The sequence below is a fragment of the uncultured Desulfovibrio sp. genome, assembly GCF_902477725.1.
In the GTDB taxonomy this organism is placed as follows: Bacteria; Desulfobacterota; Desulfovibrionia; order Desulfovibrionales; family Desulfovibrionaceae; genus Desulfovibrio.
Genome location: NZ_CABSIF010000011.1, coordinates 1 through 57,671, shown reverse-complemented (window position 1 = coordinate 57,671; position 57,671 = coordinate 1). Strand labels below are relative to the sequence as shown.

Here is a 57,671-nt window from a genome sequence, read left to right as displayed (position 1 = left end):
AGGCTCATGCGCGTACTCCATCGTTGCGCGTGGCCAGCAGATAAAGCACGGCCATGCGCGTGGCGACGCCTGCGGCCACCTGATTCAGCACCAGGCTCGCGGGGGCGTCTGCTATGTCATTGGAAATCTCAAGCCCACGGTTCATGGGGCCGGGATGCAAAACCTTGGCTTCGGGCGCGGCAAGGGCCAGCTGGCTGGAACCAAGGCAGAAACGGCGGGAATATTCCGCAAGGTCGGGCAAGAGGCCCGCCTGCTGGCGCTCAAGTTGCAGGCGCAGACACATGACGGCGTCCACATCGCGCACGGCTTTGTCCAGCTCCGTGTAGATTTCCACGGGCCAGTGATCCACACCGGCAGGCAGCAGGGTGCGCGGGGCGCACAGGCGCACCTTGACGCCCAGCATGGTGAGCAAATGCATGTTTGACCGGGCCACGCGGCTGTGGGCAATGTCGCCCAGAATCAGCAGGGTACGCCCGGCAAAGCGGTTTTGCCATGCCTGCCGCAGGCTGTAGCAGTCAAGCAGGGCCTGCGTGGGGTGGGCATGCCAGCCGTCGCCTCCGTTGACAATGCCGCAGGGCAGCAGCTCCGCAAGAAAGCGCGCCGCGCCGCTGCTGGGGTGGCGGATGACAATGACATCCGGCCCCATGGCCTGAAGGGTGAGCCCCGTATCTTTGAGGCTTTCGCCCTTGTTCAGGCTTGAGCCTGATTTTGCCAGGGAATAGGTGTCGGCGGAAAGGCGTTTGCCCGCCACGTCAAAGGACGTCTTGGTGCGGGTGCTGTTTTCCACGAAAAACAGCACAACGGTCTTGCCCTTGAGGGTTGGCACCTTCTTGACCGGACGGCTGTTGATTTCCTGAAAGCTGGCGGCCAGGTCCAGCAGGTGCATGGTGTCTTCCGCGCTCAGTTGGGTGACGTCCAGCAGGTCTTTGTGGGGCCAGTGGTAGCGATTGTCGGTATTCATGACGTTGCGTGGTAAAAAGGTCAAAAAAAATCCCCGTTGCTATACAACGGGGGAATACGAAAAACGCCTGCAAATGCGAAAAAAATCAGGGAGGCCGGGGGCGCTGTGCTTGCCCTGCCATAGGAAATTGCGCAAACGGGCGTTGGTCTTCATAAGTAGCAAATGTAGGCGCGCTTGGACGCTTTGTAAAGCAAAAAGTCGGTTGACGCTTGCAGGGGCATTGTCTAGTTGTAGGGCGTACCGCGCACCAACGCAGACGTTTTTTGCGGCGCGGCTGTAAGTATCTTCAGCGAGGAGAACCACATGCTTGTGTCTCTTGTGGCCTACGTCTTGTGCGGGGCTGTGGCCGGTGTTCTGGCCGGGCTTCTGGGTGTTGGCGGCGGTATTGTTCTGGTGCCCCTGATGGTTGCCATTTTTCCCACAGTGGGAGTTCCTCCCCAGTATGTGCAGCAGATGGCGCTCGGCACTTCGCTTGCCAGCATCATGATCACCTCCATCTCCAGCGCGCGGGCGCATAATGCCCGCGGCGCCGTGCACTGGGATATTTTCAAGGCCATTACCCCCGGCATTCTTGTGGGTACGTTCTTCGGTGGTCTTGTTGCTACCCATATGCCCACCATGTTCCTGAAGATATTTTTTATCTGCTTTATCCTTTTTGTGTCGGCGCAGATGCTCTCCAACTACCGGCCCCCGGCCAGCCGTGATCTGCCCGGCAAGATGGGAACCGCCGGCGTGGGCGGCGTCATCGGCCTCGTGTCGAGCTTTGTGGGTATCGGCGGCGGTACGCTTTCCGTGCCGTTCATGACCTTTTGCAACGTGCCGCTGCACCATGCCGTGGGCACCTCCGCCGCCATTGGTTTTCCCATTGCCGTGGCGGGTACGCTGGGCTTTATTGTGGGCGGCTGGGGCAGGCCTGATCTGCCCGCCATGTCGCTTGGCTTTGTGAACCTGTGGGCGCTGCTGGGTATTGCCACAGCCAGCTTTATGACCGCCCCGCTTGGCGCAAAGCTTTCGCATGCCTTACCCGCCGACAAACTCAAGAAAGGTTTTGCCTGTTTTTTGATCCTTGTGGCCTTGAAGATGATCTGGGGCCTGGTGTAACGTAGACCCATGAAGCTTCAGTCGTACAACAAGGCTCTGGCCGAATCGGTGGTCTGGAACCTGCTCTGGCTTACGCTGGGGTCGGTTCTTATGGCCATATGCATTCAGAGCGTGGCCGCGCCCCATGGCTTCCTTTCCGGGGGAGTCATGGGCGTGGGCCTGCTGGTCAATTACTGGACAGGCACGCTCACGCCGCTGGTCTGGTATGCCCTGCTGTGCGTTCCTGTGTATGCTTTGGGCTGGTTTGGCGTGGGCAAACGATTTTTGCTCTACACGGCCTACGGAACCCTTTGCACTACATTGTTCAGTTTTTTTATCACCTTTGAAATCCCCATTACCAACGAAGTGTACGCCACCGTGGTGGGCGGGGTGCTGCACGGTGCAGCCTGCGGCATCATGCTGCGCACCCTTGGCAGCAGCGGCGGTACGGATGTGGTTGCCGTGCTGCTCAAGGAACGCTGGAGCGTACCCATCGGGCAATTCAATTTTCTGTTCAATTCCCTGCTGTTTCTTACGGCGGCCTCGCACATGGCGCTGGATCTTATTGTTGCTTCCATGCTGATGATGTTCATTTCGGCCAGTACGCTGGAGTATGTGCTGGGCCTGTTCAACCGGCGCAAGCTCGTTATGATCATTTCTGACCACGGTGAAGAAATCAGTGAGGCCATTTTGGTGACAGAGCGCTTTGGCGCTACGCTTGTACGCGGCAAGGGGGCCTACTCCGGCTCCGACCGCGAAATCCTGCTCACCGTCACCAACAATGTGGCGCTCAAGCGGCTGGAGAATCTGGTGTTCAGCATTGATCCGCGCGCCCTGTTCATTGTGGAAAACACGTTCTATGTGTCGGGCGGGCAGTTTGCCCGCAGAAGCCGTTGACGGCGGAGGCCCCATGAACCCGGAAGCCACGGAATCTCCTGAATCTGACGAGCCGTCGGAGGCCTTGCTGGCCATCAGGGCCAAGAGCATTCTGACCCTTGGCGGCGAAGGCCCCGCACGGGCCGCCCGCCTTTTTGCCCCGCTGAAAAAAATCGACAACGGCGTACTGCTGGTGCGCGGCGGGCTGGTGGAGGATGTTCTGCCGTGGTCGCAGGCCAAACTACCCGCAGGTGCGCTGGTGCGCGATGTGGGCGCTGTTTGTCTTGCGCCTGCCTGCGTCAACGCGCACACGCATCTGGAACTTTCGCATCTGGCGGAGAAAACCCGCTGGGGGCGCGGCTTTACCGCATGGCTGCAAAGCCTTATTCCCCTGCTGGGCGCTGCCCCGCAGGCGGATGCAGTGGAAAGTGCCTGCGCCGCACTGGCCCTGTATGGCACGCTGTATGTGGGCAACATCACTGGCTCCCTGCCCGGCGGCACGGCTCTGGTCGATGCGGCCTGCAATGAGGCGGGGCTGACCGCAAGCCATTTTTGCGAATGGTTTGGCTTTGGCGCGCCCTTTGCCGATGGTGAACGCCCCTGGCCGCCGCGTTGCCGTCAGGCTCTTGTCGATGATCCCTTTCTCATGGCCCGTTGCGCTCCCGGCGGGCATGCCCTGTACTCCACCGGGCCGGAAATCCTCAGCGCCGCGCGGCAGGACTGCTCCCGCATGGGACGCGTGTTTTCCTTCCACCTTGCGGAATCGCCCGAAGAAACCCAGTTGCTCACATCGGGCAGCGGGCCTTTGCGCGATCTGTACGCCGGGGTTGTGCTGCCGCCAGATTGGTCTGCGCCGGGTCTGCGCCCGCTGGCTTATGCGGTGAAGCTGGGCCTGCTCGGCCCCGGTACCCTGGCCGTGCACGGTGTGCAGCTTGACGCGCAGGAAGTCGAGGTCCTGGCAGCCAGCGGCGCGGCCCTGTGCCTTTGCCCTCGCTCAAACCGCAATCTTGGCGTAGGGGTGCCGCCTGTGCGCGAGCTTATGGAAAGCGGCGCGCTGCTGTGCCTTGGCACGGACGGGCTGACCTCCAACCGCGATCTGGATGTGCGAAAAGAGGCGGTGTGGCTGCGCGAAACAATGGACGTGCCGCCGGAAGCTCTGGTGCGCATGCTGACGATTAACGGCGCTGCCGCCCTGAATCTTCTGGGCTGCGGGGCAGGGCGGCTGGAAAAGGGCGGGCCTGCGGATTTTTGTGTACTGCCTGAAAACCTGACCTACTAGCCATCCATGAGCCAACAGCGTTTTCTGAGGATCGCAAATAGCTGTCACTCCTCTGAAGGCAGCTATAAATACCTTGAAATTATTCTCGATTATCTGTGTTTGCGTTTGGCGCATAAAGTCCTTGTCAGGGTAATTTGTTGCTGGCAGTATTCGCCCAGCAGACTGACGCCGTTACGGCATGTATCGCCAGCCTGCCGGTTGCGCCGCCAGGGGGTATTTGCGGCTTATCCGGGTTTGGGGATGCCGACCGCGTTATTTACTGCAAGCGGCTTGCCGCTTTTTCTTAACCTGCGCCAAGAAGGACAACATGACCGAGGAAGTTTTGGATTGGAAGGAAGCCATTGCCAGGGTGCTCAACAAGCGCGACATGTACGTCAAGCTGCTTGCCAAGTTTATTGAAACGGAGCGCGACACCCCGTCAAAGGTGGCTCAGGCCCTGAAGAGCGGCAACATGGAAGAAGCCCGCAACCTTGTGCACAGCACCAAGGGAGCAGCCGCCAACTTGGGGGCCAAGGCGCTGGCCGCCGCTGCGCTTGAGCTTGAAATGGCCGTCAAGGCCGGGGCAGATACCGACCGCGCCATGAACCATTTTTCTTCCGCGCACATGGACACGCTTGTGACCATGCACGCCTTTATGACGCAGTAGGCTGGCTTTGCTGAAGAAGTCGTGCCCCTCCGCCGGAATGTCCGGCAGAGGGGCTTTTTTTATGGGCGGCAGACATGCGCGGGCCAGCGTGGACAGGCGCAGGCTGCAAGGGGTCAGTGCTGGCCCAGTTTCAGGCGGGGACTTCCTGCATAGCTTGATGCGATAAGAAACACTGGGGGGCGGGGTGGAAGTTCTTTTACAAAAGGCCCCACTCGGCAGCATAGCTCAATGATTAATAGTCTGCCCACCGCCCTAGGGGCAGAAGCATTCGTGCGTTTCGTCCATGAACTGCTCAAGCTTTGCCACAGCCTTGCGCAGTTCGTTTTCAACCTGCTGGTGTTTCTCCGGCGTGTCGCGAAAGGCTGGCAGGGAGACGCTCATGGCGCAATCCACGCGCCCGGCAAAGGTAACAGGCACAGCATAGCAATGCAGCTGCGGGTTGATTTCGCCAATATCTCGGGCAATGGCCCCCTGTCGTACCCCTTGCAGTTCTTCCAGAAAAGCGTCCATGTCAAAAGGCTCGGTGCAAAGCTCCCCGGCAAAAAGGGCGACCACTTCCTCCCTTTTGCACTGGCTGAGCAGCGCCTTGCCCAGAGCTGTTTTGCGGGCGGGCATGCGCGAACCAACGCGGGAAATGATCTGGATAGGCTCGCGAGAATCCACCTTGGCTATGTACAGCACCTCGGTATGGGAGAGGATGCCCAGCTGGCAGATTTCGGCGCAGGCGTCCACCACCTGTCGCATGCAGGCCTGCGCCTGTGCCATAAGGGGGTCTTGCGTGCGAAAACCCTCTGAAAACAGATACAGGCCCCGGCCCAGTTCATACCGGCCCGAGAGTTTGTCTCTGCGAACAAAATCATGCCGTTGCAGTGTTTCAAGAATGGGCGAGATCGTCCCCTTGCTGCTGCCGATGCACAGGGAAAGCTGAGTAAGCGTGAGGCCGTGTTCTGCATCAGCCAGGGCTTCAAGAAGTGAAATGACCCGCTGGGTCGGCATGTGGACGGTTGGTTTATGTTGGTCTTGCATGACCTGTGTTTTGCACGGAAAAGCAATTTTTTCAAGAAAGGGTCAGGGGGATGCTTGACGCAGATTGTTTGTCCGTATAGTTTGTATTTACGTATTGAGTTCGTATATACAAACAAATGGCTGCAATCCTGAAAAGAGGGTGACCAAATGGGAACAACGGGTGCTCTGATTATTCTTGGCGTAACGATCGTCGGCATTGTGGTGCTGTGCGTGCGTTACAGGGTTCATGCATTTTTGGCGTTGATGGCCGCCTGCGCCTTTTTGGGGATTGCCAGCGGTATGCCCCTGGGTGCCATTGGCTCGTCCATTGAAAAGGGCATGGGCAATACCCTGGGCTTTCTGGCCCCCATCCTCGCGTTGGGCGCGTTCATGGGCAAAATGCTCGAGGTTTCGGGCGGCGCACAGCGGCTTGCCAAATCGCTTATTGGCGTTTTTGGTCAGACCAAGGCCTATTGGGCCATGCTCATCATCGGCTACATTTGCGGCATCCCCGTGTTTGCCCAGGTGGGCATGGTGCTCTTGATGCCCCTGGCCTTCTCCATTTCCAAGGAATCCAAGCTTTCCATCCTGCTGGTGGCGCTTTCTCTCTACACTGGCCTGCTGGTTGTGCACTGCGTTGTGCCGCCGCACCCCGCCGCCATGGCCATTGCCAAGGAACTGAACGCCGATGTGGGCAAGGTGATTCTTTACGGCCTCATCCTGGTGGTGCCCGGCGCCGTCATCGGCGGCCCCATCTTTGCCAAGTACATCAGCAAGCGCATCATTGTGCCGCTGCCTGAAGGGGCCGTTACCACCGTTATCAGCAAGGATGGCCGTGATTTGCCCAATTTTGGCGGAACCCTGCTGCTGACCCTGCTGCCGCTGATCCTGATGATCGGCAAGACCGTGGTGGAATTTTCTTCCAGCAAGGATGCAGCCTACATGCCCCTGGTAGAATTTTTGGGCCATCCTGTGATCGCCCTGTTCATTTCCGCCGTGGCTTCACTGATCTTCCTCGGCGTGAAGCGGGGCTTCAGCTCCATTGAACTGAGCGGTTTCTGCGACAAATCGCTCCTGCCCATGGTTTCCATCCTGCTGGTCATTGGCGCTGCGGGCAGCTTCAACAAGGTCATCATGGATTCCGGCATGGGTAACGTTCTCAAGGACGTACTGGTCACGCTCAACATGCACCCGGTCATCATGGCCTGGCTCATTGCGTCCATCATGCGCTTTGCATTGGGCAGCGCCACCGTCGCCATGATGACGGCTGCGGGCTTTATCAGCCCCGTGCTGGCCGTGCATCCTGTTGACCCTGCGCTCATGTGCATTTCCATCGGCGCTGGGGCCATCGGCTGGTCGCACGTTACGGACTCCGGCTTCTGGTTCTTCCGCGAATTTTTGAACATGTCGGTCAAAGACATGTATATGTCCTTCACGTTGTCCGGCTGCATTGTGTCGATCATTACGGCGATATTCTGCTACCTGGCCTCGTTTGTTATCTAACTGAGCTATACGGAGATTATGATGAAATATATAACGCCCACACTTACCGCGCTGAAAAGCAAAACAGAAATCGACGTGCAGTCGTGCCTCAAGCACTACGACTTTCTTATCAATGCCGGTATTGACGGCGCGGCCATATTCGGCAGTTCCGGTGAATTTCCGCATCTTTCTGTTGAGGAACGCAAGAGCCTGATTTCTGCGGCCATCAAGCATATCGACCGCCGCATGCAGGTGCTGATCGGCACTGGCGACATGCGGGTTGAAGAATGCGTCGCCATGTCCAACTTTGCTTTTGAGCAGGGCGCGGACGGCGTGATGGTGGTGGGGCCGTGGTATTTTGCCCTCACCGATGCGGATGTGATGAGCTACTTTGGCGCTGTGGCGGAGCAGGTGCGCGGCAAGGTGTACATCTATAACTACCCCGACCGCACCGGATACAGCATCTCGCCCAGCGTGGTGCTTGAACTCGCGCGCCGCTATCCCAACATTGTGGGCATCAAGGACACCATCCCCGACATGGCGCACACGGTGGAGCTTATCCAGACCGTCAAGGGCAACATCCCCTCGTTTGAAGTGCTGAGCGGCTTTGACCATAACTTTGCGTCAAACGTTCTGGCTGGCGGCGATGGCTGCATTGCGGCTGTGTCCAACGTGCGGCCCGACCTGTGCGTGGCCTGGCGCGATGCCATGAAGGCCCGTGATTTTGACGGCACCATGAAGTATCAGCAGTTGTTCAACCGCATTGTGGGCGTGTACGGATTCTCCTCGCCCTTCATGGCGGCCATGAAAGGCCTGCTTGTGGATGCGGGCATTTTTGCCTCTGCCACGGTTGCGTCCCCCTATCAGGAGGCAACCTCTGCCCAGATGTTTGCCGTGCGGGAATTCATGCGCGGCTTTTAGGGCACTTCCTGCGTGAAATGCCCCAGATGGAGCAATCGGCGTTGGTTACGCTGACGCCGTCTCGGTTTCAGGTGCGCTATAAGGATGCAAAGGGCGGCCTTCCCTCTGGCCGCCCGCTGAAACCGGCAACTTCTCAACAAAGAGAGTATGCTATGTCCATTGCAGATATTTACGCCAATCCGCAGAACGATGTATATGATATAAAGACCCACGCTTCCGGCCCCAAGGGTTCGCTGCCGCTCACTGGCGACATGCTGCGCGAGCTGCCCTGCGGCGATATTTTCGGCATGACCCTGGATGCGGGTATGGGCTGGAAGCCCGAAGATATTCTTGGCCCCAACGTGCTGATCATCAGCACCCTTGGCGGCAAGCGCAACGATGACGGCACCCCCGATGCCCTGGGCCTGCACGTCGGCCACTGGGAGCTGGGTTTGCAGATTTCCGCCGCCAGCAAGGAGATCAAACAGCAGAAGGGCGTACCTTTTGCCTCATACGTGACCGACCCCTGCGACGGACGCACTCAGGGCACAACCGGCATGTATGATTCCCTTCCCTTCCGTAACGATGCGGCCATGGTTTTCCGCAGGCAGATCCGTTCCCTGCCCACCGTTGGCGCTGTAATCGGCGTTGCCAGCTGCGACAAGGGCCTGCCCGCAACCATGATGGCCCTGGCCTCCATGCACGACCTGCCCTGCGTACTCGTGCCCGGCGGTTCGACCTTGCCCCCCACCGATGGTGAAGACCTCGGCAAGGTGCAGACCATCGGCGCGCGTTATTCCAACAACGAGCTGAGCCTTGAAGACGCAGCCCGCCTTGGCTGCCGCGCCTGCGGTTCCGCCGGTGGCGGCTGCCAGTTCCTTGGCACGGCCGGAACCTCGCAGGTTGTGGCCGAAGGCCTTGGTCTGGCCCTGCCGCACACGGCCCTTGCCCCCTCTGGCGAACCCGTGTGGGTGGAAGTGGGCCGTCAGTCGGCCAAGGCCGTGATGGGCCTGCTGAAAAAAGGCATCACCATCAAGGATATCATCACCGACAAGGCCATTGAAAACGCCATGATGGTGCATGCGGCCTTTGGCGGGTCCACCAACCTGCTGCTGCATCTGCCCGCCATTGCCCATGCGGGCGGTTGTCACCGTCCCACGGTGGAAGACTGGGCGCGCGTGAACAGCAAGGCCCCCCGTCTGGTCAGCGTGCTGCCCAACGGCCCTGTGTATCATCCCACTGTCCGCGCCTTTATGGCGGGCGGCGTGCCGGAAGTCATGCTGCATCTGCGCGATCTCGGCCTGCTGCACCTGGACGCCCTCACTGTCACCGGTCACACCGTGGGCGAAAATCTTGAATGGTGGGAAAAGAGCGAACGCCGCGCGCATTTCCGCCGCATGCTCAAGGAGCTGGACAACGTGGAGCCGGACGATGTGATCATGTCGCCCGCCCGCGCCAAGGAGCGCGGCCTGACCTCCACCATTACCTTCCCCGTGGGCAACATTGCGCCCGAGGGTTCGGTCATCAAGTCCACGGCCATTGACCCCTCGGTTATCGATGCTGACGGAGTGTATCGGCACACTGCGGCCATCAAGGTTTTCACCGCCGAGCCTGACGCCATCAAGGCCATCAAGGCCGGAAAAATCGAAAAGGGCGATATGCTGGTGGTTATCGGCGGCGGCCCCTGCGGCACCGGTATGGAAGAAACCTATCAGCTTACCTCGGCGCTCAAGCACCTGTCATATGGCAAGTATGTGTGCCTGCTGACGGACGCGCGTTTCTCCGGCGTCTCCACTGGCGCGTGCGTTGGCCATATCGGGCCGGAAGCACTGGTGGGCGGCCCTGTTTCCAAACTGCGCGACGGCGATATTGTGGAAATGGTCGTGGACTGCAACAAGCTGGAAGGCCGTGTCAACTTTATAGGCACTGACCCGCTGCACCCCCTCACGCCCGAGGAAGGTGCCAAGGTGCTTGCCGGGCGCGAAACGCACCCCGGCCTCAAGCCCGCGCCCGCCCTGCCTGACGACACCCGCCTGTGGGCGGCCTTGCAGGCCGTGAGCGGCGGCACCTGGGGCGGCAGCGTGTATGATGTGGACAAGATTGTCACAGTGCTCGAGGCTGGTAAAAAAGCCCTGGGCATGTAACAGCTCCATAGAGCCTTGATAATGAAAAGGGCCGCTCCGTAATCCGGGGCGGCCCTTTGGCATATACAAATAAAAAAAGGCTATGCACCCGAAACCTGTAGCACAAAGCGGCGCACGTTACGTATTTCTTCGCACAGGGCGGGATAGTCGAAGCGGGTAAAGCGTCCGTCCTGATACAGCACCTCGCCGCCCACCATGGTCATGCGGGTTTCCATGCCCGTGGCCGCGTACACAAGGTGCGACACTTCATTATACATGGGTTGCAGGTTTGGTTCGCTGAGGTCAAGGGCCACGCAGTCGGCTGCCTTGCCAGGGGCCAGCGAGCCAAGGCGCTCATCGTGCATGGCGGCAGCGCCGCCGAGGGTCGCCATATCCAGAACCTGCCCGGCTGGCAGCAGGGTAGGGTCAAGGCCCGTGAGCTTGTGCAGCAGGGCGGCACGGCCCATTTCAGAAAACATGTTCAGCCGGTTGTTGCTGGCAGCGCCATCTGTGCCAAGGCCCACGTGCATGCCACGCGCCAGCATGGCCGTCACAGGAGCAGCACCTGAGGCCAGCTTCATATTGGACGAAGGATTGTGGGCCACCACGGCCTTTTGCCGGGCCAGCAGGTCAAGCTCCGCCGAGGTCACATCCACCACATGGGCAAGGGTGCAAGGCACGTCAAGCAGGCCGAGGCTGCGGCAGTATTCCGTTGGCCTTTTTTCCTGGGCAGACAGGCATATCTGCGTTTCTGACGGGGTTTCCGCCAGATGAATGTGCAGGGGCAGGGCAAGCTCCTGCGCGAGGTCGCGGCAGGCGGTCAGGATTTCCGGTGTGGTGGTGTAGACGCTGTGCGGGTTCACGGCCACACGCAGGCGGTCGTGATTGCGATATTTTTCCGCCAGAGCGCGGGTGGCGTCAAGCGCTGCTTCCGGCCCCGGGAAAGCCGCAGAGGGAAAGGCAAAAACCGCTTCGCCGCCCAGACAGCGCAGGCCTGCCGTGTCGGCGGCCTCAAAGACCGACTCTTCAAAAAGGTACATGTCCACACAGGCAGTGGTGCCCGTGCGCAGCATTTCCGCGTAGCCAAGCAGGCTGCCCAGGCGCACCATTTCCGGCGTCAGTTTTTGCTCCACTGGGAAGATACGCTGGTTCAGCCAGTCCATGAGCGGCATGTCATCGGCAAGGCCGCGCAGAAAGGTCATGGCCGCATGGGTGTGGGCGTTGACGAGGCCCGGCAGAACGAGCATGTTTTCAAGGTGCAGAGTGTTGGCGGACTGCCAGTTCTGGACAATCTCGGCGGTGGGTCCGACTGCGGCAATCAGTCCCTTGTCGATGGCCAGAGAGCCCTTTTCTATAACGCGGCGCTGCTCGTCTTGTGTGACGATGCAGGCGGCATGGAGCAATGTGTCACAGTGGTGCATGGTTTCTCCGCAGACAGGTTGGCGTAATATCTCTATTAATGACGCGATATTTCAGGTGTAGCTCCCTGGCTCGCGCTTGGCAAGATCCCTTGCCGCACCGGGTGGAATGACGGTGAACAGCATGCGTTGTCTGGTTTTGCACGGCCTTGCGGGAAGCCCTTTTGAGGTGCGCCCTGTGGCCGATGCCCTTGAAGCTGCGGGGCATGTTGCCGTGTGCCCGGTGCTGCCGGGGCATGCCGCCTTGGAAAAGGAATATCTGGCAAGCTCCTACGCGCTGTGGCTTGACTGTGCCCGCGCAGCCTATCTTGACCAGTGCGCAGACGGCCCCGCGCTGCTGGCGGGGTACTCGCTGGGCGGGTTGCTGGCTCTGGATATTGCCGTAGAGGCCGCCGAGGGGCGGCTTCCGGCCCCGGCGGGCCTGCTTCTGCTGGCAACGCCGCTTTTCTTGTGGCGCTTGCATCCCCTTTTTCTTGCCGACTGGCGCATGCCCCTGCTGCCCCTGTGGAGCCGCTTGCAACCTGTGCGGCGGGTGCCGCCACGGTCTGCGGCGAGCAGGGCCGTTGCCCCCTGGCAAGGGCACGAAACCCTGTGTTCGTACAGCCACTTGCAGCAATTGGCGCTGGCGCAAAAAAGGGTGCGGGCGGCTCTTGGCGGGATATCTGTGCCGCTGTGCGCCGTGCAGCTGTATAGTGATGGCGTATGCCCGCCTTTCAATTCCAGTTTTTTAGTTGAACAGTGCGGCGCGGCTGATGTGAGGCTGCATCTTTTGCGGGTAACAAGCCCCCACGGCGGGCATTTGCCAACAACGCACGTGGAAAGCCGCGAGCGCGTGGCCGCCATTGCCGTGGCCTTTGCCAGCGAAGTGGCGACGGGAAAGGCTTGCAAGATTGCGCCGCAGCGTATATAGAAATTCGCTGGCATTGCCCGAAAATCGGGCGAGGGCAACGTTTTGCCCTTGCCGATGTCGGGTGGTACTTTTTTAATGCTATACCCACACCCTATGGAGGTGCGTTTTGTTTGAATCCTTAGCTTATGCCATGGGCACTCCCCAGGCCGGGGCGGCTCCCGCCAGCGGACAGGAAATGCTGATGCAGTTTCTGCCCCTCATCGTCATGTTTGTCATTTTCTGGTTCCTGCTCATCCGTCCCCAGCAGAAGCGGGCCAAGGTTCACAAGCAGATGCTGGCTGAACTCAAGCGCGGCGACCACGTTATGACCTCAAGCGGTCTGCTTGGCCGTATTCTTGAGATCGACGATGAACAGGTGCTTCTTGAGAGCGGCGAAGCCAAGGTGCGTGTTTCGCGCGGCTCCATCGGCGGCGTTGTGCCTGTCAAGGGCGGCAAGGACACCAAGGAAGAAAAGTAGCAGGTCGCTTTTGCGGCTTGTGTCTGCCTCTGCCAGGCGGGCAAAGTGCATGGCCCATGAGCTGGACTGGCGCTCGCCGGATCGGCTCAAGGGCTTTTGCCTCTTGACGTGCCCGGATTTTCGGGTCTTCGGAGTTTCCGGCTTTGTCGGTAGCCCTGCGGCTGTCCCTCATGGGGATAGCCGCGCGGTTGCGGCAAAGCTTAATCTGTTGTGTGGAAGGTGAACGATGGGTCTGCTCTGGCGCTTGTCCATAGCCATCATGGTTTTTGTGTTGTCCCTTGTTTACGCGCTCCCCAGCGTTCCCTATCTGGGAACAGCTCTTGAGCGCGTTCTGCCGTCGAGCAAAATCAATCTCGGCCTTGACCTCAAGGGCGGCATCCATCTGACGCTTGGCGTTGACGTTGCCAAGGCCGTGAGCAATTCGCTGGCCCTGACCGGGCAGGATTTGCGCCGCGTGGCCGAAGATGAAAAGATTGTTGTGCTGCGCCCCCGCGTGGTGGGCGGCACCGCTCTTGAATTTGTTCTGCCGCGCGCAGAAAACGAACCGCAGTTCCGCGAGCTGCTGGCCCGTCACTTTCCGCAGTTGAGCGTGGGCGAACCCCAGGCTGGCGAAGCGGGCCAGTTGCGCTATGTGGCTCGTTTTAGTCCGGCGGAAGTCAAGCGCATTGAAGATCTTTCGCTTGATCAGGCCCTGCGCACCATCCGCAACCGTATTGACCAGTTTGGCGTGGCCGAACCCGATATCCGCAAGCAGGCTGGCAACCGCATTCAGGTGCAGTTGCCGGGTATTTCAGACCCGCGCCGCGCCGTGCAGGTCATCGGCCAGACCGCTCACCTCGAGTTCCATCTGGTGCGCGAGGATGTAGACCCCGGCAAGGCTGTGCTGCCCCCTGGCGTGATCGCGCTGCCCATGCTGGAGAAAAACCCCGGCCAGCAGCAGAAAGAAACGCTCATCGCTGTTGAAAAAGACGCCATGCTCACCGGCGAAGACGTGTCGGACGCCCGGCCCGCCTTTGACAACATGAACCAGTCGTACGTCACCCTGAATTTTAATGCCCGCGGCGCGCGTATCTTTGAACGCGTGACTGGTGAAAGCGTGGGCCGCCGCATGGCTATTGTGCTTGACGGCAAGGTGTATTCCGCACCTTCCATCCGCGAGCGCATCGGCGGTGGCAAGGCCAGCATCTCGGGCAGCTTCACCACTGCCGAAGCTCAGGATCTTGCCATTGTGCTGCGCGCAGGTTCGCTGCCCGCGCCCGTCTCCGTGCTTGAAGAGCGCACGGTCGGCCCCTCGCTGGGTCAGGAAGCCATCGACAGCGGCCTTCATGCCGCCATGGTTGGCGCAGTGGGCGTGGTGCTGTTCATCGGCATCTACTACGGTTTGAGCGGCCTCATCGCCGACGTCATGCTCTGCTTTACCATGCTCATTGTTATGGCGGGCATGGGCGCTTTTGGCGCAACCCTGACGCTGCCGGGCATAGCAGGTATCGTTTTGACCATCGGTATGGCGGTTGACGCCAACGTGCTGATCTACGAGCGCATACGCGAGGAAATACGGCTGGGCCTCACCCCACTTGCCGCTGTGCGCGCGGGTTTTGACCGCGCGGCCATTTCCATTACAGACTCCAACCTCACGTCCATCATCGTGACCGTCATCCTGTACCAGTTCGGCACCGGGCCCATCCGTGGCTTTGCCGTAACGCTTGGATTGGGCATCGTGGCCTCCATGTTTACGGCCATCTTTGTATCGCGGGCTATCTTTGAGGAGTGGGCGCGGCATTGCGGCCCAAAGGGCATCAGCATCTAGAGCATTTCCACTTAGAAATACTTGCTTAACGGCGAAGCAAGTTCGCCTTGCAAGCATTTCGTGGCGCGGATTTTCTTTTCAAAATCCGCGCAGAGCAGACAAACATTTTAATGCTACTCTGCTCTAGCGCGCCGGGAGGCAATTATGGGTTTCGCATTTATCAGACACGACACCAAGTTTGATTTTATTGGCCTGCGCCATTGGGCATACGGTATTTCGGCCTTGCTGATTCTGGTGGGCATTATCTCCACCATGTGGGGCAACGGCCTCAAGATGGGCATCGACTTCGCGGGCGGCGTTATTGTTCAGATCCAGTTTCAGCAGCCCGTGAAAGACGAAGCATTAAAGAAGAGCCTTGAAGTTCCCGCACTGCCGGGCATCACCACCCAGAAGTTCGGCGATGGCGACAGGGACTATCTGCTGCGTTTTTCCAATTCGGAAAACAGCGACGCAACGCAGGTTCGTACAGCTGTTGTGGATTCTCTGGCAGCTGCCTTCCCGGACAACAAGGCTGAAATTCAGCGCCTTGAAGTGGTCGGCCCCAAGGTTGGCGCAGACTTGACCAACAAGGCACTGAGCGCGCTTTTTTACGCAGTTTTGCTCATTGCCGTGTATATCTCCGGCCGGTTTGAACAACGCTGGATGGCTGGCGCGGCCATGGCTGCGGCATTGTGGGGCGGCACCTATCTTGTCGGCCTTACCGGGCTTGGCATGGGCTGGCTTGTGCTCATCTCGCTTGCCATCACCCTTGTGGTGTGCTTTGTGCTGCGGCTCAACTTCGCGCTCGGCGCTGTTGTGGGCCTGCTCCACGACGTGGGCATCACCATGGGGCTGCTCTCGCTCATGAAGGTTGAGGTTGACCTCAACGTTATGGCGGCTCTGCTGACCCTCGTGGGCTACTCGCTCAACGATACCATCATCGTTTATGACCGCCTGCGCGAAAACCTGCGCGCTGCGCCCGAGCTGAGCATGGCTGATCTGATTAACCGCAGCGTTAACCAGACCCTTTCGCGCACCATCCTCACCAGCGGCACGACCTTTTTGGCAACGCTTTCCCTGTTCCTTGTGGGCGGCGGCGTTATCCATGATTTCGCGTTGACGGTGCTTATTGGCGTGGTTGTGGGTACGCTCTCTTCGATCTACGTGTCTTCTGCTGTGCTGCTGGCACTTGGTGATACGGATTTTTATGTTGCCCTTGTGCAGCAAAAAGGACGATACGAGCGCCCTGGCGAACACGGCGTTGTGTAGCCTTTGTTGCAAAGCGCAGAGCTGCTTTGCCTGAGATATTAGTGAAAACCTCCGGTTGCCAGAGCAGCCGGGGGTTTTGTTTTTCAGTCATAGGCATTGTACCGCTGTGCATCGGTAATGAAAAAAGGCATGCTGTGGGCATGCCTTTTTTACAAGTCAGCCGATAAGGCAAACAGAAGCAAAAGCGTCAGGCATCGTGAATTTCCTGCTTGATGACGGCCTCGGCCTTGATACGGTCAAGCAGTTCTGCAAAGGTGGCTTTAACGTGCTCGCGTATGTCGCCCGCCACCACAAGGAAGAGCAGGTCATCGCCCGGTTTGAGAAGACCTTCTTCGGCATGGGCAACGATGGCAAAAATTCCCGGCTGTTTTTCCATCTCGCGGCAGATGGCGTCCATTTTAGCAGTGTCGTGCGAAACTTGCACGGCGGTAACCGGGGCATGATCCCCGCGCGACCATGCGCGCACAACACCGTTGTGCACCAGCATCATACCCACGTGGTCGGCGAAGCCGGGGCGGGCTTTGAGTTCCTGAAGAGTTTTGTTAATATCCATAAAAACCGCCTTGGTTTTATTGGCCAGATCAACACCGTTCAGTTTAGGCTACAACATGGCAGCCTTTGTATAAAGGACTTTATTCATGGCGCATTTATCGCAGTTACTCTCACGCCTGCCGGGCAATATTGATGTGCGCATGAGCACCATGGGCCATGTGGTGTGGGTGAGCTGGCACGACAGGCTCGCCCCCGCCGTAGGCCAGACGCTGCTGAATTATGGCGGCATGCTGGTGGGTGAAGAAGCGGAGCAGTCAATCTGGTTCTTCTTTACTGACGACGTATTTCTGGCTCTGGCTCGGCTGATGGTGTGGGGCAATTTTAACGAACTGCCCGTTGCTATTGAACTGTTCCCGGGGCGGTTGCAGTTCGGGCGCAAGCGCGAGGTCAACCTGCTGCTGGACGGCGCCTTGCAGGCCCAGCAGATCGTTGTGACCGATGCCCTTGAAATCTGGATACATCCCAAGAGCCGCGAGGGTAAAAAAGGCCTTCCTGGCATTACCTTTGAGCGCCGTTCCGGGCGGCAGGGCATGGCGGGTGTGGACTGGGCTTCCATGACGGTTGACGTGCGCATGCCCTACGCCTCCACCCAATCGTGGTTTGCCGTGCTGCACCCCTTGGGCAGCCCGCTCGACAAGGCCTATCAGGTCGGCTGGACGTCCATGTTCAAGCGGCTTGAAGTCCTGCTACAAAAGCACAAGATCAAATCCATCGTGGACAATACGTTCATGATGATTGCCATAGACAACCTGCAGATGCTGCGCACCTTCATGCGCGATTATCTGCACAGCTTTGACAAGGAAAAAAACGAAGCTGCGGGCTACTGGCCCTGTGTAAGCGTGGTTGCCGACCGCAACAACCTGAATTTCAATGCTGATCTGCCCAAGAAAATAGGCTTGCAGTGGGATAATCTCATGCCAGATTTCCCCTACCTGAGCTATCGCAATGCCTATCTGCTGGGCGAAGGATTTACTGTTCGCGATCTGCGTTTTACCGGCGAGCAGATGGCCATGGACAGCTGGTGCAACGTGATGCTGGACGAAAACAGCCTCAGCGGCAGGTCTATTGCGCTGCTGATGCCAAGCCGCCTCACATCGCCCAGCCCTTCTGGCATGGGCTGCGTTTATTGCGGTATTCACAGCCACGATTCGTCAGAATGCCCCACGCGTTTTGGGCCAGCCTCCAATAGTCAGGAAGTATGGGAAAACATCGGGCAGCTGGATCTTGAAGCCATCAATGAAGGGTTCCGCAGCATCGAAATGACGCTGACGGAAAAAGGGGCAGGCGGCTACGGGGCAGTGCTTGGCGGCGAAGACGATGCCGCTTTGGTCCTGCGCGCCGTGCTTGAGATCAATTCTGCCTGCCAGTTGCGCAACGTGCCGAGGCACTGGCTTTACCGCATGCGTGAGCCAGAGCCCAACGAGGCCGTGCCCTCCAAGGATGACAGCCCCGCCTGGGATCTGCTGGACAAGCTCATAGCCACATCTCCGTCTGAAATGTCGGAGATGGAAAAGAAGATAAGCCAGGCAATTTCCCGGCATCAGCGCGACCCGCGTCTGCACATGGTGCAGGCTTTTGCGCACATTGAGCGCAACGATTATCCCCGTGCTGAAGCGGCCTTCCGCAATGCGGCGGTGCTTACGCCATCGCCCGCCTTGCAGGCCTGGACAGAATTTTTTCTTGCACGTCTGGCGGAAGAACAAGGGCAGTTTTCTCAGGCCATAGAACAGTATTCACAAATTTGGCGCGTCATGCCCCAGTGGCGCGAGGTCAAGTACCGCGAAATTGTTTGTCAGGTAAAAATGGGTTTTTGCGAGCCTGTGCTGGATCAGCTTATAACGCTCATTCGCGAGGAGCCGGCGTACTTCAACAGGGTTCTCATAGATCCGGCCCTTGAGCGCGGCCGCCTGCTGATCCTATCAGCCCTGTATGACCTATGGACAGAGGCCAAAAAATGCGCAGACGCCGACCGGGTTCGCGTCAACGAGATCAGTGGCCGCATCAATGCCTGGTTTGCGCCGGAACATCCTGTGCAGCTGCAACTTGGCGAAAAGGTGCGTGAACTGGAAAACCTTGCCAATATCAACAACTACCTTGCCTACCTCAAGGTCGTGGCAGAGCGGCCCAACCTCGAAAGGGAAATGGAAGACTGCATAGCCCGCGAAGTTGAAGATCTCCGCAATCGATACAAGTACTATCTTGATATCCTGCAAGAAATTCGGGATGAAGCCTCCTGGTTTCCCTTCCCTGCGGCCCTGCGGGAGTTCAGCCAGGAATTTAACGAGAGCGCGGGCATCATCAACCGGGCATTTTCGTGCAACTTCAAGGAGGCCGAAGCCTTCAAGCGCGCCCAGGGCGAAACTCCCCACTTGGCAGAATTGCTGCGCAGTCTGCGCAAGCGCCTGCAATTTTTGCGAATGGTGCGCGATGGAACTCTTTTTGGGCTTACCCTGATCAAAACGTTCATGTGGCTGGAGGCCTTGGGGTTGCTGCTCTGTTTTGTTGCGGTGCCGGTGGTCTATTTTTGGGGCGAAACGCTGCGCTTGGGCTGGCTGCGGGATATTCTCGGCTCCGAGCCGTGGTCGATCCAAAAAATTCTGATTCTCATTGTGACCATGGTTTCTCTGGGGACTGCGGCCCTGCGCACGACAATCGTGTTTGACCGCAAGCGTGAGCGCCTGCTTGAGGAAGCGCGCCAGCAGCGTGAGCAGGCGCAGCAAACCCGGCTTGAGCGTATTCGTCAGCAACGTCGGCTTGAGGCGGATCGCGCCCAGAAAAAGAAGGACGCGGAGCAGTCGGGGAAGAAGTAGCTAAATCTGGGCCAGCCTCTTGCATAATTTATCAATAATTGTTATTAATAAATCAAGCACACAAGGAGGAAGCCATGACATCCCTGAAGGATTTTTCTCTTTACAATATAGACTGGAACCTCAGCCCCGAACACGCCGTAACCATGTATTTGGAATGGGGAAATAACGACTGGCATTCAGAGTATCCGCCGGTTCGATCCAAGGAAGACGTGTCCCACTACTTTGTGGTGGACAGCTGGCAGGAGCCGCCTGTTATCCGGCTTGTGAAGCGCAATTCTGAAAGGGCGGACGATCTCATTACCGTTCCTCTGCCTGCGGGTCTGATGGAAGACTATCGCAAGGTTCATGGCTCATGGCGCGGCATAAGCGAACCCACGCCCGAAGTGAAGTCCTGGCTTAAAAAGGAGCTTGGGCAGGATTGATGCCCAGCCCAGGGTGCCCCTGAAGTGCCCAGCGATACAAAGAAATGTTAAAAGGCCCGCGTAAAGCGGGCCTTTCTCGTGACATGGAAGAAAGTTAAAGAGGCGGCGCTAGCGCGCTCCAAAGCCGGGGATGCGGTATCTGTCTTCAAGCCAGCGCAACAGAAATGTCGCCAGTGTGACCATTGCCAGATAGTACGCGCCCACAGCGATAAATACTTCTGTGAAGCGGAACGTGTCAGAGGCAACAACCTTGCCTTCGCCCATGAGTTCAAGGCACGTAACAAGATAGGCCAGCGAACTGTACTTGATGAGATAGATGATCTCATTGCCGCAGCCGGGCAGGGCACGTCTGGCGGCCTGAGGAATAATGATCCACGAGACAGTCTGCCACTGGCTGAAACCAAGCGCCTGGGCGGCGCGCACCTGTCCCTGCCTGATGGAGAGCAGCGCGCCCCGCACATATTCCGACTGATAGGCGGCTGTGCAGAGTGTAAAACTGGTCAGGGCCGCGCCAAAGGGCGAAAAGAAAATGCCGAGCTTGGGCAGAGCGTAATAGATCATCATCAGTTGCACTGCCAGGGGCACACCGCGTATCAGCGAAGTATAGCCGTTGCCGAGGCGGCGCAGCCAGCGCGGCCCAAAAGCGCGGGCGCACCCCAGAAGAACGCCGCCCACAAAGCCGAGGCTACCGGCTGGAATAATGAGCGCAAGCGAAACTAGCAGCCCACGGTTCAGGGCTGGCAGCAGTTCGTTGCTGAAAAAGGCCGCGTCCAGCACTTAGGCCCCCATCTCCAGCAGACGCTGGCAAAAATCGCGGGTACGCGTGTTTGACCCTTCGGCCAGCAGAACGGCGGGCGAGCCCTGCTCAATGAGCTTGCCGTGTTCCATAAAAATAATTTCGGTGGCAAGGGCACGGGCAAAATCCATCTGGTGCGTTGCCATGACCATGGTCATGCCGCCGCTGGCGAGATCGCGAATAACGGCAAGCACTTCGCCCACAAGTTCAGGGTCAAGGGCCGAGGTCGGCTCATCAAGCAGAATAACCTTGGGATCCATGGCGAGGGCGCGGGCCATGGCCACGCGTTGCTTCTGGCCGCCAGAGAGCTGCGCCGGGTACAGGCTTGCGCGGCGGGCAAGGCCCACACGGGCAAGTTCTTCCTGTGCGCGGGCGCGTGCATCGGCAGCAGACATGCCGCGCACCTTGCGCAAGGCTATGGCCACGTTTTCTTCGGCGGTAAGGTGATCAAACAGGTTGAAATCCTGAAAGATCATGCCAACCTGGGCGCGAAAGGCGCACAGTGCGGCCTTGTCCGTGCGGTTGAGCAGCTGACCTTCAAGATAAATCTCGCCGGAATCCGGGGGGATAAGGCAGTTGATGCTTTGAAGAAACGTGCTCTTGCCCGCGCCGGAAGGGCCGATGAGCACCTTGAGTTCGCCCCGGTTCACCGTGAGACTGCAATTATCCAGAATGGGCTTGCCGCCCAACATCTTGGAAATGCCTTTGACCTGCAATACCGCTTGTTGATCCACGCTCATGCTTATCCCATACCCATGCCTTCCATGCCGATCCCTGAGGAATAGCCGGGTACATGGATTTTTTGTTCCAGAAGACGCAACAGTCTCAACACCACCAGCGTCAGCACAAAATACAGCACGCCCGCTGTGGCGTAGAGGGCCAGATGCTCGTGCGTTCTGGCCGCCACAAAGGATGTGCGGGCCATGATGTCCTGTGTACCGAGCACAAAGCAGATGGCCGAATCCTTGAGGAGAATAGAAAATTCGTTGGCCCAGCCAGGGATGGAGAGCCGCATGGCCTGAGGCAAAATAATGGAGCAGATGCCCGTGCTTTCGCGCATGCCAAGGGCGCGCGCGGCATTGAGCTGCCCGTGGGGCAGGCTTTCGATAGCGCCCCTGAAAATCTGCGACTGGTAGGCCGAGCTGGTGCTGCCAAGAACGATACAGCAGATGAAAAATGGATCAATGGAAATACCGATGCTGATGAACAGGCCGTAGCAGAGAAACAGCAGCACCAAAATGGGCACACCTCTGAAAAACCAAACATACAACGCCACCAGCCGCCGCAGCCAGGGGCCGCCATAAACCTGGGCCACGGCCATGGGCACGCCAAGCAGCAGCCCCATTGTCAGCGACAGGGTGACGTTGCCCACCGTAACCAGACTGCCGGACAGAATGGAGGGCAGGGCGTTGTATACCACAAGCAGTGAATTCATGTATGGAGGGTGCCTTTTCCGCACAAGCGCGAACCGTCCGGGTTGCAGGCGGTTCGCGCTTGACGTGTGGGCGCTTGCGCGTCCGTTATTTGCTCAGGTATTTCTGCTGCAGTTCTTTCCAGTAGGGGTCGGCCATAAGCTTTTTATAGCCTTCGTTCACCAGCTTCTGCAGTTCCTTGTCGTCTTTGCGCATGGCAACGCCAAAATTGTCGGGTTCGCCGTGGGTGCCGGCCTTCTTGACGGCGCGGCCATTTTCAATGGCGTTGTTGGCGGGGAGTTCGTCCATCAGGGCAGCCTGGATGCGGCCATTGAGGAGGTCTTCAACCGCAAGGGGGGAAGATTCGTAGAAGCGCAGTTCAAAAGGATATTTCTTTTCTTCCTGCTCTTTTTTGATGTCGTTGGCTTCAGAGGTGCCGCGCTGCACGCCGAGCTGGATTTTTTTGCTCAGAATGTCGGCAGGGGTCAGCTTGGAATCGGCGGGCACAACAAACACGCGCGAAACCGTCCAGTAGGGGTTGGAGAACTGCACAACCTTGGCGCGCTCTCCGGTGATGCTCATGCCGGAGTCAACCATGTCGATCTGCTTGGCGAGCAGGGCAGGGATGATGCCGTCCCATGCCATGGGCTTGTGAACCACTTCAAATCCCATGGTCTTGGCTATCCAGTTCATGGAATCCACGTCAAAGCCAGCGGGCTTGCCAGTTTTTTCATCCATGTAGGCAAAGGGCGGATAGTCGGGGTCAATGCCGTTCACATAGGCCTTTTTGGCAAATGCGGGCACGGCGGCCAGTACGGCGGCCAGCAGGGCGCAGACGAGAAGCTTCTTCATGTTCAATTTCCCCCTCGGAAAGGACAGAACGGACATGCGCCGACACTGCCGCCTGGGGCGGCTGGCGCGCATACCTGCGCGGTTGGAATTTTTTACCAACGCCGCGCGGCCACTGCAAAACAAGGTCTTTCTGTAACAGAAGGAGGACTGTGACGCAAGGGCGATAGCCCGCGTCACAGGGCCGCCGGGGCAGGGGCGGCCCGAAATGTACGAGCCGGTGTCGGCTTTGCCGACCCGAAAGCGAGAGCATTTCGTGAGTATGCGTAAGCCGCAAGGGCGATAGCCCGCGTCACAGGGCCGCCGGGGCAGGGGGTGGCCCGAAATGTACGAGCCGGTGTCGGCTTTGCCGACACGTAAGCGAGAGCATTTCGTGAATATGTGTAAGCCGCAAGGGCGATAGCCCGCGTCACAGGGCCGCCGGGGTAGGGGGCGGCCCGAAATGTACGAGCCGGTGTCTGCCGGTATCGCAGGGGGGATTATTGTGCTTTGCGAAGAAAGAGAATAACATTACATTGTTTGAGTATCTGTGTTTTCAGCAACAGCGCGGCTTGCCGCGCGTAAACGTGGTGCCGGTCCATCGGCACAGCGCCGCTCCTCATGAAACAATATCCCCTCTGGGTCAGGGCGCTTCTGGCTTGTGGGCTTTCCCCGCAAAAAACCCTGCTTTGTCTTGCTGATCTTTTCACCATCCTGGGCACGGCCCTGGTGGTTTTTCTTGTGCGCGCCGCTTTTGGCGACGTGGATTTTTCACAGTATCGCGGGGCATTGCCCTTGTTGATTATGGGGCCGGTGATGGCCGCCGGGCTCGGCCTTTATCAAAGCATAAGCCTGCCTCCGCACCGCGAGCTCAAGGCCTTGTTTCAGCTCACAAGCCTCATGTACGGTATCATTCTGGCCGTGCTTTTCCTGTCAAAAGCAGGCGATACCTACTCCCGAATTGTCATTGCGGGCAGTTGGCTGGCCACGGTCTTTACGCTGCCGCTCATGCGCAGCTATTGCCGCCGCCTGTTTATGCGCCGCCGCTGGTGGGGCAGACCGTTGATAATTTTTGACAGCGGCAACGCCGGGCGTGACTTCTGGCGGTACCTCAAACGCCGCCCCGAGCGCGGGCTGCGCCCGGTAGCCATATATTCTTTGCCCACCACCGAGGACGCCGTGCGCAAACTCTTTGCGGAAACGGCGCAGGCAAAGCCAAAGGCGATGGCCATGATTCTGCAAAAGGCGGATCAGGGGCAGAGCCTTGACTATATTACCGAAGCCAGCCGTTATTTTGAGCGCATTCTTGTTGTGCCTTCGTTCAACGATGGCTTCCGCGCGCACTGGCTGACCCCGCGCGACCTTGGCACTGCCGTGGGCTTGCAGGTACGGCAAAACCTGCGTGACAAGCGCCGCCTGCGGGTCAAAAGGTTTATGGATGTGCTGCTCTGCGCCCTTGGCGGCGTGGTGCTGCTGCCCCTTGGCTTGCTGCTGGCTCTGGCTATTCGCCTAGACAGCAAGGGCCCCGTGTTTTATCGCCAGCGGCGTATTGGCAACGAGGGGCGCGAGATCAGGATTTTCAAGTTTCGCACTATGGTGGACAAGGCCGATATGGTGCTCAGGGAAGTGCTTGAGCACGATTCTGAATTGCGGGCGGAGTGGGAGAAAGACCACAAGCTCAAGCATGATCCGCGCATAACCCGCGTGGGCCGCATTTTGCGCAAGGTCAGCCTGGATGAACTGCCGCAGCTGCTCAACGTGGTCATTGGCGATATGAGCCTTGTGGGGCCGCGCCCCATTGTGCAGAACGAAGTTCAAAAGTACGGCCCGGTGTATGAGGAATACTGCATGGTGCGCCCCGGCATTACTGGGCTGTGGCAGATATCTGGCCGTAATAATACCACCTATGCCGAGCGCGTGGCCTTTGACCACTATTATATCAACAACTGGTCTGTCTGGATGGATTTGTGGATCTTGGCCAAGACGATTCCTGTGGTCATAACCGGGTATGGAGCATACTGATGGGAGAACGCGGCAACAGGCTTAACCGTTTGCTAGATCGTTATGCGGGCATACCTCTGGCGGCATGCAGCGCCGTTGCGCGCCTGGGCAAAAAATCTGTGCCCGATGCAGTGCCGCAGCGTGTGGGCTTTATCTGTCTGGGGGCCATTGGCGATCTGCTGCTGCTTTCAGCGCTGATTACCGCCCTGCGCGAGCGGCTGCCCAACGTACATATTGCCCTGCTTGTGTCCCGCGCCAATGCCGCTACCGTCAAGCTGATCCCTGGTATTGACCAGTTCGCGGCCTTTGCTGTGAGGGATGTTTCCGCAATGGCTGCATGGCTGCGTGAACAGCGTCTGGATGTGCTCATTGACAGCACGCAGTGGGCGCGGCTTGGCGCCATATTGAGCAATCTTTCCAACGCCCGGACCACAGTGGGCTTTGATACGGAAGGGCAGCAACGCGCCTTTGGCTATAGCCTCAAGGTACCCCACCGTAATGACAGGCATGAGGTGGAAAATTTCATGGAGCTGGGCCGCGCTCTGTACCCGGATCTTCAGGGTGCGCCACGCCTGCTTTTGCCGCAGTCGCCTCCGGATGATCTGCCCGCTGAACTTTGCGGCAGGCTGGAACCCACAGGCGAAATAGGCGATGCCTTGCCGCAGAGGGTTTATCTGCACATGTGGCCCTCAGGCTCTAATGCCTGGCTCAAGGAGTGGCCCGCCGACAGTTGGGATGCTCTGTCCAGACTGTTGGGCAGCAAGGGGTTTGAGGTCTACCTGACCGGTGCGCCAGCGGATGCCCCGCGTAATGACGCTTTTTTGCGGGCGCATCCTCAATGCCCTGCTATTTCGCTTGCGGGCAGAACATCACTTGCAGGCCTTGCCTGGCTGTTCAGCCGCGCCTCGGCTGTAGTCTCCGTGAACACAGGCACCATGCATCTGGCAGCCCTTGCAGGCGCACCCACAGTGGGGCTGCATGGGCCGACCAATCCCTTGCGCTGGGGGCCAGTGGGGCGTCATGTGCGCGCACTTTTGCCGCACAAGGGGCCATACGCCTACCTCAACCTGGGTTTTGAATATCCACGGCCCCACACCCCCTGTCTTGATTCGCTGCCAGTGGAGGATGTGGTGGATGCCCTGCACAGTCTTTCGCTCTTTTAGGCAACTAGCAGTAAAAAATTCTCCGTCGTGTGGTCTGCTTGTGGGCAGATGTCTTGCAATGGAGGGAGAAATATTTAAGGGGAAGGGATCATTGATCCCTTCCCCTTAAATATTTCGGTCAGCGTTTGTGGAATTAGCTCTTGGGCCTGTCGCCGATGGCGGCGGTAATCTGCGCTTCTGCGGCAAGCTTGCCGTCCACGAAGGCGCGGGCTTCCATTTTGCAGAGTTTGAGCTTCATGCGCAGGTTGCTGCATTCAAGGTCGAGCCTGTCGCCGGGGACCACCTGCCGGCGGAACTTCACGCCGTCAAGCCCGGTAAAGAGAAAGAGTTTGTCGTCAAGGCTGTCCATGCCGGAAACGGCCAGCAGGCCGCCAGTCTGAGCCAGAGCTTCCAGAATGAGCACGCCGGGCATGATGGGAGCACCGGGAAAATGCCCCTGAAAGAAAGGCTCGTTGAACGTAATATTTTTATAGGCCCGGATGTGCGAGCCTGCTACGCATTCCACGACCCTGTCCACCAGCAAAAAGGGGTAGCGGTGCGGCAGCAGACGCAAAATGCGCTGTATGTCCATGCCCGTATTCTGGGGGGCGGTTTCCTGCATGGGGGGCCTCCTGATGAGTTGGTCTTATTCGCCTGTTGGCGGCATGAAAAAAGGCCTCTCGCCCCATCCGGGTTGAGAGGCCTGAGAATTAACGGCTGAGGGCTTTATTTCTTGCCGCTCTTGTCGTTGGCTTTTGCTTTGTAGATTTTGTTCACTTCGGCCAGCACGTCCTGGGTCAGATCCATGGACTGGTCGGCGTACAGCACGCCACCGGCGGTGACGTCCACCACAAAGTTAAAGCCCTTGGCGCGGGCAACTTCATAGGTGGCGCTGAAAACCAGGGTAACCATGTCCTGGCGAAGCTTCACTTCTTCCTGCTCAACCTTGCGCAGGAAGTTGCGGGTCTTCTGATCCAGATCCTGCTTGGAGCGGATGAAGTCCAGCTTCTTTTCTTCGCTGGCCTTGGGGTTTTTCAGAGCATCGGCCTTTTTCTTCAGCGCTTCGCCCTGCTTTTCAAGTTCGTTACGTTCAGTGCCGAACTTGCTTTCCATTGTTGTTTTGGCGGCCTGGGCAGGGACGCTCTGCGTCGCCACGGTCTGCATGTCAACAACACCGATCTTGGCTGCGGGTACGGCGCCGCCGTCTGCAGCATAGACTTGCCCGGCAAGCAACAAGCCAACCGCAACAGCCGTCATCAAAACCTTGCGCATGAAAGTTCTCCTTCCCCAATGCTGATTTGTTATGTCGTCCTTGCGGAACTGGGATGACCCGCGCGCCGTAAGAGAAGATGCCTCTGCTGTTTGCAACTGTTCAATACACTTGGCAAAACAGCTATAATTGTCAGACGCGCCCAAAGGAACAGTCATTTGCTATGATACAGGCCGGGGACACGTAGTTGAAATTACTTGCCTCACATAGCACCAGCGCCTTCTTGCGTCAAGGAATTCTGGACAGTCCTGCGCTTAAGAAGCTTATCCTTGTATGCAAGAATGCCCTCGGCAAGCCCCTCAGCCAGGGTCATGCGGTATTTGGGCGTGAGAAGCCTTGCTGCTTCTTCCCTGTTGGTGCAATAACCAATTTCCACAAGTACTGCTGGCATTTGCGCGCCAAGCAGAACAATAAATGGCGCAGATTTGATGCCATTATCCTTTGTATCATACTGCCGGCGCTTCAAACGGAACTGTGAAAGCCGCTGAATATCCTGCGCCAGATGGCGTGATTCGTCCACCCTTGCATTGAGCATGACATCGGCGAGCATTTTCTGCATATCGCCGAGCCGGTGGTCGCCGTCAGCGTTTTCAAGCGTGGCAAGACGTGCCGCCTCAGGATTACTTGCGATATCAAGGTAGTATGTTTCAAAACCCTGCACCGAAGGATCATCATTGGCATTGACGTGGATGGAAACAAACAGATCCGCGCCGGCGGCATTGGCCATGGTGGTGCGTTCACGCAGCGAGATGTGCTTATCGGCAGTGCGGCTATAAACAACCTCCAGCCCATTGGCCTCAAGCAGGCGGCCCAGAGTCAGGGCCACGTCAAGGGATACGATGCGTTCCAGCACTCCGTTGTGATTGGTGCCTGGATCCCGCCCGCCGTGACCGGCATCAATAAATACCGTGCGTACCGTCAGGCCGAGCTGGCGGGCCATATCGCGCACCAGGCGCGGCGAAGGCGGCGTTGCTGGCTGGGTGCCGCTGGCATCGGCCACTGTTGCCTGATTTTCCGCTGCTGGCTGCGCATCGGCAAATCCGGCTTTTGCATTGCTGACCGGCGGCAACTGAGTGCTGCCGCCCGCCACCCGCAGGATGATGCGGCAGGGGTTGGTTTCTGTACGGGCATCAAAGCGGCGCGCATCCTGAAAATTGAACTGGAGCACGGTTTCGCCGCCCTTGCTGTCGCTGACGCTCATTCCCTTGAAAAGGCTGCCCCGGATATTCACGCCCTTGCGAATATCCTTTTCCACAGACGCATTTTCCAGAGCGACATGCAGAGATGCCTGCTCAGCCTTATTCTTGCCTTTGGCGCTGCTTGTGTTCAGCTTTGCCGTGTAACGGGCCGGGGCGCTCAGCTCAAGAACAATCTCCACGCTGTTCTTGCTCAGCGAATTCCACGAAAGGGACTGAACCACCGGGCGGGCAACCTGAGGCGCAGCGCCTGCCTTGCTGGCAGTGGCAGCAGGTGCTCCTGTGAGGCGGTTGCGCAGGGTTTGCGCCTCCGCCACCATATCGCCGCCGGAGTATAGGGCCATGATGGCGTCAAGCAGTTCCAGAGCTTCTGAGGTCTGGTTCAGACGGTCTGCCTCAATGGATGCGGCTCGGAGCAACGAGTCGTCAGCCAGGGCGCTCTTGGGAAACTCCTGCGCAAGCTTGAGATAGAGGTCGCGCGCCTGTCGGTATTCATCTGCAAGATGCGAGCAGTCTGAAAGGGCCTCCTGGCTGGCAGCAGCGCGGAATAGCGCCCCGGGAGAAATGGCCCAGTCTTTGCGACTGGTATAGATGCGCAGAAATTCAGTAGTCAGTTCTTCCCATGGCTGACGCCAGCATGAACGGACTTTGTCGGCGCGTAGGGCATCCATTTTTGCCTTGGCCTCGCGGTAACGGGGCAAAAGCTCCGCTTGCGGCACAGGCTGCAAGGCTGAAGCCTTGGCAAGCTGGCCTGCTGTCGCATCTGCGCCGCCAGCAGTGGAAGATGCGGCCGTATTGGGCGTGGAGGCAGAAGCTCCCTTTGCTGGAGCGCCCTCGTCCTTGGGTTCCTTGCCATCGGTGCTGGAAACCTGACGCGCCTCTGGGGCGGTGCGCCCGTTGGCAGCAGCCTGAAGCGTCTTTTCCAGGGCCAGGGCTTCCTGAATCATATCGCCCTTGGGGTACTGGGCTTTGATGCGCTCAAGCAGGGCCTGTGCCCCCTTGTCGTCTTTAAGCCACGCGGCGCGCAGCTTGGCAGCACGAAACAGGGCGTCATCGGCGAGTCGGCTGTCGGCATGGCGCTGGGCGACAGCTTCATAGCACTCGATGGCCTTGCGGGCGTCAGCCTTGGCGAACGAGCGTCGGGCCAGCTCTTCCAGACTTTCCGCAGCGCGGAACAGGGCCGCAGGGCGGTTGGGCCAGCCCGGATCAGCATCATAGATGGCGCGGAACTCCGCAGCCAGATTTTCCCACGGTTCACGCTGGCCCGAACGCTTTTCGTCCTGCCGCAGGGTTTCGATATTCGCCTTGGCAAGATCGTAGCGCTTGCCCGTTGGTGGCAAGGAAGTATAGCCGGAGTCGTAAAAGCAGACGACCATCAGGCACAGAGCAACCAGAAAAGCCAGAGGCGGAACAAGTCTGCGCATCTGGTTGTTGCCAGTTGGTTCGGAAGCCTTGGGCTGGGCTTTTTTTCCGGCCACGTTTTTTCCTTTTGCCATGATGGTGTCGGTAATTTGACTCTTAAAGTTTTGCCTGCGTTATTGAAAGCATATTGTATGCCAGCGGCGCAAAGATGGCAAAATTCGCTTTTTGTCGGCTGATAAGCTTTGGCATGGGCATGAAAAAAGCAGCGCGCCGGATACACAGAAAACTGTGCCTCCGGCGCGCCGAATTTCTTTGCCGCAACAGCGGCAGAAGTGAGGGCTAGAAGAACTGGCCCATGCTGAATTCTATGCGACCGGATTCACGTTCCTTGTCGTAGTCCTGAACCAGCGGGATACCGTAGGCGATACGCAGATCGCCCATGGGTGAACGCCAGCGCAGTTCAAGGCCCGTGGAGCAGACAATGTACTTGTTGAGGTCGTTGCCCATGGTCTTGCTGTCGATGTTGTAACCAGTATCGAAGAAGGGAACCAGAGCAAGGCCAAGCTCCTTCTGGAAGGTCCAGATGTATTCAAAGTTGGCAACACCCATGCGGTCGCCGCCGATCTGGTCGCCGTTGTATTTGTAGTCGCGGGGCGAGAGGTCGGAGAAGGAGTAACCGCGAATAGTATCCATGCCGCCAACCCAGAAGCGTTCAAACACCGGGACGTTGGAATTGGTGTTCTGGTACACGCCGCCCAACCGGCCACGGACGTGGATGGTGTTCTGCGGGTTGAAGGACCAGAAGCCCTGCCAGTCGGCCACAGTCTTGATAAAGTTGTCTGTGCCGCCGAGGCCGCCGCCGCCGTATTCAGCCCACAGGCGCGCAATGGTACCCTTGGTGGGACGTTCCTTGGAGTCCGTAGTGTCGCGCAGGATGCGGCCAGAAATGGCGCTTGTCCAGTTGGTGCCCTTGTAGTCGCGAATGTACGGAGAGGCGTTGTCGTCCACATCGTAAAGAACATAGCGTTCCAGACGATAACCGCCGCCTACGCTGGTGTATTCACCAATGGGGTACGACAGACGAATGGTGTCGCCGATGGTGTCCTTGGTAAAGTTGTCCCAGTAATCGTGCGTGTAATACAGGTCGTTGCCAACGGAGAGATCGGTATCGTACAGGCGCGGGTTGGTGAAGGACAGCACGCCCGACGTACGGCGCCAGGAGAAGAAGCCCTGCAGCTGCAACCAGTAGCCGCGACCAAAGAGGTTGCGTTCCATGATGGAGGCGGTGACGCCCACGCTGTAGTAGCTGGAATAGCCCACGCCGCCCATGATGGCGCCGGTATTGCTTTCCTTGACCTTGACCTTGAGGTCAACTTCGTCTTCGTTTTCCGTGGGGATCAGTTCCATATCCACGGCAGAGAAGAAGTGCAGACGGTTCAGGCGCTCGTTGGAGCGGCGCAGCTTGGCGCCTTCGTACATATCGCCGTCACCCAGGCGCATTTCGCGCAGAATGACGTTGTCGCGGGTTTTGGTATTGCCCTCGACAGACAGACGGCGGATGAAGACCTTCTGTTTTTTGTTGATCACATAGCCCACGTCCACCTGGTCGCTGCCGCCATCGGCCTTGACGACCTTGGTGTCCACTTCGGCGAAAGCATAGCCGTAATCGGAATAGTAGTCGGTCAGGCGTTTGGAGTCTTCCTGCATGACCGTGAGGGAGAAGTACTTGTCGGATTTTTTCCAGTCGTCCATCTGCACGACTTCAAGCATCTTGTCTTCGCTGTCGATAACATCGCCCGCAAAGACCACGTCGCGCACGGTGTAGCGCGGGCCTTCGTGCACGTTGAATGTGATGTAGATGCCGTCATCGCGGTATTCAACGGTTGGCGCAGCCACCTGAATGTCCACGTAGCCTTCGTTAAGGCCAAAGGCGGCAATGGCGTTGGTGTCGCGCTCCAGGTATTCGTCCTTGAGCACGCCGGTACCCGTCAGCCACGAGAACATGCCGCGCGTCTTGAGGGCCATGTATTTGTCAAGATCGCCGCGATTGAGCTTGTTAAGGCCTTCAATCTTGACGTCCCTGATATAAAGCTTGTTGCCTTCGGTAACGCTGATTACCAGCACTGCGCCTCGACCACCCTGACGGTCGTCAAGACGGTAGGTGACCTTGGCAAGGTAAAAGCCTTCCTTGTGGTACAGCTCGCTGATTTTCTGAAGGTCGTCCGAAAGCACCTGTTCGTTGAGAACACTGCCGCTCTTGGTGCCCATGGCTGCCAGCACGTCGTCCTTGCTGACCTTGTCCGAACCATCAACAACGATGTTGTCGATGCGCGGCTTTTCAACCACGGTGAACACAAGCACGTTGCCTTCAAGTGTGGCCTGCACATCGCTGAAGTAGCCCATATCCCATATGCGCTTCACTTCTTCGTTGATGGCCGTGGCGTCCGGGCTGTCGCCCTTGCGGATGGTGAGGCGCATGAGCACGGTATCGGGGTCAAGCACCTTCATGCCGCGTACCTGCACATCGGCAATACCGCCGTGGGCAGAGGTGGGGGCGTTCATGGGAACAAGAGTGGCCGGCGCATCGCTCTTTTTGGGCGCTGCCTCGGCGGCAGTGGCGGGATTTGCAATTTCTGCCGCGCGTTTGGCCAGCACAGCGGCGCATTCGTTCAGCGAGGTCAGCGAGTTGCGCTCAAATCCGGCGGGGACAGCTTCGCCCTCATAGACAGGCACAATGCGCGTGTCCATGGAAAAACCCTGACCAAGCTGGTTGAACTTGCCGTAAATAACCATGCGCGCTCCAGCCTTGCGGCCGAGTTCGCGCGCGGTGGCAAGGTCAATGGATTCACCGCTGTTGCGCTGTAAAACGCGGGCGGTTTCCATAGGAACAGTGCGCATGCCGTTCTGTTTGAGCTGATCGGCAATCGCCTGCGGCACATCCTGCGAGGCGTTGGGCATTTCCGGCCCGGCGTTCACCTGAAAGGGCAGAACAAGCACAAGGGCCCCTTCTGCCGCAACGGCTCCACCTGGAAGCGCCAGGGTGGCGCAGGCCAGCACGGCAAGGCACAGGGCTTTGCACAGTACGTTATCCAAAAATCTTTTCATACAAGGTCCCCGCTTTCAGTTCCAGGGTTCTGCCCATGCCTGCGGCCAGCTCTCGGTTGTGCGTTACAACTACGAGGGTCATGCCCAATTCACGGTTGAGTTCGTTCATGAGAGCACCCACCTGCGCTCCCGTAACTTCATCCAGATTGCCGGTGGGCTCGTCAGCCAACAGAACGCGCGGTCGCATAAAAACCGCACGCGCAATGGCCACCCGCTGGCGTTCGCCGCCCGAGAGAGTGGCGATCTTGCTTTCCATACGCGCCGATAGCCCCACGCGATCAAGCATTTCACGCGCACGGCTCATAACGGCGCTTTGTTTAGCACCGCCGATAATTGCCGGCATTGCCACATTTTCGAGGGCTGAGAATTCCGGCAGCAGATGATGAAATTGAAAAACGAAGCCCAGAGTCTTGTTGCGAAAGGCAGCTTTCTGGTCAGCGCTCATGAGCGCCATGTTGCGCCCTTCAAAACATATCTCGCCCGTACTTGGAGTATCAAGTGCACCCATAAGATGCAAGAGGGTACTCTTTCCGGAACCGGACTGTCCAACGATGGCGAGCATCTCGCCTTCTTCCACAACCAGGTTAATATCCTTGATAATCTCGGTCTCTTCACCAGGTGTGGCAAATTTTTTGCCCACGTTTGAAAAAGTATAGAGTGCTGACATGGCTATTCGTAGCGCAGGGCTTCTGCCGGTTGCAGGCGTGATGCCTGCCGTGCCGGGTAAAGGGTGGCCAGAAAGCACAGCAGCATGGCGCTTGCGCCAATGATGAGTACATCGGAGAGGGTGATGATAATGGGCAGATGATCGAGGGTATAGACGTTTTCAGGCAACTTGATGAACTGGTAGCGCTTGAGCAGCCAGCCGAGCGAAAGCCCAAATGCATAGCCAAGCAATGTGCCGACAACCCCGATGATTGTTCCCTGAAACATGAAAATATGCCGTATCATGCCGCTTGTAGCCCCCATGGACATCATAATGGCGATGTCGCGGGTTTTTTCCATAACCAGCATGACCAGTGTTGTTACAATGGAGAAAGAACCGATAAGCACCACCATGGCCAGCAGAATGAACATGCCGATTTTTTCCAGCTTGAGCGCTGCAAAAAGGTTGGCGTTCATTTCCATCCACGAGCGCACGTAGAAGGGCGAGCCAAGCTCGGTTGAAACTTCGGCTGCGGTTTTGTCCGCCTTGTATACATCGGCCACGGTCAGTTCCACGCCCGAAAGATAATTTTCCGGCAGGCCCAGCACATCGCGCGCCGCGTTGAGCGTAACAAAACCCAGCGAGGAGTCGTATTCAAACATGCCTGTCTTGAAAATGCCCACCACTTCAAAGGGGCGCACACGCGGCGCGTAGCCCGAGGTGGTTTTTTGCCCTGAGGGAGAAAGCAGGTTCACGCGGCTGCCCATGCCAAGCCCAAGGCGTTTGGCCAGTTCCTCGCCAATAATAAGCCCTGGCGCGCCTTCGCGCTCAAGGTCGGCGGCAGAACCAACGCGCATCTGGCGCAGCATGGAAAGCACCGCAGGGGCCGACTGCGGGTCAATGCCCCGCAAGACCACGCCCTTGACGCCGCCGCCAGCGGAAAGCATGACTTCCGTGTAAATAAAGGGGGTTGCCCCGGTCACGCCCTTGACGGAACGCACCCGGTCCAGAAGGTCGGTGCGGTTCTCAAAGGCCGAGGGGATATAGGACATGACAATGGCGTGGGCATTGGCCCCAAGGATTTTGTCCCGCATGTCGGTGGTGAGGCCGTTGTACACGCCAAGCACCACCACCAGCGCACCAACGCCGATAGCCACGCCCAGAATGGACATGATCGATATGATGTAGATGAATGTCTGCTTTCGCCTCGAAAAGAGGTAGCGCAGGGCAACGAATAGTTCAAATGACATTTGCGGCATATTGTCCCACCTTGCCCGGATATTCAAGAGTTATTTTAGACCTGGGACATTGCGTTGCCACAAGGCAAGCCAATAGCGTCAAGGATTGCTGCTGGCAGGCAATGGCAAGAGGTCGCGGGCGCTCTCTTGCCGGGGCCACTGGCGGGGCAGGAGCGCGGCGCAGATTCCGGGCGGCAGATTGGCGTGTCTGTTCGGTTCTGCCAGAACGCTGACAGCTCTTGGTTTTTTTGTCTGCTGCTAGTTTCTCTGCCTGATGTGATTTTGAATTTTAGCCATTATGGCGGGAAAACTACCAGGCAAAAGCCCCCGGCTGGCGGACAAACCAAACCGGGGACCCTCTTTTCATTCTTGCCCTCAAGGACAAGGCAGATCATCCACAAGTTTTATTATTCCGGGTTTTAGCCCCGTTTCATGGCCTCAATAAGTTCGCTCAGTCTGCGCGCCTGCTGGGCAAGGTCGGCCACGGCCTTTGTGGCCTGGCCCATCGCCTGCGAAGTCTGGCCGGACATGGCGTTGACCTGCACGATGGACTGGTTGATTTCTTCACTGGCGGCGGATTGTTCCTCACTGGCGGTTGCAATGGCGCTTACCTGATCGGCAGTGGCCTCTACATTGCTCACAATATCCCGCAGGGCGGCACCCGACTGGTTGGCAAATTCGGTGGCCGTGTTTACTTCCATCAGAGCCTTGTCCATGGCGGCCACGCTTTGCGAAGCGCTCTGCTGGATGGCAGATATCGCATTGCCCACATCATTGGTGGAGGCCATGGTTTTTTCCGCCAGCTTGCGCACTTCATCGGCCACCACGGCAAATCCGCGCCCGGCATCGCCAGCGCGGGCAGCTTCGATGGCGGCGTTGAGGGCCAGCAGGTTGGTCTGGTCGGCAATGTCCGAGATCACGTTCATGATCTGGGTAATTGCCTGGGCATGCTGGTTCAGCTTGGTCATGTCGTCCTTGAGCGCCAGCGAAACCTTTTGCACCTGCCCGATGCTTTGGAGGGCGTTTTCCACAATATTTGCGCCGCTTTCTGCATTGGTGCGCGTTTCGGCAGAAACTGCCGAGGCCGAGGAGGCGTTGCGGGCCACTTCCTGCACGGTCACATTCATCTGACTCATGGCAGTTGCGGCCTCGCTGAGGCGCTGGGCCGACTGCGCGGCTATCTGCTCCGACTGCTCAATCTGCCCGGAAAGCTGGCTTGAGGCAGAAGAAATAATGGCGACCACTTCTTCCAGTTGCCCCGCTGCAGCCAACATGCCTTCCCGCTTGGCATTCTCTGCCCTTTGGGCCGCTTCTTCAGCGCGCGCGGTAGCAAGTCTGGCTTCTTCAGTTGCCTGCTGGGCGTCTCTGGCTTTTTGCTCGCTTTCTTGCAGCAGTGTTTGGATATTGCCAACCATGTGTTCCATGCCCGATGCCAGCGTGCTGAATTCATCACGGCGTTTTTCTGCGGCAAAGAGCATGGCTTTTTCTGCAGGGGTTGTTTCAAGGCGACCCTCAGCAACGGATTCCGCAATACCGGAAATGCTCCTGAGCAGTCGCGCGATGGCCCGCGCCGCAAAGAAGATAATCAGCCCAACCACAAGGGCGCTAGCAAAAGTCAGCATCATGGAGTTGCCCAGCATTATCCGCATGGGTGTGTAGATTTCGTCTCTGTCCACTTCCAGGCAAAGAACCCAGCCGACTTCCGGCATGGCCCGGTAAAAGACAGATTTGTTGCTGCCGTCTTCACCCGTAAATCTCACCAATCCCTCAGGTTTTTTCAGTATCTCCACAACATGGGGTTTTTTGCTGTCATCCCGCCCAAATGCCTTGGGGTCACGGCTCAGCATCACCATGCCCTTGGTGTCATAGGCATAGATACCGCCCTTGGTGCCGAAATCAATCTGGCTTGTGGTGGTGCGGGCGAGATTTTCGTTGTCAACGCCTGCCCATACGAGGCCTTCGGGCTTGTCATTGCGCATGATGGGCAGGCCTATGATGGTTGCAACCCTGCCCGTGGTTTTGCTGATCACGCCAGTAATGGTTTTCTGGCCTTGCATGGCGCGCTGGTAGTACGAGCGGTCAGTAAAACTCACCCCTACGGATTTGCTGGGGTGTTTTTCGCCATCCAGGTGATGGGCAATGGCTATGCCGTCCTTTCCGGCAACACCGCAAAATTCAAAGTAGGAATTGAGCGTAACAAATGTATTGAGTGCGGCATCCGCATCGTTGAACAGCGTACGCGTCATGACTTCAGGCATTTTATCGTTGACAGCGTCAAGATATAAAATAACCCGGTTGTCGGCGGCAACCATGGCGAGCGATTCTTCCATCACCTTCAGCATGGCGTGCAGGCCGATGCTTTGGCAGCGCAGCAGCGCCCTTGCATCGTTGATAATCTGCTCGCGCAAGTTGCTTTCAGAAATTTTATAGTTCACACCAGCAACCAGCAGCAGTCCTGCAATTGCCGGAGTAAGAATGGACAGGAGCATCTTGCTCAGCAGCCCCATTTTCATAAGAACCTCCTTGCCCAAACCACGATAAATGTATGCGCCATGCGCGAAGACATGCCCAATGGGCTTGGCTTACACTTTTATGAGTATAACTATCGACCAGTGGCGACAATAGTATATGCTTTTGATTCAAAAATGTTTTTTTGCAGGCAATTTTTTATGACAGGCTGAATTTGTAACTGGCTAAGACTGCTGAACAACAAAAAAAGCGCCACCAATGAGGCGGCGCTTTGTGGAACTAGCGTATCAATACTTTTTAAAGGCGATCAATAAAGTAGCATACTACCGTTGTTACACTTCTGGGCGCAGCAAGGGGAAGAGAATAACTTCACGGATTGAGGCGCAGTCGGTAAGCAGCATGACCAGACGGTCAATGCCTACGCCCTGGCCCGCAGCCGGGGGCATGCCGTATTCGAGGGCGCGCAGGTAATCCTGATCCATGCTGTGGGCTTCGTCATCGCCCGCTTCGCGCTCGCGCACCTGATCTTCAAAGCGCAGGCGCTGATCCACGGGGTCATTGAGCTCGGAAAATGCGTTGGATAGCTCGCGCCCGGTGATGAACAGCTCAAAGCGATCCGTCAGTTCCGGATGCTCGTCATTGCGGCGCGAAAGCGGCGAGATTTCCGTTGGGTAATGATAGATGAAGTGGGGCTGAATGAGCTTGCCTTCCACATCAAGATCAAAAAGTTTGGCATGCAGCTTTTGCAGGCTTTCACTGTCGGCGGCCTTTTCACCACGCGAGCGGATATAGGCCTTGACTTTGCCGTAATCGTTGTAGAATTCCGGCGAATGCCCGCCCACCTGGGTGAGCGAATCGTAGAAGCTGAGGCGCGTCCACTTGCCGGGCGTGAGGTCGATCATTTCGCCCTGATAGGGTACCACTGTGGTGCCGCAGGCAGTCATGGCAAGGTGGGCAATAAGCTGTTCCGTAAAATCCATGAGGTCTTCAAACGTGGCATAGGCCCAGTAGAATTCGCACATGGTGAATTCCGGGTTATGGCGCGTATCGATACCTTCGTTGCGGAAGTTGCGGTTCAGTTCAAAGACCTTTTCAAATCCGCCCACCAGCAGCCGCTTGAGGTAGAGTTCGGGCGCAATGCGCAAAAACAGGGGCAAATCAAGGGCATTGTGGTGCGTTTTGAAAGGCTTGGCCGCAGCGCCGCCAGCCAGCGGCTGCATCATGGGAGTTTCCACTTCCATAAAGCCGTGGTCTTCCATAAAGCGGCGGAATTCGCGCACAATCAGGCTACGTTTAAAGAAAATTTCGCGCGCGCGTGGTGTGACGATAAGGTCAACATAGCGCTGGCGGTAGCGCGTTTCCATGTCTGTGAGGCCGTGATATTTTTCCGGCAGGGGACGCATGGAGCGCGTGATGAGCTTGATCTTGCGGCAGGCAATGGTGAGTTCGCCCGTCTTGGTGCGGAACAGGTGGCCGGAAACGCCCACGATGTCGCCCACATCGAGCTTTTTGACCACAGTGTAGTTTGCTTCATCCATGTGTTCGCGCGAGGCGTAACATTGGATGCGACCACTCTGATCCATAATATGGAAGAAGGCCACCTTGCCGAACGAGCGCAGGGAAACTATGCGGCCCGCAATGGCAAACACGTCTTCCTGGCTGTCCAGGGAGTCGCCTTCAAGAGCGCCGAATTTGTCCAGCACCCAGGCGACGTCGTGTTCCTTGCGGAAGTCGTTGGGGAAAAGCGGAACGCCCGCATCCAAAAGGTCGCACGATTTGACAACTCTGTTTTTGACGACTTCGTTGAGGCCTTCGCGCGCGGCGAAACTTTCCAGCATGGGCATAAAATAGCCCGCATGCTGCGACTTGGTACCCAGCTTGATAGCCGGCTTGCTGTTTTTCTTTTCCCGAGTATCCACGTAACGACTCCTGAATAGCCCATACCTGAAAGGAGCGTTACGGTATGCCATTCACGCTTGGGCGTCAAGATTGTGAGGAGTGTGTCTGCAACTTGATGTAAAATCGTGGTTTGTTGGATGCTCATACTGTTGATGCGACTCTGGCGCAGCAGGAAACATCAATGCATGCGGCGGCTTATAGCCGCGCCAGTCGGGGCTTTGCGCCCCCTTGAAGTTTTGACCTGTTTACGTATATAAAACCCTTTTACACGATACAACCGCCGTCAGATTCAAGCTGGCGGCTTTTTCAAGGAAAGCGTCATGCAAAAATTTACAGCCTCCTTTCTGGGGCGCGACTGCCCCGGCGTGGTGGCCAACGTCAGCCGCATTCTCGAAGACAGCGGCTGCAACATCGAAGAAGTGACCCAGACCATCCTTTCCGGCGAATTTGCGGCTATCTTTGTTGTTGCTGCGCCGGAAAAAAACGCGGAAACCCTGCGCTCCAAGCTGAGCGCCGGGCTGGAATCCGCCAAGGTTGATCTCTCCGTCCTCGTGCGGCCCGCAATCAAGGGGCAGTGGGGCACAGACCTGCACTGCGAACCCTTTGTGGTCACTGCCGACGGGCCGGACAAGCCCGGTCTTATCGCCGCCATGAGCCGCGTGTTTGCCCAGCACGGTGTGAACATTGAAAGCCTCAAGGCCATTCTGGGCGAGGGCGGCAACAACCATGCGCTTTTTGTGTTTGAGGTCATGGTGCCTGACAGCGTTGACATGGGCCGCCTGCGCCGTGAGCTTGACTGCGAAGGGCAGAAGCGCGATCTGCGCGTCAGCGCCCAGCACAGAGATATTTTTGAGGCCGTGCATCGGGTGAATTCTTTTTAGGACCTGTCGCCACTCTGGCTCTTTTGCCCCTGCCTGCGTCTGAAAATCTTTTATCCCGGTTGAGTGCCGTAACATACACTCCCTTCATAGAAAGGCTTCCTTCCTTGGCAGGGAACAAGACTTCTCATAGTGGCAACAGGCCCGAGGTTAATTTCAACATAAATTGCCCTTGCGACTGTGTGAGCGGACGCCCACCACTGCGTAACGCTCTCTTTCAGATACGATGCACATTCCCCTGAACGCCCGGTTTTGCGCGTCAGGGCAAAACCGCCTTCCGGGCGGGGCCGCCATATGGCAGGCCGACAGCCCGAACATACAGGAAGACCTCCATGCTTTCAGAACGCGAAGTTATAAGCACTCTGAACATGCTCCGCAACGAGCATCTTGACGTGCGCACAGTCACCCTTGGCGTGAGCCTGTTTGACTGCGTCAGTCATGACCTTGATCTTTTTACCGCCAACGTTAAGGCCAAGTTGCACCGCTACGCCTCGCAGCTCGTGAGCGTGTGCAACGAAGTGGGCGACAAATACGGCATCCCCGTGGTGAACAAACGCATCAGCGTGAGCCCCATTGCCGTGGTGGGCGCGCCTTTTGGCCCCGATGGCATGGTGCGCGTGTGCAAGGCCCTCGACGAGGCCGCCAAGGAAGCGGGCGTTGATTTTTTGGGCGGTTTTTCTGCCTTGGTGGAAAAGGGTTTTGCCAAGGGCGACCGCGCCCTGATTGAAGCGCTGCCCCAGGCCCTGGCCGAAACCGACCGCATCTGCTCATCCATCAACGTGGCTTCGTCACGTAGCGGTATCAATATGGATGCTGTGGCCCTTATGGGTCAGCAGATCCTCAAGGTGGCCGAAGCCACCGCCGAGCGCGGCGGCATTGGCTGCGCCAAGCTGGTGGTTTTTGCCAACATTCCGCAGGATGTTCCTTTCATGGCTGGCGCTTACCTTGGCGTGGGCGAGCCTGACGTTGTCATCAACGTGGGTGTTTCCGGCCCCGGCGTGGTCAAAAAGGCTCTGGATCGCGCCCGTGAAGCCGGGCACAACGGCAAGGGCGGCCGCCTTACCCTGCTGGATATGGCCGAAGTCATCAAGCGCACGGCCTACAAGGTGACGCGCGTGGGCGAAATGATCGGTACCGAAGTAGCTACCCGTCTGGGCCTGCCCTTTGGTGTGGCCGACCTTTCGCTGGCTCCCACCCCTGCGGTGGGCGACTCTGTGGGCGAAATTTTCCAGAGCATGGGCCTTTCGAGCATTGGCGCGCCCGGCACTACTGCCGTGCTGGCCATGCTCAACGACGCGGTGAAAAAGGGCGGCGCATTCGCTTCTTCGTCCGTGGGCGGCCTGTCCGGCGCGTTTATCCCCGTGTCGGAAGATTCCAGCATCGAGGCTGCGGCCACCTCCGGCCTGCTCAGCCTTGAAAAGCTGGAAGCCATGACCAGCGTGTGCTCTGTGGGTCTGGACATGATCGCCATTCCCGGCGCCACGCCCGCTTCGACCATTTCCGGCATCATTGCCGACGAAATGGCCATCGGCGTCATCAACACCAAGACCACGGCTGTGCGCCTTATTCCCGTGCCCGGCAAGGGCGTTGGCGAAGAAGTGTCTTTTGGCGGTCTGCTCGGCAAGGCTGCCATCATTCCCGTGCCCAAGGGCGATGCCACAGACTTTATCGGCCTTGGCGGTCGCATCCCTGCGCCTATTCACAGCCTCAAAAACTAGGCTGGTTAAGCATTAGCTGTTTTAAAAGCGGACATAATTCCTTTACGGCGTGGAATCTTTGAGATTCCGCGCCGTTTTTTATGGTTCATAGCTACGGTAAAGGCATCCATTACATTTTTCTATTTGCGCCAGTACGTTGGCTTGCTGTATGTTCAGATACAGAAACCTTGTCCAGGACGTAATAATGCCCCAGTATTTTCTATACGGTCAAAAAGAAATCGACTTCCTCTCCCGCAAAGACAAACGTTTGGCCTCTGCCATAGAACGCATAGGCCCCATACAGCGGGAGGTGCGGCCAGACCTGTTTGACGCGCTCATGCATTCCATAGTCGGGCAGCAGATTGCCACCAAGGCGCAGCAGACCGTGTGGGCGCGGCTTGTGCTTGCCCTTGGCGAAGTGACGCCTGAAACCATTGACGGCGCAGAGACTGCCGAGTTGCAGGGAGTGGGGCTTTCCTTCCGCAAGGTTGGCTATATGAAGGCCGCCGCGCGCAAGGTGCTGCTGGGAGAACTGGACGTGGAGGCCCTGCGGCTCATGGACGATGCCAGCCTTTGCACCACCCTTTGCGCGATGGACGGGGTTGGCGTGTGGACTGCGGAAATGCTCATGCTGTTTTCACTCCAGCGACCTGATGTGCTCAGTTTTGGCGACCTTGCCATCCTGCGGGGCCTGCGCATGCTGCATAGGCACCGGGAAGTCAGCCGCGACCGCTTTGAAGTCTATCGTCGGCGCTACAGTCCTTATGGTTCGGCTGCAAGCCTGTATCTGTGGGCCATAGCGGGTGGGGCTTTGCCTGACCTATCCGATCCGGCTGGTTCCAGACGCTGATAACTTTGATCATCATTATCCGGCAGTTGGGCTCGCCGCAGTTTAGCGGTGTTCTGCCATGCTGCGCTTAACACAAATAGTTGTTGTTATCTGGTATCAGATGTCTACGGCTTTCCCTCCTAAATGGGATTGATATGCAGTAGCTCAAAATAACTGTGTAAAAAACCCTAGCTCGTTTGTAGTGATTTCTTGTGAAAATAAGTATAATTGATATATTGAAAGTCACGTTTTGTCCGATAAGTTCACTAGAATACGCCAGCCTTAAGGGATTTCAGGGGTAGTTTGATTTTTCACATGGTAATTAGCCTTTCGGTCATTCAGTGCGTAGACGCGACGCAAAAGGGGTAGTGATGAAACTCGGATTACTTGCGAAAATGGGAATTTCCATCCTCACGCCTGCAATAGTGGGGCTGATGCTTGTGGCAGGGGTTTGCTACAAGATGTCAGAAGAAATCCTGCGCGAGCAGATTGCCACAGATATGAGCGCCTTGCTTGAGTGTCAGAGTATCGGGCTTGACGCAGTGTTTTCAGGGATAGAACAGGGCCTGCAAACCATGACCGAGAACCAGCGGATCAGGGATCAGGTGGAGGCCTACTCCCGCAACAAATCGGATGCCTTTGAGGGTTCCCTGTTTACGCGGGCAGACCAGGCGCTTGATTCTTTTGTGACAAATAACGATATGGTTTCTTCCGCTGCTATCATTGCCATGGACGGCACCGTGCTTGGGTACCGCGTCGATAAGCAGCAGGGGAAGAACAAGTTTGTCGGCACCAATTTTTCTGACAAGGAATACTTTGCAAAGAGCAAGAATGGCCAACCCAGTGTTGTCGGCATGGTAGATGCCGCCACTGGCGAGGTCTACACCGTGCTCGCCATGCCGCTCAAGCTGGACGGGAAAAACATGGCTGTGCTTGCTGCGGGCATAGACAATAAAATTCTGGGCAAAAATACCACGGATAAGATCAAGATCGGCCAGAAGGGCATGGTCTACGTATATGATCTTCAGGGGCGCGTAGCACTGCACCCTGATGGAAAGGTCATTGGGCGCAACGACAGCAAGATTGCCCATGTGGCGGCCCTGTTGCAGCAAAAAGAAGGCCGCACCCGATTTGACATTGGCAATGGCGAAAAGGGCTTGTACTACAAGCCGCTGCCGCATGAAGGCTGGATTTTGTGCGTGGAATTTGACCGTGGAGAAATCTTCAAACCCACCAGCGACCTGCTGACCAACGCCAGCCTGCTTACTCTGGCCTGTGCGCTGATAGTAGGAACCATGATCTTTTTCTCGGCCCGGGGCATTGTGCGCATGGTGGGCGGCATTTCTAGCGTGGCCGAAGCCGTTGCTGGTGGTCGCCTTGAAACCAACGACAAGGAACGCGCCCTGTTTGACGTTGCTGAAAAGCGTGGAGACGAATTCAGCACACTTGCTGCGGGCATGCGGCGCATGGTGCAAAGCATCAGACACCTTTTGAGCGAAAGTGAACACAAAACCCAGGCTGCGCAGCACGCTACGGAAGAGGCGGAAAAAGCCACAGCCAGAGCCGAAGAAGCTGCACGCCAGGCCGAGAGCGCCAAGCGCGAGGGCATGCTGACGGCAGCGGGGCAACTGGAAGAAGTGGTGAGTGTTATTTCCGCCGCTTCCACAGAGCTTTCCGCACAGATCGAGCAGTCGGACAAGAGCGCCGTGGAATCCGCCCAGCGTCTGGCCGAGGCCGCCACTGCCATGAATGAAATGAACGCCACCGTGCAGGAAGTTGCCCGTAATGCCTCCGCGGCTTCGGCAGTGTCTGCGGAAACGCGGGCCAATGCCGAACGTGGTGCGAATATTGTGGAAAACGCCTTGCAGAGCATAGGGCAGGTGCACAAGGTTTCGCTGGCACTCAAGGGTGACATGACCACGCTGAACCAGCATGCCCAGGCCATCACCCAGATCATGAACGTGATCTCGGACATCGCCGACCAGACCAACCTGCTGGCGCTCAATGCCGCCATTGAGGCCGCCCGCGCGGGCGAGGCCGGGCGCGGTTTTGCCGTGGTGGCCGATGAAGTGCGCAAACTGGCGGAAAAAACCATGGCCTCCACCAATGACGTGGGCAATGCCATTTCTGCCATCCAGGGCAGCGCGGGACAGAGCGTTGCCGCTATGGACAAGGCGCTGGCGGAGGTGGAAAAGGCCGCCGAGCTTGCAAAGCAGTCTGGTGAGGCCTTGCAGGGGATTGTAACCAAGGTCGAGGAATCGGCAGATCAGGTGAGCGCCATCGCGACGGCCAGCGAGCAGCAGTCCGCCACCAGCGACGAGATCAACCAGTCCATTGTCAGCGTCAACGAAATGTCCAGCCAGACGGCGCAGGCCATGGGTGAGGCTTCCCGGGCCGTGAGCGAGCTTGCCCGGCAGGCCGAGCGCATGAGTGAACTTATCAGCGAGATGAAGCGCGGCTAGTTCTGCACTTCTCTCAATGCAAACAGCCCCGGAATATCGCATTCCGGGGCTGTTTGCATTGAACTGTATGGCCCTGGTTTGTTAATGCATGCTCGGAGCCAGAAAATACTGCCATACCAGGGTAAGCAGCAAGAGGCTGAGCGAAATGGTCAAAAAGCGGCGCACAGCCGCAGGCCCCACGCGAATAGCCATGCGGCTTCCCATCCAGTTGCCGAGGCAGCAGGCTGCGGCCATGGGCAGGGCCAGACTCCACACCACCACGCCGTTGATGATGAAAACCACGGCTCCGGCAAAGTTCGAGGCAAGGTTGAGCACCTTGGAGGTGGCGGAGGCTTCCATCAGGCCCATGCGCAGAATCCAGTGAAAGGCGAGGATAAGAAAGCTCCCGGTGCCGGGGCCGAAAAATCCGTCATAGCCGCCCATAACAAGGCACACAAAGGCCACGGGAATCCAGAAGCGGGGGCCTGAGTGCGGCAGGGGTGTTTGCTTGCGTTCTTTTTTGGGCAACAGGGTTGCGCACATGCCTATGGGCAGCAAGGCCACCAGCACCTTGCCAAGAACAGCCGCGTCCAGCAGCAGGGCAAGGCGTGACCCAGCCCACGAGCCAACCAGTGAAAAAGCGATGCCCGCCAAGGCTACCCGCCACAATACCAGATTACTGCGGGCAAAGTTGCCAAGGGCAACCGTGGTGCCAAGGCAGGCGCTGACCTTGTTGATGCCCAGGGACTGGTGCGGCGGTACACCGGAGAGCAGCAGGGCGGGCATGGTGATAAGCCCTCCGCCGCCAGCGATGGAATCAATAAATCCGCCGCCAAATGCCGCGGCTATGCCAATGACGTATGTAGCAAGACTGAAATCCAACACGCTGCCTACCATTCCTTAAAGATAACCCATGCAGCCAGCACAATAAGCGCAAAACCCACAAGGTGGTTCCAGCGCAACGGCTCGTGCAGCCAAAAAGCGGAAAAGCCCATGAAAACAGTCAGGGAGATGACTTCTTGAATGGTTTTCAGTTCTGCCGCTGAAAAATAGCCGTAGCCTATTCTGTTGGCAGGTACTTGCAAAACATATTCAAAAAAGGCGATGGCCCAGCTTGTAATGATAACCAGCGGCAGGGCGGTGCTTCTATAGCGCAGGTGCCCGTACCATGCAAAGGTCATGAAAAGATTGGAACAGAACAGCAGGCCCACGGTGCTGACGGGAATTGGTATCTGCATGGAAGATCCATCGGGCGGTCGCAAGAGCTAATGCCTGGCAGGCCGGAAGAAGTTGAACAGAGCGTAAATCTCATATCTGCTGCAACATGGCTCGTCAACAGCCTGCAACGGAGCTTGGGGCCATCGCCGCCAGCCTTGTTTGCGCGGGCAGCGCCGAAAGGCTATGTTAGGCGTGCGGCAGGGTCTGCACCGCGCAAGCAATGGAGGAACACTGTATGGCAGCACGCTCACCGCGCGCTAAGGATACTGAAAACGCAAGTTTTTTGAATACGGGGATGTCATCCCCTTCTGGAGGTACGCACGCTCACGCCGCAGCGGAAACTTCGCCTGACAGGGTGACATGGGCGCTGTTCTGGAAAGCGGCCTTGCTTGTGACCGTTATCTGGGCCGCATCGGCTGTATTGCTCTACTGGTCAGTGGAAGATTTCAGCAAGTCCGGCACCTTCGGCGATTCCTTCGGGGTGCTTAACACGCTGTTTTCAGGGCTCGCATTTGCGGGCATCATTGTTTCCATAAAAATGCAGAACGATGAAATGCGTGAGCAGCGCAAGGAGCTGCAAAAGCAGAAAAAGGCTGCGCAGATCTACCACCGGGAGCGCATGTTCCTGCTGCTCATGGACGAATTTAAAAAATCGCGCGAGCGCCGTTTCAGCGTAGCAGACGTGCGGCTGGTGGTGCGTGAGTGTTTGTGCGATGTAACCGCCTTAAACGCCCGCAGCGCCGAGGCTGGCGCGGCCCTTGTGCGCGAGGTGGAAGGCGTGCTTGCGGGCGCGCAGGCGGAGACACCCATGCTGCAGGTTTTTGGCCGCCGGGTCTTCCGGCACGAACTGTGCGAGGTGTTTATCAAGACCTTCCGGCAAGCGGCAGAAAGCGCCAGAAAGATTGATCCGGCCACCAGGACGGAATACTATGATATTGTCTGCAACAGCATGTCTGATGCAGAGGAGGCCCTGCTTTTCATGTGTGCTGTGGCGCGCGATGGAGCACTGGTTCTCAGCGATCCGCAGATTATGAAGCTGCGGGAAAGCTACGACGAAATCCGGGCAAAAATCTGAACAGCGGCAATTGCCGCTGCCCACAGTAAATCGCAGGCGGAGTGAGCCGCCCACACACAAAAACCCCTGACGTACATCAGGGGTTTTTCCGGCGCTCCGTGCCGCCGTGCCCGATCCGAAGAACGGATCAATAGCGGCAGCGGCGCGTGGCTTCCCTCAGGGAATGATTTTCCGGCCCCCGACACCCGCCAGGGGCCGGAAAATCATGTGGGGAGGGGAGTATGTACAGGCTGAGGTGTGGCTTTGGCCATTCCTAGGCAGCCATGGTGTCGAAAAGTTCCTTGGCATTGGTGTTGGTGGGGTTAGCGCCCAACACGGCTTCAAGGTGCTGCCGGGCTTCTTCGGCGCGGCCCAGGTAGATCATGCAGCCGGCCAGAGTGACGCGAACGGCCTCGGCTTCCACGCCGGAGTGCAGGGTGTCTTCCAGATAGGGCAGCGCGTTTTCAACGCAGCCAAGCTGATAAGATTCGCGCACCAGGCAGTTGAGAGCCACAATGTTTTCCCTGGATTTCTTCAGGGCAGCAGCAAAGTAGTCAAAGGCCTGCTGGTGTTCGCCCTTTTCCATGTACACAAGGCCAATGCCGCACAGGGCCTTGTCGGTTTCTTCCACGGAGGCGGCCTTCTGGTACAGGACCAGAGCCTTGTCCAGATCAGAGCGCTGCACGGCCACGGTGGCCAGGCCCAGGAAGGGGGCCGCGCTCTGGGAGTTGCTGCCTGCGGCCTTGCGGTAGTATTCCTCGGCCTTGTCAAAGTCACCCATGAAAAGGTAGCACTCGCCCAATTCCTTATTGATTTCGTAATCCAGTTGATTGCTCATGGTATCCTCCCCAACTGAGGCTGGTTTGTGGTCGGACGCTTTATGCGCCACTGACTTGCCTTTTCATATGCACTGAACGTGCCAATAGTAAAAGAGTGCAATAAATACAGAGTGGTGATTTGCAGTTTGTACAAAATATACGCCAGGGGGGCGGCTTTGCACCACTTTAAAGCGCCAAAGCCTTGGCGCTCAGGGGCGCCGCGCGGGCAGGATTTTCCTGGTTGGGCAATTCTTGCCGCTGTGCTTTGCAGCTAGCGCCAGAGGGAAACAAAAGAAGGCCGAACCATAAAACGGTTCGGCCTTTAAGGGTGCGAATTGGTGCGTGGATTACTGTGCGCGTCAGGCGGAGCGAAGGCTCTGCGTACCGCCATGCACGTTGATGTGGTGCAGGATGACGCCCAGCACCCCCTCAATGTCAAGGTGGGACGTGTCCACAATCAGCGAATCCTGCGCGGGGCGCAGGGGGGCCACGGCGCGGTTGCGGTCAAGGGCGTCGCGCTGGCGGATTTGTTCTGTCAGGGTGGCGAGATCCGCTTTCTGCCCGCTGGACTCAAGGTCGTGCAGACGGCGCATGGCGCGTACCTCAGGCGCTGCATCCAGAAAAAACTTGAAGCGCGCATCGGGAAAAACCACTGTTCCCATGTCGCGCCCTTCGGCCACCAGCGGGTACTGCTCGCCAATGGCGCGCTGGGTGGCGCGCAGAATTTCGCGCACCACAGGCACAGTGGCTATGCGGGCTGCCAGCATGCCCACGGTCTCGGTGCGTACCTCGCCCCGCACGGCAACGCCGTTGCAGAACAGGGTGGACTGCTGACCAAGGCCCGAAAGGGTGAACGTCCACTCCGCGCAGCGGGTGCGCAGTTCTTCTTCCGGCAATGTTTCCGCCCCGGCGCCCAGCTTGAGCGCCATACAGCGGAACATGGCTCCGGTATCAAGGTAGGAAAGGCCAAGCCCTTCGGCCACACGCCGGGCCAGCGTTGTTTTGCCAACGCCTGCCGGGCCGTCAAGCGTCACCACAGGAAGCCGCGCACTCATGCCTTTTCCCCTTTGCGGGCAATAATATCTGCCATGGCGGAAAGGAATGCGAGGTTTTCCTGCTGGTTGCCAATGCTGACCCTCAACAGATCCGGCAAGCTGTAGCTCTTGAGCGGACGGATGATGATGCCGCGCGCGAGCAGGGTTTCAAAGCATTCGGCAGCGGTGGGCGCGCCCTCGGGCATGCCGAACATCAAAAAGTTCGCTTCGCTCGGCCACACCTTGCAGCCCAGAGCGGTCAGACCCGCAAACAGCTCCTTGCGGCCTGTGCGCACGGCATCCTGCGTGGCGTTGTAAAAGGTGTCGTCAGCCAGAGCCGCCAGAGCCGCCTCTTCCGCCAGAATATTGACAGAGAAGGGCAGGCGCGCACGCCAGACAAAGTCTGCCAGATGGTCAGGCAAAATGCCGTAGCCCACGCGCATGCCCGCAAGCCCGAAGCTTTTGGAAAACGTGCGCATGAAGGCAGTATTCTTGGGCATGATGCCGCTCGCCAGCAGGGATGCGGCTTTTTCATTTTCGGCAAAATCCACGTAGGCTTCGTCCACCACCAGCAGGCAGTCGGGGGCCTTGTGCGCCAGATCGCGCGCAAGGGCCTCCACGGCAGTGCGTGGGGGGCAAAAGCCCGAGGGATTGTCGGGCGTGGTCACAAAAACAATGCGCGTGTTGGCGTCCACCAGTTCCAGCAGGGCGGCAAAGTTGAAGGAAAAATCTTCCTCGAGAGGCTGCCGCCGGATTTCTACGCCGCAAATGCGCCCCTGAATGGGGTAAATACTGAAACAGGGGTTGAAGCACACAATGTTGTGCGCGCCGGGTATCGCCAGAATGCGGATGAGCAGGTCAATGATTTCGTCCGAACCGTTGCCCACAACCACGCGGTGCTCGTCAACGCCGTGTCGCTGCCCCAGTGCCTTTGCCAGTCGCGGATTGCCGCCCTGAGGATAGCGGAAGGCCCCGGCCGCGTGGCGTTCCACAGCCTCGCGGGCCAGAGGGGGCATGCCCAGCGGGTTTTCGTTGCTGGCCATCTTGATAACCTGGGGCAGGTTGTACTTATCCTGGATTTCGGCAATGGAAAGGCCGGGAACATAGGCCTTGAGGGCCATAATTTCCTGGCGCACACTGATCTCGGACATGGTTACTCCACCGGTATCGCCCGCAAAGGCGAAGATTCATGGCTGCGCATGGGGCGCAAGACGTTTTGCGGCGTTTGCAGTATGTTTCAGCCAGCAAACCATCGCAATGCGACAGCTTGCTGGCTGAAAAAGTTGGAAAGCTTGTCTTTCTTTATGGCTCTGGTACTGGCGCAACTGCCTGCGGTCATGCAGGAAGGGCCAGATCCGCCAGTTATTCGCCTGCTTCTGTGGGGCGCACTGTCAGCACGGGCATGTCGGCGTTCTTGACCACCTTTTCCGCCACAGAGCCGAAAAGAATGCGGTCAATGCCCTTGCGGCCATGGGTGCCCATAACGATAAGGTCGGCCTTTTCTTCACGGGCGCGGTTGAGGATTTCTTCGGCGGCATAGCCGATGAGCACCTGCCCCTTGGCTTCAACGCCCACGAAATTTTCGGCCACAAACGATTCCATTGACTTTTCAGCGCCGGTCACGATTTCGCCGACAAAGTTTTCAATGGTGTTTGGGGGTACATGAAAGCCCACGTACTGGCTCAGCGAGGGGGCAGTGTATACAACAAGCACGCTCGCATTGAGGCCCTTGGCAAGAAGCACCGCGTATTCGGCAACTTCCTTGCTGTGTTCGGAAAGGTCTACCGCGCAAAGAATCTTCTTGATATCCTTCATGGCAAACTCCTGTTCCCCCCGGTAGGCAGATTGATTAACGGGCTGGCTGAATATGGCCGACCAAGAGGGGGTTGGTTTGGGGTCGCAGCCTTTATCCTTTGCCTTCATCTGTAATAAATGGTAGTTTTTTTCGGCACAATAGACAAGACATTTCGCCTAACGCCGCCAAGGGGCAGGGAAATTTTTTCCCCGTAACTTCTGCCAGCCTGTGAAAAATCAGCCTGTTATGGAAGTGAGCCTTTGTGGCAGGATTTTTGCATTTTTTCTGCAACGGCAGTACGCCAACCCTGGAGGCGACATGAAAGTTACCAACGATCAACTTGAGGCGCTGTTACGCCAGCAGAGCCAGACCCCGGGCACAACCCGAGCGCAGACGGCGCAGGGCGGCTTTGAGGCGGCTTTGAGCGAACAGATGGGCCTTGAAAATGCCGCTGCATCTTCTGCGTTCCCCACAACGGCGGCGGGGCAGGCTTCGCAAGCATCCATGATCAGTCAGATGCTGCTTGGCTCCACCCAGTCCGAATCGGTAGATGTGGACGAAGACGTTATCCAGAGTGCCTTTTCACAGGCTTCCGGCACGCTGGACATGTGGGATTCGTACGTTAACGCCCTGGGCTCCTCGGGCCAGAATGGTTCCTTGCGCGAAGCCTATTCCCTGTTGCAGGGGATAGACGGGCAGGTTTCCGCCCTCAAGAACAGCACGGCCTCTGTACGCGGCCAGAATGCTGGGCTTGATTCTCTGGTCAACGAGCTTGACGTGATGACAACGACAGAAAAAATCAAGTTCAATAGGGGTGACTATACCGCATAGCCGCCCGGACAGAAAAACCGCCGTGAAATCAGGGTTTCACGGCGGTTTTTTCTTGTGATCAGGCCGTCTGCTCCCATGAGCGGGCGGTTTTTTTGCGCATGGCGGTCAGTGCGGCATATGGTGCTGCGTAAATGCTCAAGCCTCCGGAATCATGCGGTTCCGGAGGCTTGCTTTATGGAGGTGCGTTGCCCTTAAACGGGCTGCTCGGTGCGCTGCTGTGAGGTTACTTGTTTCCGGTAGCGCCGGACTGCACCGCGTTGCCAGTGGCACCAGCCGCGTCCATGCCGCCCATGCCAGACATGCCGGGGCAGTCGCCGGGATTCATCATGCCGTTACCCATCATGCCATGTCCCATGCCGTGTCCGCCCATGCGGTGTCCCATGCCCCGGCCCATGCCGTGGCCAGCCATGAAGGGAATGCCCTTGTCGGACATCTGCTTGAGCATTTCGGCCCTGGCGCTGTAAAGCTTGGCGTCGATTTCGCGCAGGTCCTTCTGGGCGGCCTTGACGCGGGCGTCATCGGGCTTGGCGCCAGCGGCGGCAAGATTGTTCAGTTCAGCCATCTTGGAAAAATGCTGCTGCATGGTGGGCTGTGTTTTTTCAACAAAGCTCTGGTGGATCTGCTGCATGGTTTCCATCTGCTCGCTGGACAATCCCATGCCATACCCCATGCCGGGGCCCATTCCCATGCCCATGCCAGTGCCGGGGCCCATGCCTGCGGGGCCGTGGCCGTCGCCGTGCTGGGCGGAGGCAACGCCCGAAAGGCCGAGGAAGATGGCAAGGGTAAGGGCCGCGCCGCTGGTAACGATCTTGGAGGTCTTCATTGTAGTATTTCCTTTTAGTTTAATGGTAATTGCGTGTTTGTTTGGTGGTTTTTCCTCTGGCTGCCAGGACGGTTAGCGCCCGTAGCCATGCCCATAGCCGTGGGGGCCGTGCGAGCCGGATTGACCGCCTCCGCACCAGGAGGAACTGATCTGGGTATCAACCGTGTTGGCGGCAGAAGCGTTTACCGCAAAGGCCAGCACCAGGGCCAGGGAAGCGAAAATCAGAGTAAGCTTGAGAGATTTCATGAATATTCTCCTTTATTTCGGCCTGCTGAAGGCAAGGCCGCTCAGATGGATTTTTTCAGTTTTTCGTATTCCTCAAGAGTGATTTCTCCTGAGGCCAGCCGTCTTTTGAGAATTGCCATGGAATCTGTATAATCCATATTCTTTCTCTGCGACGGGAATATTCTGCTGATAAAAGCGACAGCAAGGGAAATAATCAGTATCATGAATATAAGGTGCGTCATGCCATTTCCCCATCCCATTACGCTTCCTATATCGCAGCCATACATATCAGTATCCTCAATGTGACGTTGCGCCGTCAGTTTGTTATTTGTCTTCTGATTGGTGCTGCGTATTTCAGCGCCGTTTGATGCTGTATAGGCAAAGGCCGTGCCAAGATGGGTAAATTTTTGTAATACACTAAAATTGCTTAATTAAATAAAATTAATGAAAATCGAGCGTTCTCCGTCGGGATTGATGCTGTCCATTTTTTACTCAGTTGGCTGGGCAGCTATCCAATTTTTACCAGGGGGCTTGCGCGGTGAGTAAAAAATACATACTTATGATACTGCGCCGTTGAGGAAACACTCATGATCCGTTTTCGCTCATCTTTCTCCCAGCGCTTGTCGCGCATGGGTCTTTCACCCTGGATGCTGATTGGGGCAGCCCTTATTCTCGGCCTGACTCTGGTGGGGCTCTCCGTTCGTAGCAATCAACGCGAACGGGCCTTTATGGTACACAATCTTACGGACAGGGCCGAGGCGCTCATCTGGGCGCTTGAAGCCGGAACCCGTACGGGCCTGCGCCTCAGCCCCGGCGCTGTGCTCGGCCTGCGTCCGCTGCTCAGTGAAACCGCCCGACAGCCCGGCATTCTCTATATGGCCGTGACAGACACCAGCGGGGCCATCCTAGCCCAGAGCGGCGACAGTTCGCCAATCCCCGGTGTGCCGGATGACACCGCGCCGGAATTTGTCCCCACCCCCATGCTGGTGCAGCCACAGGATATCCCCCACCTTACCCAAGTTTCAGACCGGCCCATGTGGCGGGTGCGGACGGTGGATGGAAAGGAAGTTTTTGAGGTTTTTCGCGTGTTTGCGCCCCTGAGCCGTTCGCATGGGCAACAACATATGGGTGGCGGGCATGGCCCCCACGGCATGGGCATGATGGGCCGCATGATGGGGATTGATGGCCCAGAGAGTGCTGGAGGCCCATATGATCTCGATGTGTTTGGCAATCCACCGCCTCCGCCGCCCGTGCCCAGAGGTGTGTCTGGTGCCCGTCCTGGCCCGGAAGCCCCCCGGCAGGTGGTGGGCGTGGCCTTGGTGGGCTTTGACGCGCGTCCTTTTGAGGATGCTCTGGCGCAGGACGCGCGCAACAACCTGCTTTCTGCCGCACTGGCTGCCGCCTTGGGGCTAGCCGCCTTTGTCTCCCTGTTCTGGATGCACAACAACCGGCGCTGGCGGCGTATTGTGCGCGATCAACAAGTCATGGCCACAGAGGTCGTGGCTAACCTCCCCCTGGGACTGGTGATCAGCGACCCGGACGGGCGTATTGCCATGATCAACGACACAGCTTTGACCATGTTTGGCAAACAGCGTGCAGAGATATTTCCTTCTGGCGCGACGGCCTCGCAAGGCGGCCCAGACAAGCCCGGCAGACCCGCACGGGCAAGGCGGCTGAACAGTCTGCCCGGCCTGGAATGGGAAGCCCTGGCGGGTAAACTGGTTAAGGGATCGCGCATTCTGGAGCAGGAAACAACACTCGCCGTGCCGGGGATCAAACCGCTGTCCATCAGCCTTGGCGGCGCGGCCATGCGCAATGAGGACGGCGCTTTTTTGGGCAACGTATTTGTGTTGCGCGACATTACGGAAATGAAGCGCCTTCAGACTGACGCCCAGCGCAATGACCGGCTTGCGGCCCTTGGGCATCTGGCGGCGGGTGTGGCGCACGAAATCCGCAATCCCCTGAGCACCATCAAGGGCGTGGCCCTGTATATCGCCAAGCGCATGCCTCTGGGGGGGCGCGAGGAAGAAGCCGCCCAACGCATGATTGACGAAGTGGAACGGCTGGACCGCGTGGTTTCCGAGTTGTTGGAATTTGCGCGTCCCGGCTCGTTTGAAACAGTACAGGCTGATCTTGGCGAAGTTATAGGGCGTGCGTTGCGGCTTGCCGAGGCCGACCTCAAGGCCAAGAATATTGCCGTGGTTTTTGAAATGGAACCGGGTTTTCCGCTGGTACGCGTCAGCACGGAGCGGCTCACTCAGGCCCTGCTGAATCTTTTTCTCAACGCGGTTCAGGCCATGGATCACGGAGGTACCCTGCGTGTGAGTACGCGCGCGCTGCCCGAGGGCATGTTCAGCATCACCGTGGCCGACACGGGGCCGGGCATCCCGGCAGAAATCCAGGCTTCCATTTTTACGCCCTACTTTACCACCAAATCATCGGGAACCGGCCTTGGGCTTGCCATCGTCTATCAGATTGCCGAGGGGCACGGCGGACGCGTAAGCGTTGGCAACGCGCCGGGGCATGGGGCGGAATTTACGCTCACCCTGCCTGTAAACGGCAAGAGTTAGGGCAGTCCCGCACTGTTGCGTCATGCCTGTAACGCTTGCGAACCATGCAATCCCGATCAGTTCAAGGATAGTGTTATGACTGCAAATCCCGCCATGCAGCTGCTGGTGGTGGATGACGACCACAATCACCGCGAAATGCTGCGCGCCCTGCTTGAAGAGTGGGGCTACGCGCCCACCGGGGCCTCCAGCGGCGAGGAAGCCCTGGAACTGTGTCGTGAACGTCCTTTTGACCTCATTCTTATGGATGTGCGCATGGGGGGCATGAGCGGCATAGAAGCCACACGGGCCGTCAAGGGTTACAATCCTGCAATTCCCATCCTGATCATGACGGCCTACTCGGACGTTTCCAGCGCCGTGGAGGCGCTTAAGGCCGGGGCGTACGACTACCTTACCAAACCGCTGGCCTTTGATGCCCTCAAGCTTGCCCTTGAACGCGCGCTGGACCATGCCAGCCTGCGGCACGAGGTGCGTACTTTGCGCCACGAGCTTGCGGCAGGTCTGGACGCCCGCAACATCATAGGGCAAAGCCAGGCCATGCGGCAGGTGCTGGATCTTGTTTCGGCCATTGCGCCCTCTGAGGCCACGGTGCTTGTGACGGGCGAATCCGGCACCGGCAAGGAAGTTGTGGCCAAGCTCATCCACGCCAACAGCAATCGCCGTTCCGGCCCCTATGTGGCCGTGAACTGCGCTGCCCTGTCGGAAACCCTGCTTGAATCGGAGCTTTTCGGCCATGAAAAGGGCGCGTTCACCGGGGCGGAAAAGCGTCGCGAGGGGCGGTTTCTGGCAGCGGACAAAGGCACGATATTTCTGGACGAAATTGGCGATATTCCGCTTTCCATGCAGGTAAAGCTGTTGCGCGTCATTCAGGAGCGCGAGTTGCAGCGCGTGGGCGGAGATCAGACCGTGCGGGTGGATGTGCGTATTCTGGCGGCCACCAATAAGGATCTGGCGCGCGAGGTGGAAGAAGGGCGCTTCCGTCAGGATCTGTATTACCGGCTTAACGTGGTAGCCTTGCAGTTGCCGCCGCTGCGCGAGCGCGGCGAGGATATCCCCCTGCTTGCCATGCATTTTATGAAGCTTTTTGCCGAGCGCAATGGCAAGACCGTCAAGGGATTTACGCCTGGGGCCATGGATCGCCTGTTGAAGCACAACTGGCCCGGCAACGTGCGTGAACTGGAAAATGCCGTGGAGCGGGCTGTGGTGCTGCTGGTGGGCGAATATATCAGTGAGCGCGAGCTGCCACCTACCATTGGCGGGCAGGAGGCGGAGGCCCCGGCGGCGTCGCGGCTGGATTTTGCCAATATGACGCTTGAGGAGATTGAGCGTCTGGCGGTTATGGATACCTTGGCGCAGGTTGGCGGCAACAAGAGCGAGGCTGCGCGGCGTTTGGGGATTAACCGCAAGACGTTGCTGTCAAAGCTCGGTGACGGAAAATAGCGCCGCAATGGTGGCGAGGCACGGGGAGAAAAGGTAGAAGCTGGGGAGAAGTTTTTGTGGTGTGGGTGAACCTGTCGAGCGCATTTACGCAAACCCGACTTTTGTCCCCTGAATGCGTCAGCGCCGGGATTTTGATGGTCACGTACTAGAGTACGCTGCGCTCAAAACCCCGGCGCTGACGCATTCAGGGGACAAAAGTCGTATTTTGCAAATTCGCACAACACCAGCCATCGCCTCCGCATTCGCTCCGGCGAGTTTAAGGAAGGCGACTCCACGACCATCTCCTGATGGTGAACAGATTTTTCTGATTCGTAATTTATTCGCAGGTCATGGTTGAATGATGATTGACGCTGCAACAGATAACATAATGATTTTATATTGTTAATCGTTTCCGCTATGTTGTCCAAGCTGGATGCTGGTAAGCATGTCCATTGGGTGTTGAAATGGGAACGAAGCATGCTTTGTGATTTGTCAAAGTACTGAGGGGAGTTGGCTGAAGCGGATATTGATCGAAGCGAGAGCGGACTCTGGCATTTACGCGGCGGGAGGGAGATCACCCGAGCGAGCGCAGAGAGTGAGGGAAGCTCCCGCAGCAAAGACGCGTCGCCCTCGTCGTTTTATGGAAACTGAAAACCCTCTTTGGGGTGCTTCGGGGGGGATGCAAGGGGGGCCGAGAAGGGG

At 57.8% G+C, this 57,671-nt stretch carries 49 protein-coding genes (1 of these 49 running past the window's edge); 23 read left to right on the top strand and 26 right to left on the bottom strand.

The genetic code is table 11. The annotated features are described in order from the left end of the window. Together RDK48_RS11200 and RDK48_RS11195 are read right to left on the bottom strand one after the other, a co-directional pair. Positions 1-8, bottom strand: the 5' end (the start) of a protein-coding gene (locus tag RDK48_RS11200) for a dihydroorotase (RefSeq protein ID WP_298995722.1). The gene continues 1,252 nt to the left of window position 1, outside the view; the window shows 8 of its 1,260 coding nt (coding positions 1-8); it begins with the start codon at positions 6-8; its stop codon lies beyond the left edge, outside the window. Beyond that, positions 5-961, bottom strand: coding sequence for an aspartate carbamoyltransferase catalytic subunit (locus RDK48_RS11195; protein ID WP_022657966.1), 957 nt, complete (start codon positions 959-961; stop codon positions 5-7). The genes RDK48_RS11200 and RDK48_RS11195 overlap by 4 nt, the downstream gene beginning before the upstream one ends. A gap of 303 nt (positions 962-1,264) precedes the next feature. Here RDK48_RS11195 and RDK48_RS11190 point away from each other — a divergent pair, with 303 nt between their 5' ends. From RDK48_RS11190 to RDK48_RS11175, 4 genes are all read left to right on the top strand, one after another. After that, positions 1,265-2,062 carry a sulfite exporter TauE/SafE family protein gene (locus RDK48_RS11190; RefSeq protein ID WP_298995723.1) on the top strand — a complete coding sequence of 266 codons (798 nt, stop codon included), beginning with the start codon at positions 1,265-1,267 and terminating at the stop codon, positions 2,060-2,062. Between the two features lie 9 nt (positions 2,063-2,071). Continuing rightward, on the top strand, positions 2,072-2,938 hold the full coding sequence (locus RDK48_RS11185) for a YitT family protein (RefSeq protein WP_298995725.1): 867 nt from the start codon (positions 2,072-2,074) through the stop codon (positions 2,936-2,938). Between the two features lie 13 nt (positions 2,939-2,951). After that, positions 2,952-4,196 (top strand): amidohydrolase family protein, encoded by a 1,245-nt coding sequence (locus RDK48_RS11180; RefSeq protein WP_298995727.1) that lies wholly within the window; start codon positions 2,952-2,954, stop codon positions 4,194-4,196. 307 nt (positions 4,197-4,503) lie between these two features. Further along, positions 4,504-4,842: an Hpt domain-containing protein gene (locus tag RDK48_RS11175; protein WP_298995729.1), complete on the top strand. Its 339-nt coding sequence runs from the start codon at positions 4,504-4,506 to the stop codon at positions 4,840-4,842. Positions 4,843-5,094: 252 nt separating this feature from the next. On the opposite strand, the gene RDK48_RS11170 is transcribed toward RDK48_RS11175, so the two are convergent. Next, on the bottom strand, positions 5,095-5,868 hold the full coding sequence (locus RDK48_RS11170) for an IclR family transcriptional regulator (protein WP_298995731.1): 774 nt from the start codon (positions 5,866-5,868) through the stop codon (positions 5,095-5,097). Positions 5,869-6,015: 147 nt separating this feature from the next. Here RDK48_RS11170 and RDK48_RS11165 point away from each other — a divergent pair, with 147 nt between their 5' ends. The 3 genes from RDK48_RS11165 (at position 6,016) to RDK48_RS11155 (ending at position 10,373) form a co-directional block, all read left to right on the top strand. Continuing rightward, a complete protein-coding gene (locus tag RDK48_RS11165) occupies positions 6,016-7,350 on the top strand; it encodes a gluconate:H+ symporter (protein ID WP_298995733.1) in 1,335 nt (444 codons plus the stop codon). Between the two features lie 21 nt (positions 7,351-7,371). Beyond that, positions 7,372-8,250, top strand: coding sequence for a dihydrodipicolinate synthase family protein (locus RDK48_RS11160; RefSeq protein ID WP_240823913.1), 879 nt, complete (start codon positions 7,372-7,374; stop codon positions 8,248-8,250). A gap of 152 nt (positions 8,251-8,402) precedes the next feature. Further along, positions 8,403-10,373 carry a YjhG/YagF family D-xylonate dehydratase gene (locus RDK48_RS11155; protein WP_298995736.1) on the top strand — a complete coding sequence of 657 codons (1,971 nt, stop codon included), beginning with the start codon at positions 8,403-8,405 and terminating at the stop codon, positions 10,371-10,373. Positions 10,374-10,453: 80 nt separating this feature from the next. Here the strand turns inward: RDK48_RS11155 and RDK48_RS11150 are convergent, their stop codons facing one another. Next, entirely contained in the window at positions 10,454-11,773 is a 1,320-nt protein-coding gene (locus tag RDK48_RS11150; protein ID WP_298995738.1) for an amidohydrolase, read from the bottom strand. Positions 11,774-11,894: 121 nt separating this feature from the next. On the opposite strand from RDK48_RS11150, the gene RDK48_RS11145 reads away from it, so the two are divergent. The 4 genes from RDK48_RS11145 to secF all read left to right on the top strand — a co-directional run bounded on the left by RDK48_RS11145 (position 11,895) and on the right by secF (position 16,192). After that, entirely contained in the window at positions 11,895-12,680 is a 786-nt protein-coding gene (locus tag RDK48_RS11145; RefSeq protein WP_298995740.1) for a carboxylesterase, read from the top strand. A gap of 106 nt (positions 12,681-12,786) precedes the next feature. Continuing rightward, a complete protein-coding gene (gene yajC, locus RDK48_RS11140; protein ID WP_374042273.1) occupies positions 12,787-13,137 on the top strand; it encodes a preprotein translocase subunit YajC in 351 nt (116 codons plus the stop codon). 226 nt (positions 13,138-13,363) lie between these two features. After that, complete coding sequence (gene secD, locus RDK48_RS11135) at positions 13,364-14,944, top strand: protein translocase subunit SecD (RefSeq protein WP_298995743.1); 1,581 nt, start codon at positions 13,364-13,366, stop codon at positions 14,942-14,944. A gap of 144 nt (positions 14,945-15,088) precedes the next feature. Beyond that, the gene (gene secF / locus RDK48_RS11130) at positions 15,089-16,192 is read left to right on the top strand and encodes a protein translocase subunit SecF (protein ID WP_298995745.1); all 1,104 of its coding nucleotides are present in this window, start codon (positions 15,089-15,091) and stop codon (positions 16,190-16,192) included. A gap of 187 nt (positions 16,193-16,379) precedes the next feature. Here the strand turns inward: secF and RDK48_RS11125 are convergent, their stop codons facing one another. Next, positions 16,380-16,745, bottom strand: a complete 366-nt coding sequence (locus RDK48_RS11125) for a molybdenum cofactor biosynthesis protein MoaE (RefSeq protein WP_298995747.1) — start codon at positions 16,743-16,745, stop codon at positions 16,380-16,382. Positions 16,746-16,830: 85 nt separating this feature from the next. On the opposite strand from RDK48_RS11125, the gene RDK48_RS11120 reads away from it, so the two are divergent. Then, a complete protein-coding gene (locus RDK48_RS11120; protein WP_298995749.1) occupies positions 16,831-19,554 on the top strand; it encodes a hypothetical protein in 2,724 nt (907 codons plus the stop codon). 74 nt (positions 19,555-19,628) lie between these two features. Then, complete coding sequence (locus RDK48_RS11115; protein WP_298995751.1) at positions 19,629-19,976, top strand: DVU0772 family protein; 348 nt, start codon at positions 19,629-19,631, stop codon at positions 19,974-19,976. Between the two features lie 108 nt (positions 19,977-20,084). On the opposite strand, the gene RDK48_RS11110 is transcribed toward RDK48_RS11115, so the two are convergent. The 4 genes from RDK48_RS11110 to RDK48_RS11095 all read right to left on the bottom strand — a co-directional run bounded on the left by RDK48_RS11110 (position 20,085) and on the right by RDK48_RS11095 (position 23,036). Then, the gene (locus tag RDK48_RS11110) at positions 20,085-20,753 is read right to left on the bottom strand and encodes an amino acid ABC transporter permease (protein WP_298995753.1); all 669 of its coding nucleotides are present in this window, start codon (positions 20,751-20,753) and stop codon (positions 20,085-20,087) included. Next, positions 20,754-21,512 carry an amino acid ABC transporter ATP-binding protein gene (locus RDK48_RS11105; protein WP_022657985.1) on the bottom strand — a complete coding sequence of 253 codons (759 nt, stop codon included), beginning with the start codon at positions 21,510-21,512 and terminating at the stop codon, positions 20,754-20,756. Between the two features lie 2 nt (positions 21,513-21,514). Beyond that, entirely contained in the window at positions 21,515-22,207 is a 693-nt protein-coding gene (locus tag RDK48_RS11100; RefSeq protein ID WP_298995756.1) for an amino acid ABC transporter permease, read from the bottom strand. Positions 22,208-22,292: 85 nt separating this feature from the next. Then, a complete protein-coding gene (locus tag RDK48_RS11095) occupies positions 22,293-23,036 on the bottom strand; it encodes an ABC transporter substrate-binding protein (RefSeq protein ID WP_298995758.1) in 744 nt (247 codons plus the stop codon). A gap of 597 nt (positions 23,037-23,633) precedes the next feature. On the opposite strand from RDK48_RS11095, the gene wbaP reads away from it, so the two are divergent. Together wbaP and RDK48_RS11085 are read left to right on the top strand one after the other, a co-directional pair. Then, positions 23,634-25,034: an undecaprenyl-phosphate galactose phosphotransferase WbaP gene (gene wbaP / locus RDK48_RS11090; protein ID WP_298995760.1), complete on the top strand. Its 1,401-nt coding sequence runs from the start codon at positions 23,634-23,636 to the stop codon at positions 25,032-25,034. Beyond that, positions 25,034-26,176, top strand: coding sequence for a glycosyltransferase family 9 protein (locus RDK48_RS11085; RefSeq protein ID WP_298995762.1), 1,143 nt, complete (start codon positions 25,034-25,036; stop codon positions 26,174-26,176). The genes wbaP and RDK48_RS11085 overlap by 1 nt, the downstream gene beginning before the upstream one ends. Before the next feature lie 133 nt (positions 26,177-26,309). Here RDK48_RS11085 and fabZ read toward each other — a convergent pair whose 3' ends face one another. From fabZ to lysS, 8 genes are all read right to left on the bottom strand, one after another. Continuing rightward, positions 26,310-26,777, bottom strand: coding sequence for a 3-hydroxyacyl-ACP dehydratase FabZ (gene fabZ, locus RDK48_RS11080; protein ID WP_298995764.1), 468 nt, complete (start codon positions 26,775-26,777; stop codon positions 26,310-26,312). A 104-nt stretch (positions 26,778-26,881) separates the two neighbouring features. Next, on the bottom strand, positions 26,882-27,427 hold the full coding sequence (locus tag RDK48_RS11075; RefSeq protein ID WP_298995766.1) for an OmpH family outer membrane protein: 546 nt from the start codon (positions 27,425-27,427) through the stop codon (positions 26,882-26,884). 200 nt (positions 27,428-27,627) lie between these two features. Further along, positions 27,628-30,099, bottom strand: coding sequence for an N-acetylmuramoyl-L-alanine amidase (locus RDK48_RS11070; RefSeq protein WP_298995768.1), 2,472 nt, complete (start codon positions 30,097-30,099; stop codon positions 27,628-27,630). Positions 30,100-30,322: 223 nt separating this feature from the next. Next, positions 30,323-33,088, bottom strand: a complete 2,766-nt coding sequence (gene bamA, locus RDK48_RS11065) for an outer membrane protein assembly factor BamA (protein ID WP_298995770.1) — start codon at positions 33,086-33,088, stop codon at positions 30,323-30,325. After that, complete coding sequence (locus RDK48_RS11060) at positions 33,069-33,755, bottom strand: ABC transporter ATP-binding protein (protein WP_298995772.1); 687 nt, start codon at positions 33,753-33,755, stop codon at positions 33,069-33,071. Before RDK48_RS11060 ends, bamA begins: the two co-directional genes overlap by 20 nt. A 2-nt stretch (positions 33,756-33,757) precedes the next feature. Then, the gene (locus tag RDK48_RS11055; protein ID WP_298995810.1) at positions 33,758-34,984 is read right to left on the bottom strand and encodes a lipoprotein-releasing ABC transporter permease subunit; all 1,227 of its coding nucleotides are present in this window, start codon (positions 34,982-34,984) and stop codon (positions 33,758-33,760) included. Positions 34,985-35,391: 407 nt separating this feature from the next. Next, positions 35,392-37,485 (bottom strand): methyl-accepting chemotaxis protein, encoded by a 2,094-nt coding sequence (locus tag RDK48_RS11050; protein WP_298995774.1) that lies wholly within the window; start codon positions 37,483-37,485, stop codon positions 35,392-35,394. A 288-nt stretch (positions 37,486-37,773) separates the two neighbouring features. Beyond that, positions 37,774-39,279, bottom strand: a complete 1,506-nt coding sequence (lysS, locus tag RDK48_RS11045; protein WP_298995812.1) for a lysine--tRNA ligase — start codon at positions 39,277-39,279, stop codon at positions 37,774-37,776. A 381-nt stretch (positions 39,280-39,660) separates the two neighbouring features. Here lysS and RDK48_RS11040 point away from each other — a divergent pair, with 381 nt between their 5' ends. The 4 genes from RDK48_RS11040 (at position 39,661) to RDK48_RS11025 (ending at position 45,206) form a co-directional block, all read left to right on the top strand. Next, positions 39,661-40,221, top strand: a complete 561-nt coding sequence (locus RDK48_RS11040) for a glycine cleavage system protein R (RefSeq protein WP_298995776.1) — start codon at positions 39,661-39,663, stop codon at positions 40,219-40,221. A 329-nt stretch (positions 40,222-40,550) separates the two neighbouring features. Beyond that, on the top strand, positions 40,551-41,936 hold the full coding sequence (locus RDK48_RS11035) for a PFL family protein (protein WP_298995778.1): 1,386 nt from the start codon (positions 40,551-40,553) through the stop codon (positions 41,934-41,936). 184 nt (positions 41,937-42,120) lie between these two features. Further along, entirely contained in the window at positions 42,121-42,765 is a 645-nt protein-coding gene (locus RDK48_RS11030; RefSeq protein ID WP_298995781.1) for a DNA-3-methyladenine glycosylase, read from the top strand. A gap of 350 nt (positions 42,766-43,115) precedes the next feature. Beyond that, entirely contained in the window at positions 43,116-45,206 is a 2,091-nt protein-coding gene (locus RDK48_RS11025; RefSeq protein WP_298995783.1) for a methyl-accepting chemotaxis protein, read from the top strand. Positions 45,207-45,287: 81 nt separating this feature from the next. On the opposite strand, the gene RDK48_RS11020 is transcribed toward RDK48_RS11025, so the two are convergent. Next, positions 45,288-46,070 carry a TSUP family transporter gene (locus RDK48_RS11020; RefSeq protein ID WP_298995785.1) on the bottom strand — a complete coding sequence of 261 codons (783 nt, stop codon included), beginning with the start codon at positions 46,068-46,070 and terminating at the stop codon, positions 45,288-45,290. A 5-nt stretch (positions 46,071-46,075) separates the two neighbouring features. Beyond that, complete coding sequence (locus RDK48_RS11015) at positions 46,076-46,423, bottom strand: DMT family protein (protein WP_298995788.1); 348 nt, start codon at positions 46,421-46,423, stop codon at positions 46,076-46,078. A gap of 215 nt (positions 46,424-46,638) precedes the next feature. On the opposite strand from RDK48_RS11015, the gene RDK48_RS11010 reads away from it, so the two are divergent. Continuing rightward, positions 46,639-47,478, top strand: a complete 840-nt coding sequence (locus tag RDK48_RS11010; RefSeq protein WP_298995790.1) for a hypothetical protein — start codon at positions 46,639-46,641, stop codon at positions 47,476-47,478. Between the two features lie 253 nt (positions 47,479-47,731). Here the strand turns inward: RDK48_RS11010 and RDK48_RS11005 are convergent, their stop codons facing one another. The 4 genes from RDK48_RS11005 to RDK48_RS10990 form a co-directional block, all read right to left on the bottom strand. Beyond that, entirely contained in the window at positions 47,732-48,295 is a 564-nt protein-coding gene (locus RDK48_RS11005) for a lipopolysaccharide assembly protein LapB (RefSeq protein WP_298995792.1), read from the bottom strand. A 339-nt stretch (positions 48,296-48,634) separates the two neighbouring features. Next, positions 48,635-49,330: a (d)CMP kinase gene (gene cmk / locus RDK48_RS11000; protein ID WP_298995794.1), complete on the bottom strand. Its 696-nt coding sequence runs from the start codon at positions 49,328-49,330 to the stop codon at positions 48,635-48,637. Then, positions 49,327-50,460 carry a histidinol-phosphate transaminase gene (hisC, locus tag RDK48_RS10995; protein WP_298995796.1) on the bottom strand — a complete coding sequence of 378 codons (1,134 nt, stop codon included), beginning with the start codon at positions 50,458-50,460 and terminating at the stop codon, positions 49,327-49,329. The genes cmk and hisC overlap by 4 nt, the downstream gene beginning before the upstream one ends. A 211-nt stretch (positions 50,461-50,671) precedes the next feature. After that, positions 50,672-51,124: a universal stress protein gene (locus tag RDK48_RS10990; RefSeq protein ID WP_022658008.1), complete on the bottom strand. Its 453-nt coding sequence runs from the start codon at positions 51,122-51,124 to the stop codon at positions 50,672-50,674. Positions 51,125-51,422: 298 nt separating this feature from the next. On the opposite strand from RDK48_RS10990, the gene RDK48_RS10985 reads away from it, so the two are divergent. Continuing rightward, complete coding sequence (locus RDK48_RS10985) at positions 51,423-51,935, top strand: hypothetical protein (protein WP_298995799.1); 513 nt, start codon at positions 51,423-51,425, stop codon at positions 51,933-51,935. A gap of 223 nt (positions 51,936-52,158) precedes the next feature. Here the strand turns inward: RDK48_RS10985 and RDK48_RS10980 are convergent, their stop codons facing one another. From RDK48_RS10980 to RDK48_RS10970, 3 genes are all read right to left on the bottom strand, one after another. After that, positions 52,159-52,758: a periplasmic heavy metal sensor gene (locus RDK48_RS10980; RefSeq protein WP_298995801.1), complete on the bottom strand. Its 600-nt coding sequence runs from the start codon at positions 52,756-52,758 to the stop codon at positions 52,159-52,161. Between the two features lie 72 nt (positions 52,759-52,830). Next, positions 52,831-53,004 (bottom strand): hypothetical protein, encoded by a 174-nt coding sequence (locus RDK48_RS10975; RefSeq protein WP_298995803.1) that lies wholly within the window; start codon positions 53,002-53,004, stop codon positions 52,831-52,833. 41 nt (positions 53,005-53,045) lie between these two features. Beyond that, positions 53,046-53,141, bottom strand: coding sequence for an SHOCT domain-containing protein (locus tag RDK48_RS10970; RefSeq protein ID WP_159060426.1), 96 nt, complete (start codon positions 53,139-53,141; stop codon positions 53,046-53,048). 429 nt (positions 53,142-53,570) lie between these two features. Between RDK48_RS10970 and RDK48_RS10965 the strand changes: the two genes are divergently transcribed. Next, entirely contained in the window at positions 53,571-55,553 is a 1,983-nt protein-coding gene (locus RDK48_RS10965; RefSeq protein ID WP_298995806.1) for an ATP-binding protein, read from the top strand. Positions 55,554-55,628: 75 nt separating this feature from the next. Next, entirely contained in the window at positions 55,629-56,990 is a 1,362-nt protein-coding gene (locus RDK48_RS10960) for a sigma-54 dependent transcriptional regulator (protein ID WP_298995808.1), read from the top strand. Positions 56,991-57,671: the final 681 nt, after the last annotated feature.

Coding starts and splice junctions, on each gene's coding strand:
- RDK48_RS11145 (WP_298995740.1), top strand. CDS start 11,895: ATGCGTTGTCTGGTTTTGCACGGCCTTGCGGGAAGCCCTTTTGAGGTG.
- secF (WP_298995745.1), top strand. CDS start 15,089: ATGGGTTTCGCATTTATCAGACACGACACCAAGTTTGATTTTATTGGC.
- RDK48_RS11175 (WP_298995729.1), top strand. CDS start 4,504: ATGACCGAGGAAGTTTTGGATTGGAAGGAAGCCATTGCCAGGGTGCTC.
- RDK48_RS11190 (WP_298995723.1), top strand. CDS start 1,265: ATGCTTGTGTCTCTTGTGGCCTACGTCTTGTGCGGGGCTGTGGCCGGT.
- RDK48_RS10990 (WP_022658008.1), bottom strand. CDS start 51,124: ATGAAGGATATCAAGAAGATTCTTTGCGCGGTAGACCTTTCCGAACAC.
- RDK48_RS11060 (WP_298995772.1), bottom strand. CDS start 33,755: ATGTCAGCACTCTATACTTTTTCAAACGTGGGCAAAAAATTTGCCACA.
- RDK48_RS11155 (WP_298995736.1), top strand. CDS start 8,403: ATGTCCATTGCAGATATTTACGCCAATCCGCAGAACGATGTATATGAT.
- RDK48_RS11160 (WP_240823913.1), top strand. CDS start 7,372: ATGAAATATATAACGCCCACACTTACCGCGCTGAAAAGCAAAACAGAA.
- RDK48_RS11115 (WP_298995751.1), top strand. CDS start 19,629: ATGACATCCCTGAAGGATTTTTCTCTTTACAATATAGACTGGAACCTC.
- RDK48_RS11015 (WP_298995788.1), bottom strand. CDS start 46,423: ATGCAGATACCAATTCCCGTCAGCACCGTGGGCCTGCTGTTCTGTTCC.
- RDK48_RS11050 (WP_298995774.1), bottom strand. CDS start 37,485: ATGAAAATGGGGCTGCTGAGCAAGATGCTCCTGTCCATTCTTACTCCG.
- RDK48_RS11040 (WP_298995776.1), top strand. CDS start 39,661: ATGCAAAAATTTACAGCCTCCTTTCTGGGGCGCGACTGCCCCGGCGTG.
- RDK48_RS11150 (WP_298995738.1), bottom strand. CDS start 11,773: ATGCACCACTGTGACACATTGCTCCATGCCGCCTGCATCGTCACACAA.
- RDK48_RS11085 (WP_298995762.1), top strand. CDS start 25,034: ATGGGAGAACGCGGCAACAGGCTTAACCGTTTGCTAGATCGTTATGCG.
- RDK48_RS10960 (WP_298995808.1), top strand. CDS start 55,629: ATGACTGCAAATCCCGCCATGCAGCTGCTGGTGGTGGATGACGACCAC.
- RDK48_RS10965 (WP_298995806.1), top strand. CDS start 53,571: ATGATCCGTTTTCGCTCATCTTTCTCCCAGCGCTTGTCGCGCATGGGT.
- RDK48_RS11095 (WP_298995758.1), bottom strand. CDS start 23,036: ATGAAGAAGCTTCTCGTCTGCGCCCTGCTGGCCGCCGTACTGGCCGCC.
- RDK48_RS11120 (WP_298995749.1), top strand. CDS start 16,831: ATGGCGCATTTATCGCAGTTACTCTCACGCCTGCCGGGCAATATTGAT.
- lysS (WP_298995812.1), bottom strand. CDS start 39,279: ATGCTGGAAAGTTTCGCCGCGCGCGAAGGCCTCAACGAAGTCGTCAAA.
- RDK48_RS11010 (WP_298995790.1), top strand. CDS start 46,639: ATGGCAGCACGCTCACCGCGCGCTAAGGATACTGAAAACGCAAGTTTT.
- wbaP (WP_298995760.1), top strand. CDS start 23,634: ATGAAACAATATCCCCTCTGGGTCAGGGCGCTTCTGGCTTGTGGGCTT.
- RDK48_RS11105 (WP_022657985.1), bottom strand. CDS start 21,512: ATGAGCGTGGATCAACAAGCGGTATTGCAGGTCAAAGGCATTTCCAAG.
- RDK48_RS11075 (WP_298995766.1), bottom strand. CDS start 27,427: ATGCGCAAGGTTTTGATGACGGCTGTTGCGGTTGGCTTGTTGCTTGCC.
- RDK48_RS11125 (WP_298995747.1), bottom strand. CDS start 16,745: ATGGATATTAACAAAACTCTTCAGGAACTCAAAGCCCGCCCCGGCTTC.
- RDK48_RS11030 (WP_298995781.1), top strand. CDS start 42,121: ATGCCCCAGTATTTTCTATACGGTCAAAAAGAAATCGACTTCCTCTCC.
- bamA (WP_298995770.1), bottom strand. CDS start 33,088: ATGAAAAGATTTTTGGATAACGTACTGTGCAAAGCCCTGTGCCTTGCC.
- RDK48_RS11180 (WP_298995727.1), top strand. CDS start 2,952: ATGAACCCGGAAGCCACGGAATCTCCTGAATCTGACGAGCCGTCGGAG.
- RDK48_RS11170 (WP_298995731.1), bottom strand. CDS start 5,868: ATGCAAGACCAACATAAACCAACCGTCCACATGCCGACCCAGCGGGTC.
- RDK48_RS10975 (WP_298995803.1), bottom strand. CDS start 53,004: ATGAAATCTCTCAAGCTTACTCTGATTTTCGCTTCCCTGGCCCTGGTG.
- RDK48_RS11005 (WP_298995792.1), bottom strand. CDS start 48,295: ATGAGCAATCAACTGGATTACGAAATCAATAAGGAATTGGGCGAGTGC.
- secD (WP_298995743.1), top strand. CDS start 13,364: ATGGGTCTGCTCTGGCGCTTGTCCATAGCCATCATGGTTTTTGTGTTG.
- RDK48_RS11185 (WP_298995725.1), top strand. CDS start 2,072: ATGAAGCTTCAGTCGTACAACAAGGCTCTGGCCGAATCGGTGGTCTGG.
- fabZ (WP_298995764.1), bottom strand. CDS start 26,777: ATGCAGGAAACCGCCCCCCAGAATACGGGCATGGACATACAGCGCATT.
- RDK48_RS11100 (WP_298995756.1), bottom strand. CDS start 22,207: ATGAATTCACTGCTTGTGGTATACAACGCCCTGCCCTCCATTCTGTCC.
- RDK48_RS10985 (WP_298995799.1), top strand. CDS start 51,423: ATGAAAGTTACCAACGATCAACTTGAGGCGCTGTTACGCCAGCAGAGC.
- hisC (WP_298995796.1), bottom strand. CDS start 50,460: ATGTCCGAGATCAGTGTGCGCCAGGAAATTATGGCCCTCAAGGCCTAT.
- RDK48_RS11025 (WP_298995783.1), top strand. CDS start 43,116: ATGAAACTCGGATTACTTGCGAAAATGGGAATTTCCATCCTCACGCCT.
- RDK48_RS11035 (WP_298995778.1), top strand. CDS start 40,551: ATGCTTTCAGAACGCGAAGTTATAAGCACTCTGAACATGCTCCGCAAC.
- RDK48_RS11195 (WP_022657966.1), bottom strand. CDS start 961: ATGAATACCGACAATCGCTACCACTGGCCCCACAAAGACCTGCTGGAC.
- RDK48_RS10970 (WP_159060426.1), bottom strand. CDS start 53,141: ATGGATTATACAGATTCCATGGCAATTCTCAAAAGACGGCTGGCCTCA.
- RDK48_RS10980 (WP_298995801.1), bottom strand. CDS start 52,758: ATGAAGACCTCCAAGATCGTTACCAGCGGCGCGGCCCTTACCCTTGCC.
- RDK48_RS11165 (WP_298995733.1), top strand. CDS start 6,016: ATGGGAACAACGGGTGCTCTGATTATTCTTGGCGTAACGATCGTCGGC.
- cmk (WP_298995794.1), bottom strand. CDS start 49,330: ATGAGTGCGCGGCTTCCTGTGGTGACGCTTGACGGCCCGGCAGGCGTT.
- RDK48_RS11055 (WP_298995810.1), bottom strand. CDS start 34,984: ATGTCATTTGAACTATTCGTTGCCCTGCGCTACCTCTTTTCGAGGCGA.